At 71.2% G+C, this 57671-nt stretch carries 44 protein-coding genes and 1 pseudogene (1 of these 45 running past the window's edge); 18 read left to right on the top strand and 27 right to left on the bottom strand.

Translation table 11 applies throughout. The features are described from left to right. Window positions 1–930 carry the 5' portion of a LacI family DNA-binding transcriptional regulator gene (locus tag AB6V29_RS15365; protein WP_369359707.1) on the bottom strand. It extends 36 nt beyond the left edge of the window, so 930 of the gene's 966 nt are visible here — the first part of the coding sequence; its start codon is at window positions 928–930; its stop codon lies off the left edge, out of view. Window positions 931–1062: 132 nt separating this feature from the next. Between AB6V29_RS15365 and galT the strand changes: the two genes are divergently transcribed. From galT to AB6V29_RS15350, 3 genes are all read left to right on the top strand, one after another. After that, window positions 1063–2154, top strand: a complete 1092-nt coding sequence (gene galT, locus AB6V29_RS15360) for a galactose-1-phosphate uridylyltransferase (protein WP_369359745.1) — start codon at window positions 1063–1065, stop codon at window positions 2152–2154. After that, a complete protein-coding gene (gene galK / locus AB6V29_RS15355) occupies window positions 2151–3314 on the top strand; it encodes a galactokinase (RefSeq protein ID WP_369359705.1) in 1164 nt (387 codons plus the stop codon). Before galT ends, galK begins: the two co-directional genes overlap by 4 nt. Window positions 3315–3594: 280 nt before the next feature. Then, window positions 3595–5055, top strand: a complete 1461-nt coding sequence (locus tag AB6V29_RS15350; RefSeq protein ID WP_369359703.1) for a carboxylesterase/lipase family protein — start codon at window positions 3595–3597, stop codon at window positions 5053–5055. 124 nt (window positions 5056–5179) lie between these two features. On the opposite strand, the gene AB6V29_RS15345 is transcribed toward AB6V29_RS15350, so the two are convergent. The 6 genes and pseudogenes from AB6V29_RS15345 to AB6V29_RS15320 all read right to left on the bottom strand — a co-directional run bounded on the left by AB6V29_RS15345 (window position 5180) and on the right by AB6V29_RS15320 (window position 14152). Then, window positions 5180–6163 carry an LLM class F420-dependent oxidoreductase gene (locus AB6V29_RS15345; protein WP_369359701.1) on the bottom strand — a complete coding sequence of 328 codons (984 nt, stop codon included), beginning with the start codon at window positions 6161–6163 and terminating at the stop codon, window positions 5180–5182. 315 nt (window positions 6164–6478) lie between these two features. After that, a complete protein-coding gene (locus tag AB6V29_RS15340) occupies window positions 6479–7426 on the bottom strand; it encodes a site-specific DNA-methyltransferase (protein ID WP_369359699.1) in 948 nt (315 codons plus the stop codon). Continuing rightward, on the bottom strand, window positions 7423–8472 hold the full coding sequence (locus tag AB6V29_RS15335) for a biotin/lipoate A/B protein ligase family protein (RefSeq protein WP_369359697.1): 1050 nt from the start codon (window positions 8470–8472) through the stop codon (window positions 7423–7425). Before AB6V29_RS15335 ends, AB6V29_RS15340 begins: the two co-directional genes overlap by 4 nt. Before the next feature lie 105 nt (window positions 8473–8577). Beyond that, window positions 8578–9309 (bottom strand): annotated as a pseudogene (locus tag AB6V29_RS15330) (MMPL family transporter); the annotation flags it as partial. Between the two features lie 42 nt (window positions 9310–9351). Continuing rightward, window positions 9352–10731, bottom strand: a complete 1380-nt coding sequence (locus AB6V29_RS15325) for an MMPL family transporter (protein ID WP_369359695.1) — start codon at window positions 10729–10731, stop codon at window positions 9352–9354. A 73-nt stretch (window positions 10732–10804) separates the two neighbouring features. After that, a complete protein-coding gene (locus tag AB6V29_RS15320; protein ID WP_369359693.1) occupies window positions 10805–14152 on the bottom strand; it encodes a family 16 glycoside hydrolase in 3348 nt (1115 codons plus the stop codon). A gap of 452 nt (window positions 14153–14604) precedes the next feature. On the opposite strand from AB6V29_RS15320, the gene AB6V29_RS15315 reads away from it, so the two are divergent. Genes AB6V29_RS15315 through AB6V29_RS15305 form a run of 3 tightly spaced genes read left to right on the top strand, consistent with a single transcriptional unit; the run spans window position 14605 to window position 16486 of the window. Beyond that, the gene (locus tag AB6V29_RS15315) at window positions 14605–15213 is read left to right on the top strand and encodes a hypothetical protein (protein WP_267788303.1); all 609 of its coding nucleotides are present in this window, start codon (window positions 14605–14607) and stop codon (window positions 15211–15213) included. Window positions 15214–15257: 44 nt separating this feature from the next. Beyond that, window positions 15258–16229, top strand: a complete 972-nt coding sequence (locus tag AB6V29_RS15310; RefSeq protein WP_369359690.1) for a DUF916 domain-containing protein — start codon at window positions 15258–15260, stop codon at window positions 16227–16229. Beyond that, window positions 16226–16486 carry a hypothetical protein gene (locus AB6V29_RS15305; RefSeq protein ID WP_267788307.1) on the top strand — a complete coding sequence of 87 codons (261 nt, stop codon included), beginning with the start codon at window positions 16226–16228 and terminating at the stop codon, window positions 16484–16486. Before AB6V29_RS15310 ends, AB6V29_RS15305 begins: the two co-directional genes overlap by 4 nt. Here the strand turns inward: AB6V29_RS15305 and AB6V29_RS15300 are convergent. After that, window positions 16434–17411, bottom strand: a complete 978-nt coding sequence (locus tag AB6V29_RS15300; RefSeq protein WP_369359688.1) for a DMT family transporter — start codon at window positions 17409–17411, stop codon at window positions 16434–16436. The two genes, AB6V29_RS15305 and AB6V29_RS15300, sit on opposite strands and share 53 nt — an antisense overlap. 71 nt (window positions 17412–17482) lie before the next feature. Between AB6V29_RS15300 and AB6V29_RS15295 the strand changes: the two genes are divergently transcribed. Beyond that, window positions 17483–18406: a LysR family transcriptional regulator gene (locus AB6V29_RS15295; protein WP_267788310.1), complete on the top strand. Its 924-nt coding sequence runs from the start codon at window positions 17483–17485 to the stop codon at window positions 18404–18406. Window positions 18407–18452: 46 nt separating this feature from the next. Here the strand turns inward: AB6V29_RS15295 and AB6V29_RS15290 are convergent, their stop codons facing one another. Then, entirely contained in the window at window positions 18453–18692 is a 240-nt protein-coding gene (locus tag AB6V29_RS15290; RefSeq protein WP_267788311.1) for a Sec-independent protein translocase subunit TatA, read from the bottom strand. 414 nt (window positions 18693–19106) lie between these two features. On the opposite strand from AB6V29_RS15290, the gene AB6V29_RS15285 reads away from it, so the two are divergent. From AB6V29_RS15285 to AB6V29_RS15270, 4 genes are all read left to right on the top strand, one after another. Continuing rightward, window positions 19107–22640, top strand: coding sequence for a PQQ-dependent sugar dehydrogenase (locus tag AB6V29_RS15285; RefSeq protein WP_369359685.1), 3534 nt, complete (start codon window positions 19107–19109; stop codon window positions 22638–22640). Between the two features lie 134 nt (window positions 22641–22774). Further along, window positions 22775–23755 carry a sugar phosphate isomerase/epimerase gene (locus tag AB6V29_RS15280; protein WP_307457783.1) on the top strand — a complete coding sequence of 327 codons (981 nt, stop codon included), beginning with the start codon at window positions 22775–22777 and terminating at the stop codon, window positions 23753–23755. A 17-nt stretch (window positions 23756–23772) separates the two neighbouring features. Further along, window positions 23773–25044 (top strand): hypothetical protein, encoded by a 1272-nt coding sequence (locus AB6V29_RS15275; RefSeq protein WP_369359683.1) that lies wholly within the window; start codon window positions 23773–23775, stop codon window positions 25042–25044. A gap of 72 nt (window positions 25045–25116) precedes the next feature. Beyond that, window positions 25117–26322 carry a DUF916 domain-containing protein gene (locus AB6V29_RS15270; RefSeq protein WP_369359681.1) on the top strand — a complete coding sequence of 402 codons (1206 nt, stop codon included), beginning with the start codon at window positions 25117–25119 and terminating at the stop codon, window positions 26320–26322. A 1248-nt stretch (window positions 26323–27570) separates the two neighbouring features. Here the strand turns inward: AB6V29_RS15270 and AB6V29_RS15265 are convergent. The 3 genes from AB6V29_RS15265 to AB6V29_RS15255 form a co-directional block, all read right to left on the bottom strand. Further along, entirely contained in the window at window positions 27571–28752 is a 1182-nt protein-coding gene (locus tag AB6V29_RS15265; protein ID WP_369359679.1) for an ROK family protein, read from the bottom strand. Between the two features lie 100 nt (window positions 28753–28852). After that, window positions 28853–29902 carry an ABC transporter permease gene (locus AB6V29_RS15260; protein ID WP_267788320.1) on the bottom strand — a complete coding sequence of 350 codons (1050 nt, stop codon included), beginning with the start codon at window positions 29900–29902 and terminating at the stop codon, window positions 28853–28855. Then, a complete protein-coding gene (locus tag AB6V29_RS15255) occupies window positions 29899–31374 on the bottom strand; it encodes a sugar ABC transporter ATP-binding protein (protein WP_210076136.1) in 1476 nt (491 codons plus the stop codon). The genes AB6V29_RS15260 and AB6V29_RS15255 overlap by 4 nt, the downstream gene beginning before the upstream one ends. A 299-nt stretch (window positions 31375–31673) precedes the next feature. On the opposite strand from AB6V29_RS15255, the gene AB6V29_RS15250 reads away from it, so the two are divergent. The 3 genes from AB6V29_RS15250 (at window position 31674) to AB6V29_RS15240 (ending at window position 35049) form a co-directional block, all read left to right on the top strand. After that, window positions 31674–32723 (top strand): substrate-binding domain-containing protein, encoded by a 1050-nt coding sequence (locus AB6V29_RS15250; protein WP_369359676.1) that lies wholly within the window; start codon window positions 31674–31676, stop codon window positions 32721–32723. Between the two features lie 92 nt (window positions 32724–32815). Beyond that, the gene (locus tag AB6V29_RS15245) at window positions 32816–34006 is read left to right on the top strand and encodes a Gfo/Idh/MocA family protein (RefSeq protein ID WP_369359743.1); all 1191 of its coding nucleotides are present in this window, start codon (window positions 32816–32818) and stop codon (window positions 34004–34006) included. Between the two features lie 38 nt (window positions 34007–34044). Continuing rightward, the gene (locus tag AB6V29_RS15240; protein WP_369359674.1) at window positions 34045–35049 is read left to right on the top strand and encodes a sugar phosphate isomerase/epimerase family protein; all 1005 of its coding nucleotides are present in this window, start codon (window positions 34045–34047) and stop codon (window positions 35047–35049) included. A gap of 222 nt (window positions 35050–35271) precedes the next feature. Here AB6V29_RS15240 and AB6V29_RS15235 read toward each other — a convergent pair whose 3' ends face one another. The 6 genes from AB6V29_RS15235 to AB6V29_RS15210 are packed head-to-tail and all read right to left on the bottom strand — an operon-like array spanning window position 35272 to window position 42273. After that, window positions 35272–36654: an alkaline phosphatase family protein gene (locus AB6V29_RS15235; protein ID WP_369359672.1), complete on the bottom strand. Its 1383-nt coding sequence runs from the start codon at window positions 36652–36654 to the stop codon at window positions 35272–35274. Further along, window positions 36651–37820: a metabolite traffic protein EboE gene (gene eboE, locus AB6V29_RS15230; protein ID WP_369359670.1), complete on the bottom strand. Its 1170-nt coding sequence runs from the start codon at window positions 37818–37820 to the stop codon at window positions 36651–36653. Before eboE ends, AB6V29_RS15235 begins: the two co-directional genes overlap by 4 nt. Beyond that, complete coding sequence (locus AB6V29_RS15225; protein WP_369359668.1) at window positions 37817–38701, bottom strand: TatD family hydrolase; 885 nt, start codon at window positions 38699–38701, stop codon at window positions 37817–37819. The genes eboE and AB6V29_RS15225 overlap by 4 nt, the downstream gene beginning before the upstream one ends. Before the next feature lies 1 nt (window position 38702). Next, complete coding sequence (locus AB6V29_RS15220; protein ID WP_369359666.1) at window positions 38703–40214, bottom strand: EboA domain-containing protein; 1512 nt, start codon at window positions 40212–40214, stop codon at window positions 38703–38705. Then, on the bottom strand, window positions 40211–41077 hold the full coding sequence (locus AB6V29_RS15215; protein ID WP_369359664.1) for an SCO3242 family prenyltransferase: 867 nt from the start codon (window positions 41075–41077) through the stop codon (window positions 40211–40213). The genes AB6V29_RS15220 and AB6V29_RS15215 overlap by 4 nt, the downstream gene beginning before the upstream one ends. Next, window positions 41074–42273, bottom strand: coding sequence for an inositol-3-phosphate synthase (locus AB6V29_RS15210; protein WP_369359662.1), 1200 nt, complete (start codon window positions 42271–42273; stop codon window positions 41074–41076). Before AB6V29_RS15210 ends, AB6V29_RS15215 begins: the two co-directional genes overlap by 4 nt. 292 nt (window positions 42274–42565) lie before the next feature. Between AB6V29_RS15210 and AB6V29_RS15205 the strand changes: the two genes are divergently transcribed. Beyond that, a complete protein-coding gene (locus tag AB6V29_RS15205; protein WP_369359660.1) occupies window positions 42566–43303 on the top strand; it encodes a ferritin-like domain-containing protein in 738 nt (245 codons plus the stop codon). Between the two features lie 94 nt (window positions 43304–43397). On the opposite strand, the gene AB6V29_RS15200 is transcribed toward AB6V29_RS15205, so the two are convergent. After that, complete coding sequence (locus tag AB6V29_RS15200) at window positions 43398–44369, bottom strand: acetylxylan esterase (protein WP_267788334.1); 972 nt, start codon at window positions 44367–44369, stop codon at window positions 43398–43400. Next, on the bottom strand, window positions 44366–45364 hold the full coding sequence (locus tag AB6V29_RS15195; RefSeq protein ID WP_369359658.1) for an acetylxylan esterase: 999 nt from the start codon (window positions 45362–45364) through the stop codon (window positions 44366–44368). The genes AB6V29_RS15200 and AB6V29_RS15195 overlap by 4 nt, the downstream gene beginning before the upstream one ends. A 47-nt stretch (window positions 45365–45411) precedes the next feature. Between AB6V29_RS15195 and AB6V29_RS15190 the strand changes: the two genes are divergently transcribed. Next, window positions 45412–46206 (top strand): DeoR/GlpR family DNA-binding transcription regulator, encoded by a 795-nt coding sequence (locus AB6V29_RS15190; RefSeq protein WP_267788338.1) that lies wholly within the window; start codon window positions 45412–45414, stop codon window positions 46204–46206. 44 nt (window positions 46207–46250) lie between these two features. Here AB6V29_RS15190 and AB6V29_RS15185 read toward each other — a convergent pair whose 3' ends face one another. From AB6V29_RS15185 to AB6V29_RS15155, 7 genes are all read right to left on the bottom strand, one after another. Next, window positions 46251–47144, bottom strand: coding sequence for a LacI family DNA-binding transcriptional regulator (locus tag AB6V29_RS15185; RefSeq protein ID WP_103208326.1), 894 nt, complete (start codon window positions 47142–47144; stop codon window positions 46251–46253). 85 nt (window positions 47145–47229) lie between these two features. Beyond that, the gene (locus AB6V29_RS15180; protein WP_369359655.1) at window positions 47230–49485 is read right to left on the bottom strand and encodes an FAD-dependent oxidoreductase; all 2256 of its coding nucleotides are present in this window, start codon (window positions 49483–49485) and stop codon (window positions 47230–47232) included. Window positions 49486–49550: 65 nt separating this feature from the next. After that, window positions 49551–51371, bottom strand: coding sequence for a BNR-4 repeat-containing protein (locus tag AB6V29_RS15175; RefSeq protein ID WP_369359653.1), 1821 nt, complete (start codon window positions 51369–51371; stop codon window positions 49551–49553). Between the two features lies 1 nt (window position 51372). Further along, window positions 51373–52692: an extracellular solute-binding protein gene (locus tag AB6V29_RS15170; protein ID WP_369359651.1), complete on the bottom strand. Its 1320-nt coding sequence runs from the start codon at window positions 52690–52692 to the stop codon at window positions 51373–51375. Window positions 52693–52737: 45 nt separating this feature from the next. Further along, the gene (locus tag AB6V29_RS15165) at window positions 52738–53667 is read right to left on the bottom strand and encodes a carbohydrate ABC transporter permease (RefSeq protein WP_103208317.1); all 930 of its coding nucleotides are present in this window, start codon (window positions 53665–53667) and stop codon (window positions 52738–52740) included. Further along, window positions 53664–54611 carry a carbohydrate ABC transporter permease gene (locus tag AB6V29_RS15160; RefSeq protein WP_369359649.1) on the bottom strand — a complete coding sequence of 316 codons (948 nt, stop codon included), beginning with the start codon at window positions 54609–54611 and terminating at the stop codon, window positions 53664–53666. The genes AB6V29_RS15165 and AB6V29_RS15160 overlap by 4 nt, the downstream gene beginning before the upstream one ends. 247 nt (window positions 54612–54858) lie before the next feature. Continuing rightward, a complete protein-coding gene (locus AB6V29_RS15155) occupies window positions 54859–55707 on the bottom strand; it encodes an alpha/beta fold hydrolase (protein WP_267788347.1) in 849 nt (282 codons plus the stop codon). Window positions 55708–55795: 88 nt separating this feature from the next. On the opposite strand from AB6V29_RS15155, the gene AB6V29_RS15150 reads away from it, so the two are divergent. Continuing rightward, window positions 55796–56257, top strand: coding sequence for a MarR family winged helix-turn-helix transcriptional regulator (locus AB6V29_RS15150; RefSeq protein WP_210076118.1), 462 nt, complete (start codon window positions 55796–55798; stop codon window positions 56255–56257). Continuing rightward, window positions 56254–57627, top strand: coding sequence for an MFS transporter (locus AB6V29_RS15145; protein ID WP_267788350.1), 1374 nt, complete (start codon window positions 56254–56256; stop codon window positions 57625–57627). The genes AB6V29_RS15150 and AB6V29_RS15145 overlap by 4 nt, the downstream gene beginning before the upstream one ends. Window positions 57628–57671 lie beyond the last annotated feature (44 nt).

Raw genomic sequence — 57671 nt, 5'->3', positions numbered from 1 at the left:
CGCGGGCACCGTCTCGACGACGGGGGCTCCCCCCTCGATCGCTGCGACGAGAGCGGCCACGGCGCGGCGGCCGAGGGCGTCGAAGTCCTGGCGCACCGTGCTCAGCGGGGGGCGGAACTCCGCGGCATCCACGATGTCGTCGAAGCCCACCACGGCGACATTGGAGGGGATGCCCCGACCCGCGTCGGCGAAAGCGCGCAGAACGCCGAGCGCCATCTGGTCGTTGGCGACGAAGACGGCGGTGGCGTCGCCGAGATGCGCTGCGGCGCGATGCCCGGATGCCGAGGTCCAGTCGCCCCGAACGGGTGCGGGAGCGGCCACCCCGGCGTCGGCGAGGGCGTCGCGCCAGCCGCGCTCGCGTTCGGCGGCGGCGAAGGAGCGGGCGGGACCGGCGACGTGGTGCACGCTCGCGTGCCCGAGCGAGAGCAGGTGCGCGGTGGCCACACGCGCTCCCCCGGCGTGGTCGGTCTGCACGATCGAAAAGCGCTCGTCGGGCGGGGAGTCGACGACCACGAGGTGCAGGTCGGCGGGGGGTTCGGCATCGCGCGCGAGTTCGGTCGCCTCGTTCAGCACGACGGCGCCGTCGACGCCCTGGGAGCGGAGTCGGGCGAAAGCCTCGTGGATGCCGCGTTCACCGACGGTCACGACGGCCAGGGCGTAGTCGCGAGCGGCTGCGGCCTCGGAGATGGCCTGCAGCATGCGCGAGTTGCCGACCGAGGCGAGGGTCGACACGACGAGTCCGATCGTGGAGGTCTGGCCCGTGCGCAGCGCGCGCGCCGCACGATGCATGCGGTAGCCGAGGTCGGCCATGGCCTTTTCGACCCGCGCCCGCGTCGTGGGGTCGACGCGGGGGCTGCCGTTGACCACGCGCGACACCGTCTGCGCCGAAACCCCGGCCTTCGCGGCCACATCGGCCATGGATACGCGCATCGCTCCCCCTATGTTGACGATATCACGGCCCAGATGTAGCGTGTTATCGTGAACACGGACACCCCCTCCGCGCAGACCCTCAGCGCCGGCGTGATCAAGCGCTCGACGCGTCTCGCCGACGGTCGCGAACTGATGTACTTCGACGATCCCGGCACGGCTCTCGGCGCCGAGCGCTCGGTCGACGCCCGCACGCTCGACCCCCGGCCCGCCACCGCCACCATGCGGCAGGACGTCCTCACCGGCGACTGGATCACCGTGGCATCCAATCGGCAGAACCGCGCGTTCCTGCCGCCCGCGCACCTCGACCCCCTCTCGCCGCAGACGCCCACCAACCCGTCCGAGATCCCCTCGCTCTACGACGTCGCGGTCTTCGAGAACAAGTCGCCCTCGTTCGGCCCCGCCCTCGACACCGCGATCGGCGATGCCCCGGCGGCCGTCGACCCGCCCCGCAGTGACGACGACCTCGAACACCTGGGTCTCGGCCGCACCCGCACCTCGGTCGGCCGCTGCGAGGTCGTGTGCTTCAGCCCCCAGCACGAGGGCTCGTTCGGTTCGCTCTCGCGCACCCGCGCCCGCACCGTGATCGAGGCCTGGGCCGATCGCACCGCGGCGCTGTCGGCTCTGCCCGGCATCCGTCAGGTGTTCCCCTTCGAGAACCGCGGGCAGGAGATCGGCGTCACCCTCCCCCACCCGCACGGCCAGATCTACGCCTACCCGTACGTAACCCCGCGCACGCACCGCCTGCTCGACACGATCTCGCGCACCTCCGACGATCTGTTCGCGCGCATCCTGGAGTTCGAGCAGGCCGGTGAGCGCGTCGTGCTGCGCGGAGAACACTGGACGGCGTACGTGCCCTTCGCCGCCCGCTGGCCCATCGAGGTGCACGTGCTGCCGCACCGCCACCTGGCCGACCTCGCCGAGACGACCGACGCCGAGCGCGACGAACTCGCCCCCTTCTACCTGCGGCTGCTCCGCGGCATCGACGCGCTGTACGACACGCCCACGCCCTACATCGCGGCCTGGCATCAGGCCCCGGTCGGACGCGGTCGCGAGGCCGTACGCCTCAACCTGCAGATCACCTCGCCCCGCCGCGCCGCCGACAAGCTGAAGTACCTCGCCGGAAGCGAGGCCGCCATGGGCGCCTGGATCGGCGACGTGACCCCCGAGTCGCAGGCCGAGCGCCTGCGCGCCGCCCTCGACACCGTTCCGGAGGTGACGGCATGACCGCCGTCGACGACGCCCGCGCCCTGCTCACCACGCTGACCGACGCCGCCGAGGTCGGAGTGTGGTCGGCCCCCGGCCGCGCCAACCTCATCGGCGAGCACACCGACTACAACGAGGGCTTCGTCTTCCCCTTCGCGATCGCCCAGCGCACCGCGGCCGCCGTCGCCCTGCGCGACGACGACGTGATCCGCGTGCGCTCGACCTTCGCTCCCGACGCCGTGGAGGTCTCGCTCGCTGACCTCGATGCGCGCATTGCCGGCGGTGGCCTCGACTGGGCGGGCTACCCGCTCGGTGTGGCCTGGGCGCTGCTGCGGGAGGCTCCGGATGCCGCGGCCCGCGGCCTCGACATCGCTCTGGCCTCGGACGTGCCGGTGGGCGCGGGCCTGTCGTCTTCGGCCGCGATCGAGGGGGCTGTGGCCTCCGCCCTGAACGACGTGTGGACGGCCGGTCTCGACAAGGTCGCCCTCGCTCGCGTCGGCCGCGTCGCCGAGAACGACGTCGTGGGCGCCCCCACCGGGATCATGGACCAGATGGCCTCGATGCTGGGCGTCGCCGACGCCGCGACCTTCCTCGACTGCCGCACCCTCGCCACGCGCGCGGTGCCCCTCGGCTTCGCCGACGCCGGCCTGTCGATCCTCGTCACCGACACGCTCGTCGAGCACGCGCACTCCACCGGTGGGTACCGCGAGCGCCGCGAGGCCTGCGAGCGCGGAGCCGCAGCCTTCGGCGTCTCCTCTCTGCGCGATCTCACCGTCGACGACCTCCCGCGCGCCGAGCAGATCCTCGACGACGTTACGTTCCGCCGTGTGCGCCACGTGATCACCGAGAACCAGCGCGTGCTCGACACGGTCGCAGCCCTCGACGCCGACGGCCCCACCGCGATCGGCGACCTGCTCGTCGCCTCGCACGTCTCGATGCGCGACGACTTCGAGATCTCTGTCCCCGAGCTCGACCTGGCCGTCGAGACGACACTCGCCTCGGGGGCGCTGGGGGCGCGCATGACCGGCGGTGGCTTCGGCGGAGCGGCGATCGCACTGATCCCCACCGAACTCGTTCCGGCGGCGACGGCCGCGCTGCGCGCCGCGTTCGCGGCATCCGGCTTCCGTGCTCCGAACATCTTCACGGTGACGGCCTCCGAGGGCGCGCGCCGCGACGCCTGACCCTCCGGCGGTTTCGGCCACGACGCCGGCTGCTGCGCACGCGACGGGCCCCACCCCACCCGGACCCCTCACGCAGAAACGCGATTCGCACGCAAAAACGCGCTCTGCTCGCGTTTCTGCGCGCGGATCGCGTTTCTGCGTGGGTCGAAGGTTCGCCAGGCACCAGCACCACCCGGTCGGGGACGCAACGGATTACGACGGACGGCCCCCACCGGCGAACCGTCGCGCTGGCGCGCTGCGCGGGTGGAGCACCACCGCTGCGCGAGGGCAGGATGAAGACATGGATGCCGCTGCGCTCGTTCACACCTCGAAGGGCGCCGTCCGCGGCTTCCGGCGCGGCACCACCGCCGTGTTCCTCGGCATCCCGTTCGCTCAGGCTCCCGTCGGAGCGCTGCGCTTCGCCGCTCCTGTGCCGATCGACGCGTGGGAGGGCGAGCGCGACGCCACCGTCTTCGGACCGACCGCGCAGCGGGGCGACACGGGCATCACCCTCATCCCCGAGCCAAGCGTCCCGGGAGAGGCGACACTGAACGTCAACGTGTTCGCGCCGGCGGACCGGGACCGGGATGCCGCCCTCCCGGTGCTCGTGTGGATCCACGGCGGTGGCTTCACCTCGGGCTCCCCCGCGAGCCGCTGGTACGACGGCGACGCCTTCGCGCGCGACGGGGTGATCACGGTGGTGATCTCGTACCGCATCGGCTTCGACGGGTTCGGGCTCATCGACGGCGCCCCCACCAACCGGGGCCTGCGCGACCAGATCGCCGCCCTCGAGTGGGTGCGCGACGAGATCCGCACCTTCGGCGGCGACCCGGCCCGGGTCACGGTGGCGGGTCAGTCGGCCGGCGGCGGGTCGGTGCTGGCGCTGATGACCAGCCCCGCGGCATCCGGTCTCTTCTCGGGGGCGATGGCGATCTCGCCCGCGATCGGCGCGGTGACGCTCGCCTCAGCGGAGCGCTTCGCCGCTCGTGTCGCCGACAGAGCGGGAGTCCGCCCCGACCGCCGGGGCTTCGCCTCCGTGCCCGAAGAGCGCGTCCTCGCGGCGCAGAGGAGCGCCCTCGCCCCGCACCTCGCCCGGGCAGTCACGTCGCTGGCAACACTGCTCGACGACGGTCTGCCGCTCGGGCCGGTCGTCGACGGCGACGTGCTGCCCCGGCATCCGCTCGACGCTCTCTCCGACGGCGCCTGCGCCGACATACCGCTGGTGATCGGGTCGACCGACGACGAGTTCACGGCGCTCACCGCGCGCTACGCCGGCGCGCTCCGGGTGGTCCCGGTTCCGCTCGCCCTGGCCTTGCTCGGCCTGCGGCGCACGCGACGACGCGCCTACCTCGAGCGCACCCGGAGGCACGGAACCGCGGCCGTGCTCGGCGGCTTCTTCACCGACCGCGTCATCCGCTCGACCGTGCTCGAGACGGCTCGGGCGCGCGGTACGGCCCCGACCTGGGTGTATCGCTTCGCGTGGGCGTCGCCCGTGCCGACCATCGGCGTCGCGTGCCACTGCCTCGACGTCCCGTTCTGGTTCGACCACCTCGACGCCGACGGAGTCGCCACGATCGCGGGCACCCCTCCGCCCGACTTGGCCGCGCTCATGCACGGGGCGGCGGTCTCGTTCGCGCGGGACCGCGACCCGGGGTGGCCGGCCTGGGATGCCGAGACCCGGCCGGCGCGGGTGTTCGGGGCCCCGGCATCCGCCCCCGCCGTCGAACCCGACGCCTACGCCGAGGTCGCCCCGCTGGTCTGAGCGCTCAGCGTGGGTGGGCGCGCCGCACAATTGGAGACGCGCACCAGAATCGGATGCCGCGGGCTCACCGCTGCACTTACCCGAATCCGTTGCGGCCACGGAGGGCCGCTCCGACGCCGGGGGGTCAGAGGTGCGGCATGACCTCGCGCTCGAAGAGCGAGATGCCCGAGGTGTCGTAGGCGGCCTCGGGGAAGTAGTGGATCGCGTAACCGAGGCCGTGGTCGGCGCGCTCGCGCAGGCGTTCGACGATCTGCTCCGGGGTGCCGAAGGCGTCGGACGAGCGGTAGTCGGCCTCGATGGCATCCGCCCGCTCGTCGCCCACGTGCGGGCGCAGGCGCGCGACGACCGCGGCCAGGCGGTCGGATGCCTCGGCCTCGGTCTCGGCCACGATCGTGTTGAAGTTCGTCGACCGGGTGATCTCGGACGCGTCGCGGCCGAGGGCCTCGCAATGCCCGCGCAGCACCTCGGACTTGTGGTCGAACTCTTCGAGCGAGCCGCCGAAGTTCGTGTACGAGGCGTACTTCGCCGCGATCTTCAACGTGACCTTCTCGCCGCCGCCGGCGATCCAGAGCGGGATGCCGCCCGGCTGGAGGGGCTGGGGCTGGACGATCGCTCCGTCGACCTCGTAGTACGTGCCCGACAGAGTCGCCTCGCCCGTGGTCCACGCCTGGTGCATGATCTCGACGCCCTCGCGCAGGCGTCCGAGGCGCTCGGCGATGGGCGGGAAACCGTACCCGTAGGCCTTCCATTCGTGCTCGTACCAGCCGCCGCCGATGCCCATCTCGGTACGGCCGCCCGAGATCGCGTCGACGGTCGCCGCGACCTTCGCGAGGTACGCCGGGTTGCGGTACCCCATGCAGGTGCACATCTGACCGAGGCGGACGCGGTCGGTGGCGGCGGCGAAGGCGGCCATGAGCGTCCAGGCCTCGTGCGTGGCCTCGGTACTGGGAACCGGCGTGGTGTGGAAGTGGTCGTATACCCAGAGCGAGGTCCACGGGCCGTCGTCGGCGCTCTGCGCGAGCGAGTTCATCACACGCCAGTGCTCGGCGGGGTCGATCCCCACGAGGTCGAAGCGCCAGCCCTGGGGAACGAAGATGCCGAAGTCCATGGGCTCACCCTAGGCGGGGGCACCGACATCGGACACCGGTCGAGCCCGAACCCGCCGCGGCGGGCCTGAATGCGGCGCGTGCGCCCCTGACCTCCGCGATACGCACAACCTCAGCCCCACAACAGCCACCGCAACTGAAGCTGCGCGAATCACCGACTCCACGAGCAAGCCGCGAGCGACCACCGGCCACCACGCGCACCACGGCGCGGGCGCGCCTCACCTCCGCGATACGCACAACCTCACCCCCACAACAGCCACCGCGACTGAAGTTGCGCGAATCACCGACTCCACGAGCGAGCCGCGGGCGACGGGGCCTCAGCTCGCGTACGGCTCCAGGCGCTTGTGCATCACGGCCACCGCATCGGCGTTGTCGTCGATCAGCACCGAGTGACGCCCGAGCGGCGCGGCGACGGCGCCGAGCGTGCCGCTGCCGGCGAACATGTCGAGCACCCTGTCGCCGGGGCGCGACGACGCCTGCACCATCCGGCGCAGCACGCCCTCGGGTTTCTGCGTCGGGTACCCGGTCTTCTCGCGACCCGTGGTCGGCACGATCGTGTGCCACCACACGTCGGTGGGCATCTTGCCGCGCGCGGCCTTCTCGGCGGTGACGAGACCCGGGGCCATGTACGGCTCGCGGTCCACGGCATCCGAGTCGAAGAAGTACTTCGCCGGGTTCTTCACGTAGACCAGGATCGTCTCGTGCTTGGTGGGCCAACGACGCTTGGTCTTCGCGCCGTAGTCGTACGCCCAGATCAGCTCGTTGAGGAACTTGTCGCGCCCGAACAGCGCATCGCACATGACCTTGGCGTAGTGCACCTCGCGGTAGTCGAGGTGCAGGTACAGGGTGCCGTCGTCGGCGAGCAACCGCCACGCCTCGACGAGCCGCGGCTCGAGGAAGCCCCAGTAGTCGTCGAAGCGGTCGTCGTAGGTGCGCAGATCCCCGCGCAGGCGCGCGTACTCGCGGCCGTGGAAGCCGCGCTGCACGACCGGCGGCGGCGGCTCTTCCTCGGCGGGGAATTCGAGCATGTTGGGATCGGATGCCACGGGCTCGAGCCGCTCGGCATCCGGGGCCTCTTCGACCGGCGCCTTACGCGTCGCCGACTCGACCGCCTTCGAGCGCGTGCGCCCCGTGTTGAACGGCGGGTCGAGGTACACGAGCGCGAAAGAGCCGTCGGCATAGGCCGGGGTGACGCTGAGGTTGTCGGCGTGATGGATCTCGACGCCGCCCGGTACGGGCGCGTCGGTGAGGTCGTCGGCGCTCACGGGACGCGCTGCAGCCACGCGTCGGTGGCGAACTTGGAGTCGACGAGAGCCCGGGCCTCGGCGTACTCCTCGTCGCTGATGTGCCCCGGGGTCGCCCCGTACAGCGTGGTGAAGGTCTGGATGAAGCGCTCGATGACCTCGGCCCGGGGAAGACCGGTCTGGCTGCGCAGCGGGTCGACGCGCTTGGCGGCCGACACGGTGCCCTTATCGCTGAGCTTCTCGCGGCCGATGCGCAGCACCTCGGTGAGCACCTGGCCGTCCATGTCGTAGCTGAGGGTCGCGTGGTGCAGCACCCCGCCGTTGGCGAGGCGCTTCTGGGCGGCGCCGCCGATCTTGCCGTGAGGACCCGCGATGTCGTTGAGCGGCTGGTACACCGCGTCGATGCCGAGCGAGCGCAGCGCCTGGAGCACCCAGTCGTCGAGGAACGCGTACGAGTCGGCGAAGGTCATACCGGCGACGAGGGAGGCCGGGACGTACAGCGAGTAGGTCACGATCGAGTTGGCCGCCATCATCATCGCGCCACCGCCCGAGATGCGGCGGACGATGTCGAAGCCGTGCTTCTCGGCGCCCGCCGGGTCGACCTCGTTGCGCAGCGACTGGAACGAGCCGATGACGACGGCGCTCTCGTCCCACTCCCACAGGCGCAGGGTGGGCTTGCGCAGCCCCGCGCCCACGCGGGTGGTGAGCACCTCGTCGAGGGCGAGGTTCATGCGGGGCGAGACGGGCTCGTCGTGCACGACCTCCCACTCGAAGTCGGCCCAGCCGGGAGCGGTCACCAGCGCGCGGCGGATCGCGGTCGCCACCGATTCGGGCGTGAAGCCGAGAAGCTGCGCCCCCTCGGGAAGGGCCGCGCGGATCGCCGCGGCGATCGTGGGGACGTCGGACTCGACCGGAAGACCGTTGACGGCCGCGTCGATGTCGTCGAGGGCGTCGTCGGGCTCGAGGAAGAAGTCGCCCGCGAGGTGGAAGCCGTGGATCCGCCCCTCGCGTTCTTCGAGGTCGACGACGACCAGCTTCCCGCCGGGGACCTTGTACTCGCCGTGCATGACTCCAGCCTACGGCGGTGTGACCGCGCGCGCGGCGGACCGGGACCGCGGGGAACGCGAGACGGCATCCCGCCGACGAGACGGTGTCGACTCGACGCCGACATGTCAGCGGGAGGCGGCCTCGAGGGTCGGAAGCGGCGCGGGCGAGGCAGGGGCGGCCGATCGCGTACCCGGCCACCAGTTGGCGCGCCCGAGGAGCGTCATCACGGCGGGCAGCAACAGCCCGCGCACGACGGTGACGTCGAGGACGACGGCCACGATCATCCCGACCCCGATCTCTTTCATCGCGACCAGCTCGCCGAACGCGAAGCCGAGGAAGACGAGGCAGATCGCCGCGGCGGCCAGCGTCACCGCCGGACCCGTGCGCGTGATGCCGTGGCGAACGGCCTCGGCGTTCGCGGAGCGCGGGTCGACGAGAAGATCGCGCGAACGCCAGCGCTCGGTGATGCGGGCCAGCAGGAACACCTCGTAGTCCATGGTCAACCCGAAGGCCAGGAGCCCGATGAGCAGGGGCGTGGTCACATCGAGCGCACCCCTCGGCTCGAACCCGAGCAAGGGCGCTCCCCACCCCCACCCGAAGATCGCGGTGAGCACTCCCAGCGTCGAGGCCACGGTGAGGCCCGCCAGCACGAGGGACTTCACCGGAACGACGACCGAGCGGGTGAGGGCGAACAGCAGCGCGAAGCTCGCGGCGGCGACGATCGCGAGCGCCCACGGCAGGCGCGAGGCCAGGTGATCACGTGTGTCGATGAGGAAGGCGGCGGGCCCCGTGACCTCGAGGGGGACCGGGGAGTCGAGCTCGCGCACCGCTTCGACCAGGCTCTGCGCCGCCGGCCCCGTCGCGCTGTCGCCCGTCGGGGTGAAGGCGACCGCGGTGACCTAGGGCGGCAGCTGCTGCACCACGTCGGCGTCGGCGACCTCGGGCAGGGCGGCGATCCGATCGAGGACGCCGGTGACGGCGGCATCCTGGATCGATCCGTCGAGCACGACCGTGACGGGCTCGATCCCGATCCCGGTGAAGCCGGTCGTCGTCGCCTCGTACGCCCGTCGCTCCTCGGCGTCCGCGGGAAGGGACCGGATGTCGGAGTCGTCGAGGGCGAGGGATGCCACGGGGGCGGCGAGCAGCATCAGCAGAGCCGCGGCGGCGACGGCGACGAGGCCCGGGCGCCGTTGCGCGAGGCGCGTGGAACGGGCGAGCACCCCCTCGCGCGCGGCGCGACCGGCCCAGGGGCGTGCCCAGGTGCGCGCTCCGGCGGAAGGGAGGGCGCGGTGCAGGAGCGAGAGCGTGGCGGGGACGAGGGTGAGACCCGCGAGGGTCGCCACGACCACGACCACGGCCCCACCCAGCGCCATGCCCGACAGCAACGGGTCGCCGAGCACCAGGATGCCCAGAAGGGCCACCGTCACGGCGAGACCCGACACGAGCACCGCCCGACCGGCGCCCGAGACGGTACGGGCGATCAGGTCGTCGAGGGGGACGGCGGGGTCGGCCGCACGCTCCTCGCGCAGGCGCAGCACCACCAGCAGGCTGTAGTCGACCGCGAGACCGAGGCCGAGGATCGTGACGACGTTGACCGCGAACTCGTTGACGTCGACGACGCGGGCGAGAAGGCCCAGGATCGCGAGGGTCGGTGCGATCGCCGCGAGGGCGGCGACCACGGGGACGAGCGCGATGCGCAACGACCCGAGCGCGACGGTGAGCAACACGACGAGGACGAGGATCGCGACGCTCTCGCCGAGGGCCGCGTCGGCGGTGGCGCGGTCGACGAAGGCCTCTTCGGCCAGGAGGGGGCCGCCGACGAGCACCTCGGGGGCGGCGATCCCCTTCAGCAGGTCGGAGACAGCGGATGCCGTGGCGACGGCCTCGTCGCCGGTGAGGCCCCGCGCGAGTTCGACGACGACCAGCGACGAACGCCCGTCGTCGCCGATCGCCCCGCCGGCCGTGTAGGCGTCGGTGGCCTCGGCCACCCCGGGCACGGCGCGGATCGACGACATCACCGCGGTCGCGCTGTCGCGCAGCGTCGGGGAGAAGAAGTCCGCACCGCGGACGACGGCGGTGACGATCTCGCCCTCGGGATCGAGGGCGTCGAGGCGCTCGCTCGCGCGCAGCGACTCGCTGCCGGCGGGGGCGTCGGCGACCGAGACGGTGCGGTCGAAGACGTCACCCGCGAGGGCGCCGCCGACGACCACGAGCAGGGCCCACGCGAGAAGGACGATCAGGCGATGCCGGCTGACGCGGCGGCCGAGGGAGGAGAGCATGGGGACCTCTGGGACAGGGGGAGCGCCCTCGGCGACGGACGCGAGTCCGCCACCGAGGGCGCCGGGGGGGGGATCAGCCGCAGCTCTTGGCCGCGTACGAGGCCGTGGCCTCGCCGGTGCGACCGTCGCCGGTCGCGGACACCGTCGCTTCACCGGCGGGGACCGACACGGCACGGGTGGTGAAGGTGTGGAACACCGTCTTCCCGGGCTGGACGGCGGGGATGACCCGTTCGCCCCACGCCGTCTCGAGGGTCACGTCGACCGGCACCGTGTCGGTGTTGGTGGCGCGCACCGTCAGCGTCGCCTTCTTCGCCATGCAACGGACTTCGGCCGAGGCCGTCACCGCGAGAGGTGCCGGCTCGTCGATCTCCATGACACGGACGTTGCGGTACGACACCGCTTCGCCGCCGCCGTGGTTCTGCAGGCCGATGAAGCCCTGCGACAGGTCGCGCGCGGGATCGGTGCTGGTGAAATCGTTCACCAGCGTGCCGTTGAGGAAGATCTTGATGCTCTGCCCCTTCACGACGATCTCGTACGCGTTCCACGACCCGACCGGCTTGAGCGAAGCCTCGACCGCCGCGGCATCCGCACCCTGGAAGGTGTAGATCGCACCGGTGGTGCGGTCGGCGGCGTCGGAGGCGTCGATCTGGATCTCGTAGCCCTGGTTCACCGCGATCCAGGGGTCGTTCTGCGGGTCGGGGAAGCCGACGAAGACGCCACCGTTGTGGTCGGCGATGAGCTTCCAGTCCAGCTTGAGGCTGTACTCGTTCAGCTCCTGCGCCTTGTGCCAGAGCAGCCCCATGCCACCCTCGCCGCGGATGCTGCAGTCGTTCTGACGACCGAAGCCCCCGGGGCCCGCCATGCGCCAACCGGCGTTCAGGCTCTCGAGCGTGCCGTCGAACAGCGAGCGGTACCCGTCCTCGACCTGCGCCGGAGCGCAGATGTCGGCGGTGCCGATCGACAGGACGTCGACGTTGATGTTGCCCTTGTTGCCCGAGTCGTACTTCAGCGCGATCGTGTTCGTCCCGGCGACCAACGGCATGTCCCGCGTGATCGTGGCCCAGGTCTTCCAGTCACCCGTGGAGGGGAAGTCCCACCGGCCGAGATTCTGCCCGTTGACGTAGAGGTTCACGTCCTTGGAACCGGGGGCCGGGTTGGGGCCGTTGGAGTAGCGCACGTTGACCGGAACGGTGCCCGCGGCCTCGGCGTTCACCGTGAACTCGAACGCGGAACCGGCCTGCCACATGCCGCCGGCGAAACCGGCGCCCGAGTAGCCGCTGTGCTCGGCGTCGAACTTGGCGCCGCCGATCAGGCGGGCCTCCTCGGCCTCGTACCATCCCTGGTCGGCCGGCGAGACGTAGCCCGGCAGCGAGTTGAGCGTGTACCAGGCCTCGGTGCTCCACAGCTTGTCACCGCTGGCTGCGGCGAAGGGCTGCGGCGAGCGCAGGTGCACGACGCGCCCCTGCTTGAGGCCGTCGAACGCGACCGTGACCGTCTTGCGGTCGGCGGATGCCGTGGCGCTGGTCAGCGAGAGGATCTCTTCGTCGATCTTGGGACCGCCGTAGGTGGAGGTCGGCAGGTAGCGCCACTGCTCGGCGCGGTATGCCGAGGCGAGGTTCGCCACCGTCTCGTCGGACAGGGGCTGGGTGTACTCGATCTCGAACCCACCCTCGACGACCTTCATCGATTTCATGTCGAAGGTGTCCTGCGTGGAGTTCGGGACGAGCTTCTGCAGACCGTAGGTGAGCTTGCCCGCCTCGCCCCAGTTGCCGCCCTCACCCGTGCCGCCGATGTAGAGCGATTTGTCGGGACCCTCGATGACGCGGTTCACGCCGACCTCGAAGCCCGCGGAGTGGCGGAAGACCGCTCCCTGGAACTCGCCGTCGACCTTCTCGAGGAAGGCGCGCTGCAGGCCGCCGTAGGTGACGTCGCCGAACATCATCTGGCCGGCGAAGGGGCCGTCCTTCAGCATGATGGGCGTGCTCGGGGAGTTGCCGATCTCGTTCTGCGGGATCCACACCACCGGCGGGGTCACCGGGTTGGCGTCGAAGGGTCCGGCGGGGTTCGTGTAGTGGTTGAAGAACCGGTCCTGCTTGATGTTGACGAGCTTGTTCGCCGGCAGCCACGCGCCCTGGTTGTCCATCGCGAAGAGCTCGTTCTCGGGACCGAAGGCGACGCCGTTCGGGGTGCGCAGACCGCCTGCCACGTAGCTGATGGCTCCGGTGGCCCGGTCGATCTTCACCGAGGTGCCGCGGTTCTTCGCGGGCTGCGGGTTGGTCGTGGCTCCGCCGTTGTCGATCGCGACGGAGAGGTTGACGTACAAGTTGTCCTCGTCGTGGATCAGACCGAAGGCGAACTCGTGGAAGTTGTTGCCCGAGGGGTACTCCGCGACCTTGCGCTTCGTCTCGTACGAGCCGTCGCCGTTCGCGTCGCTGAGCTCCGTGAGCTGGTAGCGCTCCGAGACGTAGATCTTGTCGTCGATGACGTCGATGCCCATGGGGTTGAGCAGACCGCCGGCCGCCTCGACGACGGTGACGTCCTCGGGGCCGTCGGCCGCCTGGGCGCCCTTGAGCACGAAGACCTTGCCGGGGGTGGAGGTGTCCCAGCCACCGGAGTTGACCGAGCCGGTGGTCAGCACCGCGAGGTCGCCGTTGCCGAGGAAGGCCAGCCCCGAGACCTTGGGGTTGAAGCCCTCGGGGCGCAGGTTCACCAGCGTGTAGTCGGGGTTCACGGCATCCAGGCGCAGACCGTCTCCGGCGGAGTCGGTGCTGCCCTCGCAGTACTTCGTCCCGGGGGCGGTGACGCGCACGACGCCCGCCTCGGTGCTGAGGACGTCGTTCGGGATGACGGTGAAGCTCGACGAGCCCGGGGTCTTCCACTCGACCGTGAGCTGCTGACCGTTGGTGGCCTCGAACATCTCCACGAAGAGGTCGTGGACGCCCACGTCGAGCGTGACGGTGCCCTCGACCGATTCCGCTCCGTGGAGGCCGTCGTTGTCGATCAGCTGCGTGCCGTCGAGAGTGAGGCGCGAACCGTCGTCGCTCGTCAGACGGAAGGTATACGAGCCGGGGGTGCTGACGGTGAGATTGGCCAGGGCGTGCGTGATGAAGTTGTCACCCGCACCGAACTGCTCGTCGGTGCTCCAGTCGATCGTCGACATGAGCTTGTCGACGTTGGGGGTCTGTCCCGATTTGAGCGTGCAGAGCTCGGTGAGGGGCGGGGTGGAGTAGGTGCGAAGCGTCACACCCGGTTCTTGCTTGGGCAGGTCCGCCGGGGTGTTGACGGCGGGGGCGACGGCGGCACCGGCGGGCAGGATCGCTCCTGTGGCCACGAGTGCTCCGCCCAGGAGACCGGCCACGAGGGTTCTCGCGACGCGGGTGCTGCGCCGGCGGGGGCCGGACAAGACAGCGGGTACGGGCATCATTGCTCCTTCGGATCAGCGGCGGGGACGGCGTCGACCGCTCGGATCGCACAGGTCGCCCTCGACCGTGGTCACTGTAGAAGTCTTTTGCCGGTACGTCTATAAAACTTGACTAAATATCGTTAACAACTGCTGGAATTGACCCCCGCAGTCCCGCTCACAGAAGGGCTCCTGCCCACCGCGGCCTCGATTTGCCCCGGAAAAGCGCATCTCAGAGAGCTTCCAAACGCCAGTCATCTTTTGCTTGACGCCGCACGTAAGCCGCACTACTGTCACAACGAACCCGCAGAACCGACCCGTGACAGCGCCGCCACGAGGCTCCCCGGAGTCCGCCGCGCCCGCCCGAAACGACGGCCCCCTCGTTCACCGACCGGCGGGACGCCGGTCGTCCCGACCACCCGCCGGCGCCCGCCGACGACTCCACCGCCTCGCGGTGGAAGAACGGAGCACCCATGTCCCCCACCTCGCGTCGCGGCCTGACGGCCCGCATCGGAGTCGCCGCTCTCGGCGTCGGCATCCTGGCAGCCGCGGGCGGCGGCAGCGCCTTCGCCGCCGATGAGGACACCGTCGACGTGCAGGTCGAGATCGCCCCCGCGGCCGAGCCCGGCGTCCTGGCCCTGACCGTCGCCGACGATGCCACCACCCTCACCGAGGGAGAGGCGTCGGGCACCGACCGCACCTTCACGGGCACGCTGCCGACGGTCACCGTCACCGACACCCGCCTTCCCGAGAATGTCGACCCGGAGGCGTACTGGTACGTCATGGGCGCCATCAGCGACTTCGCCGGCGACGCCGGCCAGCCCGCGATCTCGTCGGCCGACAGCTTCGGCTGGTATCCCACCATTGTCGCGGGCGACTCCGCGCTCGTCGCACCCGGCGACCCCGTCGACCCGGGCATCGGCGGCTTCGTCGACGCCGAACTGCTCGCCAACGCCGACAACTCCGCCGCCGCCGCGGGTGGGGCGTACTCGGCCTCCGCCGGCCTCGTGCTGCAGACGCCTGCGACCGTCGCGCCCGGCGCCTACTCGGCGACCATCACGCTGACCCTGCTCGAGGGGTGAGCGCCGCGATGAGGGCGGCGCTCTCACGCGGAGGGTCCGCCACGGTGGCCGGGCTCATCGTGGCCGCGGCCGCGATCGCCGCGGCCCCTCCCGTCCTGGCGGACGACACCGCCGGCTCGGTCACCTGGTCGGTCACCCCGGCCTCGGCCGAGGGAGCGGACGGTCGACGGGTCATGCAGGTCGAGATCGATCCGGGCCAGCGCGTCACCGAGCATCTCGCCGTGAAGAACTTCAGCGAGAGCGAGGCGACCTTCGCCCTCGACGCGGCGGACGGCTACTACACCGAGACCGGGCGCTTCACGATGCTCCCGGCCGATCGCACCTCGGTCGATGCGGGCACCTGGATCACGATCGAACCGTCGGTCACGCTCGCTCCCCGCGAGACGCGCGTCGTCTCGTTCGAGATCGTCGTGCCACCGAACGCCACCCCGGGCGATCACGCGGCCGGGGTCTCGGCATCCGTTCGCTCCACCTCCGCGGGAGCGGACGGCACAAAAGTGGGAGTGGACAGCCGCGTCGGCTTCCGCGTCTCGACCCGTGTGACGGGCGAGCTCGCCCCCGCGGTGGGCGTCGGCGAGGTCCGCGCGGAATACACGCCGTCGTGGAACCTTTTCGCGCCGGGGTCGATCACCTACGCGTACACGGCGGAGAACACCGGGAACACCGCTCTCGCCGTGGCCGACGCGGTGGAGTCGACGACGACGGAACGCGGTGTGCTGCTGCCCGGCGAATCGCGGGACGTGCGAACCGAGCCCCAGCCCGCGTGGCCGCTCTTCCTGCTGACGAAGGACGTGACGGTGGATGCCGCGGTGCCCGACTCGACGCTCGCCGCGACGCCCGTGACGCAGAGCGTCACCGTCTGGGCGGTGCCGTGGCTGCACCTCGCCGCCGCGGTCGGGCTCGCCCTCGTCGTCGCAGCCGCCGCGTCCGGGCGTCGCCGTTCCCGCCGGCGCCTCGACGACCTCGTGGCGCGCGCCCGTGAAGAGGGTCGGCGCGAGGCGGTGGAGGTCTCATGAGCGACACGCTCTTGTTCCCCGCGGCCGTCGCCGACGACGGCGTCGGCATCACCGTCGAGATCACCCCCCTGCCGAGCGCCACCTGCACGGTCGACTGCTCCCCACCGCCCGGCGCGGGTCCCGGATCCCCCGGGGGCGGCCTGCCCCTGACCGGTGGCGAGATCGCGTCGATCCTCCTCGCGGTCGCACTGGTCGGAGCGGGTCTCACGGCGACGGCGTGGGCGCGGTGGCGTCGACCGAGACCCGAGCAGAACTGATCGGCCCGACGACGGCACCACCCTGCGCCGCCTCGCGCGAGCGGCGGTGCCGTCGTTCGATCGCCTGTCCCGCGTACGACGCGGCGATGATCAGCGCGGCACCGATCAGCCCGGGGGCACCGACCGCCTCGCCGCCGATGGCGACGCCCACGGCGAGCGCCCACACGGGCTCGGTGCCCATCAGGATGCTCGCGCGGGTCGCCGAGGTGCGCCGCACCGCCCACAGCTGCACCACGAAGGCGAACACCGAGCACAGCAGGCCGAGGAAGAACACGTCGATCCATCCGGATGCCGAGAGCCCGGCGGCCGCACGCGGCAGGTCGGCGCCGGCCACGGCCGACGAGGCGAGGGCGCACACGAGCAGCTGCACGAACACGACGGCGAGGGTGCTGTCGTGTCGGCCACGGGTGAGGTGCCCGCTGGCGGTGACGTGGACGGCGCGGACGACCGCCGCGGCGATGACCAGCACGTCGCCCAGGTTGGGCGTGCGGAGGCCCCCTCCCGAGACGAGCAGGGCGACGCCGACCACCGCGGCGACCGCTGCGACGAAGTACGACCGCGGGAGCCACGAGCGTGCGGCGACGCTCTCGAGCACCGGGGTGAAGACGAGGGCGAGACTGATGAGGAGCCCGGCGTTGGTCGCCGAGGTCAGGTGCACGCTCGCGGTCTCGAGCCCGATGATCGCCGCCTGCGAGCACCCGAGCACAGCGGCGATCGCGAGACCTCGGCCGCGCGGCATCCGTTCCCGTCTCGCCAGACACAGGATGCCGAGGGCGATCGCGGCCACGAGAAAGCGAAGAGCCACGCCGGAGGCGACGCCGGTCTCGGACACCAACTCCTTCGCGGCGAGGAAGCTGGCGCCCCAGACCGCGGCGACCACGACGAGGAGGAGGTCGACGACGAGTTCCGGGACGCGGCGGGGCATGCCCCCACCGTGACGCGGGCGACGCGGAAGAACAATGGGATCCTTCTTCACCGTGTCGTAAGTTCTTCCTTATGGATGTCGGTCATCTTCGCCTGCTGCGCGAGCTCCGAGACCGCGGAAGCGTGGCCGCCGTGGCGCAGCGCATGCACGTCTCCGCGTCGGCGGTGTCGCAGCAGCTGTCCGCGCTGCAGGCGCACGTGCCCGTTCCGCTGACCACCCGGCGCGGGCGCACCCTCGCCCTCACGCCCGCCGGAGAGGCCCTCGCCGCCGCCGGCGCGCGGGTCGACGAGGCTCTCGTGTCGGCGCGAGAGGCCGTGGGTGCGTTCCTCGACGCGAGCGACCGCCCCGTGCGCGTCTCGGCCTTCCACAGCGCCGCACTCGCGCTCTTCGGGCCCCTCTTGCGCGAACTCGACGGCACGCCGCCACTGCACCTCGCCGACGCCGATGTGGCGCACCGCGATTTTCCGGGGCTGACCGCCGACCACGACCTCGTCGTGGCGCACCGCCTCGCGCACGACGAACCGTGGCCCGCGGACCGCGTGGTCACGGTGCCGTTGCTAGAAGAGCCGCTCGACATCGCCCTGCCGGCAGACCACCCGCTCGCCGGACGCGACGAGCTGCGTGCGGCCGACCTCGTCGCCGAGAGATGGGTGTCGGTGCACCCCGGATTCCCGCTCGCCGGCGTTCTCGACCATCTCGCCGCACACGTGGGGCGCCCTCTCGACGTCGCCCACCGCATCAACGAGTTCTCGGTGACGGCCGAGGTCGTGCGCGCCGGCGCAGCGATCGCCGTCATGCCGCGCACCACGACGACGCCCCTCGCCGTCGACGGGCTGGTGCTGCGACCGCTCGCCGACCTCGCCCTGGTGCGCCACGTGGACGCACTGGCGCGGCCCGACGCGCTCGCTTACGCCGCGGTGCGGCGTGTGCTGTCGGCGCTGCGCACCGTGTCGGCGCGGGCGTCGGCGCACATCTCCGGTGTCGACCCCGTCTGATCCGCGGAGCGCAGCGTGGCGGGTGGATCCCCTTGTCGCGAGGTGCTCAGCGCGTCGGCGGCGGATCCGCGACGACCGCCGTGGACCGGGGCTCGGGGTGCGCCGGCGCGACCGCGTGGTCGAGCGGTACCGCGTCGTCGTCCTTCATCGCCTTCAACTCGCCCTTGAACAGGCGGGCCGACCTGCCGACGCTCTGCGCCAGCGCCGGCAGCTTGGCAGCGCCGAACAACAGGACGATCACCGCGAGGACGATCAGCAGGTGCCATCCGGTCAGTCCATGAAGCATGGGGCCTCCTCGGCCGTGCCGGCCTCTTCGCCGACGAGTGGGGGCGGCGCGAGACGCACCGTGCGGCGATGGTAGCCCGCGACGAAAGCAAACCACAAGGCTCGCGTCAAGCGCACTTTTGTTGTGTGCACATTACGCAACTTTTGATTGACCTATGGAAAAACATCCGTCAAGATGACGACGAGCGACGTCCCTCACAACCGGACACCTCATCCCCCCGAGGCTCGCCCCACGAACCGCCCGAGAGGCGGTGATCGGCGACCCCTCCCACTCGACGAAGAGTAAGGAGCAGACACGGCGCGTGGCCGACCGCCACCGCAGGAAGAGCCCGGGCCGCCACGATCAGTCGTTGAGACCGACTGTGTGGCGACCCGGTGAAAACAACTCGAACGCATTCACAGGAGCTGTTTCACGATGAACTCTACTTCTCGGCATCCGGTCGTCCGGTCCCGGTTGACGGCGGTCCTCGCGGCCACCGCACTGGGCCTGGGCGCCATCGCCGCAGCACCCGTCCCGGCCTTCGCGCACGACGGGCACGACCACGGCACGACTGACCCCGGGGGCGATCACGGCGATCCCACCGACCCCGGCACCCCCGACCCCGGCGACACCGGCGAAGACGGCGGCGCTTTGGACTGGAGCAACTACGAGCGCGTGCTGCTCACGAAAGACGTGGGCGAGCCCATCGACCTCGCGGTCCTCCCCGACAAGCGCGTGCTGCACACCGCTCGCAACGGAGACGTGCGCCTGACCGATCCCGCGACGGGCGTCACACGCGTCACCAACACGCTCGACGTCTACGCCAACTCCGAAGACGGTCTGCAGACGGTGGCCCTCGACCCGAACTTCGCCGAGAACAACTGGGTCTATCTCGTCTACTCCCCGCGCGACGCCGACGGCGACGGCGTCGCCGACACCCCGGCGGGCAACTCCCCCAACACCCTCCCCGCCGGAGCCGACGAGTCGTACTGGGACCAGTGGGTCGGCGTGAACCGGCTCGCCCGCTTCCAGTGGAACGGAGAGGCCCTCGACCTCGCGAGCGAGCAGGTCGTCCTCGACGTCGAGGTCCAGCGCGGCCAGTGCTGTCACGTCGGCGCCGACATCGGGTTCGACGGCGACGGCAACCTCTACCTGAGCACGGGCGACAACACCCCGGCATCCACCCCGGGCGCCAACGGCTTCGCGCCCAACAACGACGCCCCCGGCTACAACCCCGGTTTCGACTCTCGCCGCGGTGCCGGTAACACCAACGACCTGCGCGGCAAGATCCTGCGCATCCACGTCGAGGACGACGGCTCGTACACGATCCCCGAGGGCAACCTCTTCGCTCCCGGGACCGAACTCACCCGCCCCGAGATCTTCGTGATGGGCGTGCGCAACCCCTTCCGCATCGAGGTCGACGTCGAGACCAACTCGCTGTCGTGGGGCGACTACGGCCCCGACGCCACGAAGGCCGTCGCCCAGACCGCGGGCCGCGGACCCATGGGCCTCGTGGAGTGGAACGCCATCAGCCTCGACGAGCCGCAGAACGCCGGCTGGCCGTACGTGCACGCCGACAACCAGGCGTACAACGACTGGGACTTCGCCACGGCGACGCCGGGGGCGTTCTTCGACCCCGCCAACCTCAAGAACGAGTCGCGCTGGAACACCGGTCTCACCGATCTTCCCCCCGCGCAGCCCGCGACCCTCTGGTACGGCGACAACCCCGGCGACCAGCCGTGGGACGAGCTGGTGAACTTCGGAGCCGGTAACGGCCAGGGCCCCATGGGCGGCCCCGTCTACCACTACGACGAGAACAACCCCTCGCCCACGAAGCTCCCCCAGCACTGGGACCGCAAGGCGTTCATGGGCGAGTTCTCGCAGGACTACATCGCCGCGTTCACGCTCGACTGGGAAAGCTTCGAGGTCAGCGCGATCGAGGACTTCCTGCCCAACGCCGCTCTGAGCACCCTCGGTCAGCCGCCGCACGACAACCCCATGGACATGGAGATCGGGCCCGACGGCTCGATGTACGTGCTCGACTACGGCGACGGCTTCTTCCGCGCGAACCCCGATGCAGGCCTGTACCGCATCGACTACGTGGCCGGGAACAAGTCGCCCCAGGCGCGTTTCACCGCGACGCCCACCTCGTCGTCGCAGGCGCCCCTGACCGTCGAGTTCGACGCGTCGACCTCGACCGACCCCGACGGAGACACCCTCACCTACGAGTGGGACTTCGACGGCGACGGGGACTACGACGCCACCGGCGTCACCGCGTCGTACACCTACACCGAGCTGGGCAACTACAGCGCTCGCCTGCGCGTGTCCGACCCGGGTGGACGCTTCGGCCTGACCTCGCGCACCATCTCGGTGGGCAACCAGGCACCCGAGGTGACCGTGGCCTTCCCCGGCAACGGCGCGTTCTTCGACTGGGGTCAGGCGATCCCCTTCCAGGTGACGACGACGGATGCCGAGGACGGCGACGCCACGGACTGCTCGCGCGTGAGCTGGACCTACGGTCTCGGCCACGACGAGCACGCCCACCCCGAGGTCTCGGGCACGGGCTGCACGGGCGTCTTCCGCACCGACCCGAACTCGCCCGAGCACGGCCCCGGTGCCCTGCTGTACGGCGCGGTCGTGGTCACCTACACCGACGCGGGCGCCAACGGACTGCCGGCGGCCACGGGTGAGGCGACCGTTCGCCTGAACCCCAAGCTGCAGCAGGCCGAGCACGCGATCCGTCGCGAGGGCGTCGCCACGTACGCCGACGCCGACGCCTCGGGCGGCAACGCCGTCCGCGGCCTGGGAGCGGGCGACTACCTCGCCTACGACCCGGTGAACTTCGCCGGGATCGACGGTGCCGTGGTGCGCGCCAGCGGTGCGGGAGAGGTCCAGCTTCGTTGGGGAGCGGTCGACGCCGAGCCCTTCGCGACCGCGACCATCCCCGCGGGCAGCGGCTGGCAGGACGTCGAGGTCGCCTTCGACGCCCCCGAGGGCTCCGGAGCGCTCTACGTCACCTCGGCCGACGAGCTCGCCGTCGACGCGCTGACCATGGTGGGCGACGGGGTCGGCGACGTCACGCCGCCGACGGTCGCGCACACGCTGTCCCCCGCCACCCCGACGGGTGTCGGCGGCGTGTTCAACGAGCCGGTCCGCTTCGCGGTCCAGGCCGCGGACAACGGCACGCTCGCGAGCGTCCAGTACTCGCGCGACAACGGCGCGACCTGGATCACCCTCGCGGCGAACCAGCAGTACGGGGTGACGTTCGATCAGGACGGTGTCTACGACATCCGCTACCGGGCCACCGACACCGGCGGCAACGTCTCGGAGCTCGGTTCCGTGTCGTTCACGATCGACCTCGACGCTCCCAACGAGCCGACCGTCGACACCCGCACGCTCGTCTCGCTCGGCTCCCCGCGCGTCACCTACGGCGCGCCCGGCGACGTGACGGTGTCGGTGCGCGGAGAGGGCGGCGCCCCCACGGGCGAGGTCGTGCTCACCGTCGGCGAGACCGAACTCGGTCGCGCGACGCTGGACGCGGACGGCAACGCCGTCGTCGCCCTCCCGGCGGATCTCCCGGTCGGCACGCACACCCTGCGGGCCACCTACGGGGCCGACGAGACCTTCAAGGGTTCGGCCGGCATCGGTCGTCTCACGGTCTCGCAGGCGAAGTCGACGACCTCGGTCGCCGTCTCGCCGACACCGGTCAAGCCCGCCGTGGCGGCCGCCGCCACGGTCCAGGTGGCTTCGTCGACGGGCATCGTCCCGACCGGCGACGCCACGGTGACCATCCGCCGTAACAACGCGGTCGTCGCCACCCTCACCGGCACGCTCGGCTCAGACGGCACCGTCCAGGTGACCCTGCCCAAGCTCAGCGCGGAAGGCGCCTACCAGGTGCAGGCGTCGTACACCGGTTCGAGCGGGATCGCGAAGAGCAGCGGCAGCGCGAACCTGACCGTCAAGAAGTAATACCCGGGTGGGGGTCGCGCACCGCGGCCCCCACCACCCCCACGGTCGTCCCCGACCCCGGGGCGGACCCACCTCGAAGGAGAGTCATGAGTCACCACCACGACCACGCGCACCCCACGGTGTCGGATCGGCCCATGAGCCGGCGTACCCTGCTCAAGGCCCTGGCGGCGTCGTCCGTCGCCGTCGGCATCGGCGCCGCCGCCATGCCCGCCGCCGCCTCGGCATCCACCGCTTTCGGCGCCCGCGCCGCAGCGGCCGCTCCCCCGGTCAGCGCCGGCAAGCGTCTCGTCCCCGTCAACCGCATCGGCATCCAGCTGTTCACCGTCCGCGACAAGGTCAGCTCGCTGGGCTTCCGCGCGGTGTTCGAGGAGCTGGCCCGCATCGGCTACTCGGAGATCGAGTTCGCGGGATACACGCAGGGAGGCGTCGGCGCCATCACCCCGCAGGAGATCCGCCAGCTGCTCGACGACAACGGCCTGCGCGCGACCGGCGCGCACGTCAACCTCACCCCGGCCAACATCGACCAGCAGCTCGAGATCGCGCACGTGCTGGGCATGCCGCACCTGGGTCAGGGCGGGCCGATCGCCGGCGGATACGGCGGCCCCCTCGCCAAGGATCCCTGGATGCAGGCCATCGGCACGTGGAACCAGATGGGCGAGAAGGGTCGCGCTGCGGGCATCAAGCTCTACCTGCACAACCACGCCCAGGAATGGGGTTTCACGACCGACACGAACGAGCGCATCTACGACCTGTACTGGGCGAACCTGAACCCCGAGACGGTGTTCTTCGAGATGGACGTCTACTGGGCGCACGTCGGAAAGCACCTGTACCCGGGGTTCGAGCCGATCGACTACATCAAGCGCGACCCCCGCCGCTTCCCGATCCTGCATCTCAAGGACGGCAAGCTCAACCCGAGCAGCGCCAACGGCTACGACATCGTCGAGTTCGGCGCCGGGAACATCGATTACACGGCGTTCCTGTCGCAGCTGCGCGACCGCGGCCAGCGCTTCGGCATGTTCGAACAGGACAACGCCTCCACGGTGCCGGTCAACCCCGGGGACTCGCTCGCCAACGCCGACCGCAGCTACGACAACATCGCAGCCCTGCGCGGCTGAGCGACGAGGAAGAACCGATGAACAGAATCACGAAACTGACCACCGTCGGCCTCCTCGTCATCGGGGGCAGCGTCGTCGCCGTGCCCGCGTACGCGGCCGACCTCACCTGTACCGACGACCTGGGCAGCCAGAGCGTCTCGGGCAACCTGATCGTCCCCGGCGGCGCGGACTGCATCCTCGGCGGCGCGACCGTCGAGGGCGACATCGTCGTCGAGGCGGGCGGATGGCTGGATGCCACCTCGGTCACCGTCACCGGAGACGTCGTCGCCACCGACGCGTACGGCGTCTCGCTCGACGGCACGAGCGTGGCCGGCGACATCAGCGCGTACTCCGCCGACACCACCGTGGGATTCCTCTACGTCAACGACCTGAAGGTCGGGGGCTCGGTGGAAGCCGGCGGCATCGACGTGGAGGTCGTCGACAGCGCGATCTCGGGCTCGCTGCTCACCCAGCGGGCGAACTACGTCGACGTCGTGCGCTCCTCGGTCGGCGCCGATGTGTCGGTCGACGGCTCGGGCTGGGGTGTGTCGATGACGGGAGCCGTCGTCAAGGGCGACGTCACCGTGAGCGGCAGCTCGCGCGACGTGCTGATCGGCGCCACCGCCGACGGCGGCTCCGACGCGTTCGCCAACTCGATCGGCGGGAATCTCTCGCTCACCGGGAACACCGCGAACCTGCGCGTGGCGAACACCACGGTGTACGGGGCTCTCGCACTCGACGGCAACTCCCCCGCCGCCGCGTTCGGTGCGGGCGTCCGCGCCGGCTCGACCACGGGCGACTACACGGGTGAGGCGCCGACCGCGCCTCCTGCCGGTGACCAGGCCATCGCGGTGACGGTTCCCGACCAGGGCTCGGGCGAGCTCACGTGGTCGATCGAGGGCACCTCGCGCCTGGTCGACCTGGGAGTGGCGACCGAGAACCTCGACCACTACGCCGCCTCCGGTGAGATCGTGCCGATCCGCGTGCAGGACACGCGGGCCGGCAACCCCGGGTGGTCGCTGACCGCTCAGGTGTCGAACTTCACCGCCGGCGGCCAGGAAGTGTCGAGCAAGTACCTCGGCTGGACGCCCGAGGTCCTCGAGACGCAGGGCGGCGCCGTCGCCGGCGCTCCCGTGCCCTCCGGCTTCGACAGCGGCCAGGGCCTGTCGGTCGCGCGCACCCTCGCGCAGGCGAACGACGGCCACGAGCGCGGCTCCTCGCTCGTGGGCGCCGACCTGGATCTCAAGCTCCCGCTCGAGACCCCCCGCGGCACCTACACCGCGACCGTGACGCTGACCGCCCTCAGCTGATCCCCACCCGTCGGGGTCGCGCTCCTCGAGAGCGTGGCCCCGACGGGACCCCTCCACACGAAAGCCACGCCCATGTCCCAGGCGAAGACCTCCCCCCGTCCCCTCCGTACTCTCGTCTCGTTCCTCGCCGGCCTCGCGCTGTTGCTGGGAACCCCCGTCGCCGCCACCGCGGCCGCCGCTCCTTCCGCCGAGACCACGGTGACGTGGAGCGTCAAACCCGCCGACACCGCTCAGGGGCGCGACCGGCCCAACTACGCCTACGACCTCCTCCCGGGCGGCACCGTCGGCGATGCCCTGTACGTCGCCAATCGCAGTTCCCAGCCGATCACCCTGCGCGTCTACGCCGCCGACGGCTTCCTCACCGAAGACGGAGCCCTCGACATCCTCGCCGGAGGCGTGGAGTCCACCGACCTCGGCAGCTGGGTCTCGATCGACTCGTCCGAGCTCACGCTCGACAGCGGCGCGAGCGCCGAGGTCCCCTTCACCGTCGTCGTCCCGGCCGACGCGGCCCCCGGTGATTATGCGGCCGGCATCGTGGCATCCATGCTCGTGACGGCCGACAACGGCACCGTCACCGAACGCCGCCTGGGCTCGCGCGTGCACCTGCGCGTGCAGGGCGACCTCGCACCCGCGCTGGCCGTGGGCGACGTCGTCGTCGACTACCACGGCACCGCGAACCCCGCCGAGACGGGATCCGCGACCGTCAGTTACACCCTCACCAACACCGGCAATACGCGGCTCGACCCCGATGTCGAGGTCGCCCTGGGCGGGCCCTTCGGCTGGGCGGGCGTGACCGCGGCCGACGACGCCCCCGAACTGCTCCCCGGCAGCTCGCTGCAGCGCACCGTCGAGGTTGCCGGGGTGGTCCCCCTCGTGCTGCTGTCGGCCGAGGTGACGGCCACCTCGCAGGTGGTCTCGCGGACACTGGCCGGCGCCGAGCCCTCGACCCTCGACCCGCTCGTGTCGCAGGCTGCCGCCGCCACCGCCGCCGTGCCGTGGACCGCGCTCGCGATCCTCGCCGCGATCGCCCTGCTCGTGGCCTGGCGCATCGTCGCCGCGCGACGACGCAAGGCCGCTCACGCGCGCGAGATCGCCGCCGCGGTGGCCGCCGCGCGGGCGGATGCCGAGGGGGCGGATGCCGGGTCGGGTGGATCGGATGCCGGGCCGGGCGTCGACGCCCGGCGAGAAACCGTGCCCGCCGGGGCGGGCGCCGACCCTGGTACGCCGGATGTCACCACACCCGCGTCCATCACTCGCGCCTCGCGCCGCTCGCCCTGAGACCCGCTCGCGGCGTGGAGAGGGACACTCCGCGCCGCGAGCGACCGACCGACGCCTCCGGCGAACACGGTGAGCCCAACGGCGGAAAACATCGCGACACGCCGGACCCCCGGCATCCCGAACCGGCATGTCGAACAAACACTCCGCCGTTAGGTACAGGCGCCCGGACCGCAGGTCGCCCCGGCCCCGGCGAACACGGCGAGCCCAACGGCGGAAACCATCGCGACGCACCGGACCCCCGGCATCCCGAACCGGCATGTCAAGCACACACTCCGCCGTTAGGCGCGGACGCCGGGCCCGCAGGTCGCTCCGGCCCCGGCGACCGCCGAGACCGACGGCTCGCGGGTCACCCGACTCCCCCAGCCGACCGTGGAAGCCACACCGAGCCCACCGGCGGAAACCATCACGACGCACCGGACACCCGGCATCCCGAACCGACACTCCGCCGTTAGGTACGGGCGCCCAGACCGCAGGTCGCCCCGGCCCCGGCGAACACGGTGAGCCCAACGGCGGAAAACATCGCGACACGCCGGACCCCCGGCATCCCGAACCGGCATGTCAAGCACACACTCCGCCGTTAGGTACAGGCGCCCAGCCCGCAGGTCGCTCCGGCCCCGGCGACCACCGAGACCGACGGCTCGCGGGTCACCCGACTCCCCCAGCCGACCGTGGAAGCCACACCGAGCCCAACGGCGGAAAGCAACGCGGCGCGCCGGACACTCGGCATCCCGAACCGACATGTCGAACAAACACTCCGCCGTTAGGTACGGGCGCCCGGACCGCAGGTCGCCCCGGCCCCGGCGAACACGGTGAGCCCAACGGCGGAAACCATCACGACGCGCCGGGCACCCGGCATCCCGAACCGGCATGTCAAGCACACACTCCGCCGTTAGGCGCGGACGCCGGGCCCGCAGGTCGCTCCGGCCCCGGCGACCACCGAGACCGACGGCTCGCGGGTCACCCGACTCCCCCAGCCGACCGTGGAAGCCACACCGAGCCCACCGGCGGAAAGCAACGCGGCGCGCCGGACACCCGGCATCCCGAACCGGCATGTCGAACAAACACTCCGCCGTTAGGTACAGGCGCCCGGACCGCAGGTCGCCCCGGCCCCGGCGAACACGGCGAGCCCAACGGCGGAAACCATCACGACGCGCCGGGCACCCGGCATTCCGAACCGGCGTGTCGAGCCAACACTCCGCCGTCGGGTACGCGCGCCGAGCCCGGCCGCGACCCCCCGCCCGCGGCGGGTCAGGCGCGCAGGAACGCGGCGTTCAGCGACTCGGGGGCGAGGGCGTGCTCGACGGCGAGCATGCTCGCGCCGATCACCGCGGCCTTCTCGGCGGCCACCGACTGCACGATCGACAGGTACTCGGTGGCCAAGGGCGTGGAGCGCGTGTAGACGACCTCGCGAACGCCCGCGATGAGGTGTTCGCCGACGCGGGCCATGGAGCCGCCGATGGCGATGACCGAAGGGTTCATGAGGCTCACGCACGTGGTGAGCACCTCGCCGATGTCGCGACCCGCCTGGCGCACGGCCTGGATCGCGTCGATGTTGCCGCGCTTGACGAGATCGACCACGTCGGAGCCGGTGTGCGCCTCGATCCCCTGCGCGCGCAGCGCACGGGCGATCGCGGGGCCGGATGCCAGGGCCTCGAGGCACCCGCGGTTGCCGCACTGGCACGGGATGTCGGCGCCGCGCGCGACCTGGACGTGGCCGATGTCGCCGGCGATGCCCTGGGCGCCGCGCTGAAGGCGGCCGTCGGAGATGATGCCGGTGCCGATGCCGGTCGCTACCTTCACGAACATGAAGTGGTCGACGGCGGGCCAGGCGATGCTGCGCTCGCCCAGGGCCATGATGTTGACGTCGTTGTCGACGAGGACCGGGACGGGCATGTGCTGGTAGATCCAGCCGGGGATGTCGAAGCGGTCCCACCCGGGCATGATCGGCGGATTCACCGGCTGGCCGGTGGAGTGCTCGACGGGCCCGGGGACGCCGATGCCCATGGCGGCGACGTCGGTGGTCGAGCGTCCGGATTCGGACAGCAGCGCCATGGCGGTCTCGACGAGCCAGGTCAGCACGGGCTCGGGGCCGGTGGCGATGTCGATCTCGCCGGTGCGCTCGCTGAGCACCTTGCCGGTGAGATCGGCGATCGCGACCGTGGCGTGCGACGCGCCGAGGTCGACGGCCACGACGACCTTGGCGGCGGGGTTGATGGCGAACTGCGACGGGGGACGCCCGCCGGTGGACACGGCGTCGGCGACCGGGGTGATGAGGCCCATCCGCATGAGCTCGTCGACACGGACGGCGACCGTCGATCGGGCGAGCCCGGTCGACTTGGCCAGTTCCGCACGCGTACGCGGTACGCCGTCTCGCAGCAGCTGGAACAACTGGCTCACGCCGTTGACCGACTGCACCGAATCTGTCGTCATCCTCTTCACGCCCTCAGTACACCATTAGTAGCAATGCATTCCATCCACTTACGGACGGCGGCTACGCGAATCACGCAGCCGCCGTCGGCACAAGGGGTCGTCAGCCCCGCCCCGGCGGGCGGGAGAAGCGCTGCTGCAGGAGCACCGCGACCACGATGATGACACCTTTCGCCACCGCCTGGACGGAAGACGAGAGATTGTTCTGGATGAACACGTTGGACAGCGTCGCGAAGATGAGGACGCCGAACACCGTACCGGTGATCGTGCCCCGGCCGCCGACGAGCAGCGTCCCGCCCACGACGACCGCCGCGATGGCATCCAATTCGTAGAGCTGACCGTGCGTCGACGTGCCGGCCGTGGTGCGGCCGAGGATCATGACGGCCGCGATGCCGGCGCACAGTCCCGTGATGGCGTAGAGCCACATCGTGTGGCGGCGCACGTCGATGCCGGCGAGGCGCGCGGCCTCGCGGTTGCCGCCGACGGCGACCGTGCGTCGACCGAACGTGGTGCGGTTCAGCAGCACCCAGCCCAGGGCCGCGACGATCGCGAAGATCCAGATGAGGATGTCGACGCCGAGGATGTCGGCGTTCATGAAGGTGATGAAGCCGCGGTCCTGCACGACGAGCGTGCGACGCTCGGCGAGGATCTCGGCGAGGCCCCGGGCGCCCACGAGCATGGCGAGGGTGGCCATGAAGGCCACGACGTTGCCGTAGGCGATGACGATGCCGTTGATCAGGCCCGCGCCCACGCCCACCGCGAGAGCGATGACGACCATGACGCTCCAGTGCAGGTTGTCGGCGAGATCCTGCACGGCGGCGAGGGTGGCCACGACCGAGGCCAGGCCCATGACCGAGCCGACCGACAGGTCGATGCCGCCGGCGATGATCACGAGGGTCATGCCGATGCTGATCACGCCGATGATCGAGGCCTGGCGGAGGATGACGAGCAGGTTGTCGACGCTCGTGAACGAACCGGGGGCGGTGATCGCGCCGACGACGACGATCACGAGCAGGGCGACGACGAGGCCGATGTTTCGACCGGCCGAACCGGAAAGGAAGCGGCGCCAGGCCGGCGCGGGAGCCGGGGCCGCGACGGCCCCGGTCTCTGTGGGGACCGTGCGTGCACGGGTCGGGGTGGTCGGCTCGCTCACGCGGCGGATCCTTTCATGACGAGATCGAGCACACCGTGCTCGTCGATCTGGTGGGAGGGGAGGGTGCGCAGAATCCGACCGTCGGCGACGACGAGGACGACATCGGCGAGGCCGAGCACCTCTTCGATCTCGCTCGAGACGACGACGACGGCGTTGCCGGCGGCGGCGAGATCGCGGATGAGGGCGTAGATCTCGGCGCGAGCGCCGACGTCGACGCCGCGGGTGGGTTCGTCGAGCAGCAGCACCTCGGTGCCGTGCACGAGCCAGCGGGCGAGTAGGATCTTCTGCTGGTTGCCGCCCGAGAGGGTACGGGCGGGTCGATCGGGATCGGCGGGGCGCAGCTCGAAGGCGTCGATCTGTTCGCGCGCGACCTTGCGCGCCGCGCGGTCGTCGAGGAACCCGCCCTTGGCGAAGCGTTTCATCGAGGCGAGGGCGATGTTGACGAAGATCGGCTCGTCGAGCACGAGCCCCTGGCTCTTGCGCTCCTCGGGAGACAGCCCGATGCCCGCCCCGACGGCGGCGCGGACGGACCCGCGCGGCAGCACCTTCTCGCGCACGCGAACCGAGCCGGCGCTCGAGCGGCGGGCGCCGTAGACGGTCTCGAGGATCTCCGACCGACCCGATCCGACGAGTCCCGCCAACCCCACGACCTCGCCGGCGCGCACCGAGAACGACACGTCGGAGAAGACCCCGTCGAGTCCGAGTCCCTGCACGTCGAGCACGACGGGTGCATCGGATGCCACGGGCACCCGCTCCGGGAAGACGTTCGCGACCTCGCGCCCAGTCATGAGCCGGATGAGTTCGGCCTTCGGGGTGTCGGCGGCGGAGAGGCCGACCGCGGTCGTACGGCCGTCCTTCAGAACGGTGATGCGGTCGCCGATCTCGCGGATCTCCTCGAGCCGGTGCGTGATGTAGACGACGGCGATGCCCGCCGCGGTGAGCTCCCGCACGACCGCGAAGAGGTTCTTGACCTCTTCGGTGTCGAGCACGGCGGAGGGCTCGTCCATGATGATCAGCTTGATGTCGTGCGACAGGGCGCGCGCCATGCTCACGATCTGCTTGTTCGCGGCGCTGAGCGAGCCGACCTCGGTGTTCGGCGAGAGGTTGGCGTGGCCGAGTCGGCGAAGGAGCTCTTTCGTCTGACGGGCCGCCTCGGCGCGCTGGGTGAAACCGCCGCGCGCGAGCTCGTGCCCGAGGAAGATGTTCTCGGCGATCGTCAGGCCGTCGACGACGTCGAGCTCCTGGTACATCGTGGCGATCCCGAGCTCGATGGCCGCGTCGGGATCGGCGATCTCGACGTTCTCGCCGAGCCAGACGATCTCGCCCTCGTCGGGGCGGTGGACGCCCGCGAGCGTCTTGATGAGAGTCGACTTGCCCGCGCCGTTCTGGCCCAGCACGCAGTGCACCTCTCCGGCGACGATGTCGAGATCGACACCGCGCAGGGCGCGGACGCCGGCGAAGGACTTGGTCACGCCTCGGACGGTGAGTAATGACGACTGATGGTCAACTTTGATCACGCGGCGAACATAACACGCCGCCTCGTCGTCGCGCGACCCGTGTTCCGAGGGAAAGCGGGCGGCCGCCTCCCGCGCGCACGCGAGCACTCTTCGGGCACAAAGGCTCGCCAGCGGTACTTATGCGGATCAAAAAACAAAAGATGCTCGCCCGGACGACACTTCTGCTAGCGTGAGCCGCGTCAGAGTGGACCCCTCTTTCCGGAGTGACCCGGGGCCGCGATGACCCCAGCTGCATCACATTTCAAGGAGGAAACATGCGCTCACAGTGGAAGTCGCGTTCGCGACTCGTCCTGACCGGCATCGCCGTCATCGCCTCGGTCGGCCTGCTCGCCGGTTGCACCGGTTCGGGCAGCGACAACGAGGACATCGTCGGCCAGGGCACCACGACCGAGGAGAACGCCGCCACCGGTGACACCGTCACCATCGGCTTCTCCGGCCCCGCCGCCGACCACGGTTGGCTCGGCGCCATCAACTCCGGCGCACTCGCCGCCGCCGAGAGCTTCCCCGACGTCGATCTGAAGGTCGCCGAGGGCACCAACGACGTCAACGCGCAGATCGCCGCCGTCGAGACCTTCATCAACGACGGCGTGGATGCCATCGTGCTGCTGCCCAGCGACGGCGCCGCCCTGACCGAGGTCGCAATCAAGGCGATGAACGCGGGCATCCCCGTCATCAACGTCGACCGCGAGTTCTCGAGCCCCTTCGCCGCCCGTTCGACGATCCTCGGCGACAACTACGGCATGGGCGTCAGCGCCGGTACGTACATCTGCTCGCAGCTCGAGGGCAACAGCAACGCCATCGTGGGCGAGATCGCGGGCATCGACTCGCTGCCGCTCACGCAGGACCGCTCGGCGGGCTTCGCCGACGCCCTGTCGGACTGCGGCCTGAAGGTCGGCCCCCGCGTCGCCGCGGACTTCACCGTGCAGGGCGGCGAGGCCTCGACCTCGCAGCTGCTGTCGGCCAACCCCAAGATCGACGCCATCTGGAACCACGACGACGACCAGGGCATCGGCGTGCTCGCCGCCGTCACGGCGGCCGGTCGCGACGAGTTCATCATGGTCGGCGGTGCGGGCAGCCGCAACGCCATGGAGTCCATCCAGGCCGACGACAGCGTCCTCAAGGCGACGGTGATCTACCCGTCGACGCAGGCCGCCGACGGCATCGCGCTGGCACGCCTGATCGCCCAGGGCAAGACCGCGGGAGACCTCATCACCCCCAGCGTTCCCAACCGCATCGTGCTGGACGCCCCCGTGGTGACGAAGGACAACGTCGCGTCCTTCATCGACCTCTCGTTCCAGTCCTGACCCGGTCCGGGGCGCCCGCGTTCGTCGCGGGCGCCCCGTCCCTCGTCCCCCCACAGAAAGACGTCATCGTGACCCAGCCCCTTCGCATCGCCATGATCGGTGCGGGATTCATGGGCGCCGCGCATTCCCAGGGATGGCGCGTCGCCCCTCGTTTCTTCGACCTCCCCCTCGCCCCCGAGATGAGCGTGCTCGTCGGACGCGACGCCGCCCGCACGGAAACGGCCGCCGACACCTGGGGATGGCGAGAGAGTGCGACCGATTGGCGCGAGGTCATCCAACGCTCCGACATCGACGTCGTCGACATCGTGACCCCCGGCGACTCGCACGCCGAGATCGCCATCGCCGCCCTCGCCGCCGGCAAGCACGTGCTGTGCGAGAAGCCCCTCGCCAACACCGTCGACGAAGCCCGCCGTATGGCCGAGGCCGCCGCGGCCGCCTCCGCCAGCGGCATCCGATCGATGGTCGGCTTCACCTACCGACGCCTGCCCGCCACGACCTTCGCCCGCGATCTCATCACCGCCGGCCGTCTCGGCGACATCCGCCAGGTGCGCGCCGAGTACCTGCAGGACTGGTTGAGCGACGCCGAGGCCCCGCTCACGTGGCGCCTGCAGAAGGACCGCGCCGGCTCCGGCGCCCTCGGCGACATCGGAGCTCACGCCGTCGACCTCACCGAGTTCATGACCGGGCAGCGCGTGGTCCGCGTCGCCGGCATCCTCGAGACGATCGTCGCCCAGCGTCCCGTCCTCGCTTCCGCGTCCGGGCTCTCCGGTTCCGCCGGCACCGAGCGCGGAGCCGTCACCGTCGACGATCTCGCTCTGTTCACCGGCCGTCTCGAGAGCGGCGCCCTCGCCTCGTTCGAGGCCTCGCGCTTCCGCCTGGGTCGCAAGAACGCTCTGCGCATCGAGATCTCCGGCTCCCTCGGCTCGCTGTCGTTCGACCTCGAGAGCCCCAACGAACTGCAGTTCTACGACGCGACGGCCCCCGCCGCCGAACAGGGCTTCCGCCGGATCCTCGTGACCGAGCCCGAGCACCCCTACGTCGCCGCGTGGTGGCCGACCGGTCACATGCTCGGCTACGAGCACGGGTTCTCGCATCAGGCGAAGGACTTCGTCGAGGCGGTCGCCGCGGGCACCGCACCCACCCCGTCCTTCGCGGACGGCCTGCACGTGCAGGAGGTGCTCGACGCCGTCGCGCGCAGCTCCGAGAGCGAGGGCGTGTGGACCGGGGTCGACGCCGATCTCGCCGCCGCCCCTGCCGCAGACCGCGCCTTCGCGGCATCCTGAACCCGATCCCGTACCCGCACCGACGAAAGGACGACGCGATGACGCGACCGATCACGCTCTTCACCGGCCAGTGGGCCGACCTGCCCTTCGAGGAGGTGGCCCGCCTCGCCGGTGAGTGGGGCTACGACGGCCTCGAGATCGCCTGCTGGGGAGACCACCTCGACCCCTGGCGCTGGGACGACGAGGCCTACGTGCAGGGCAGGCTCGACATCCTCGAACGCAACGGGCTGAAGGTCTGGACCATCTCGAACCACCTCAAGGGGCAGGTCGTCTGCGACGATCCCATCGATCAGCGACACCGCGACATCGTGTCCGATCGGGTGTGGGGCGACGGCGACCCCGAGGGCGTGCGCCAGCGTGCCGCACAAGAGCTGAAGAACACCGCGCGCCTCGCCGCGAAGCTGGGCGTGAAGACGGTCACGGGCTTCACGGGATCAAGCATCTGGAAGTACGTCGCGATGTTCCCGCCCGCCACCGAGGAGATGGTGGATGCCGGTTACCAGGACTTCGCGGACCGCTGGAATCCGATCCTCGACGTGTTCGACGAGGTCGGCGTGCGCTTCGCCCACGAGGTACACCCCTCGGAGATCGCCTACGACTACTGGACCACCGAGCGGGCGCTGGAGGCGATCGGACATCGCGAGGCGTTCGGCCTGAACTGGGACCCCTCGCACATGGTGTGGCAGGACATCGATCCGGTGGCCTTCCTGTGGGACTTCCGCGACAAGATCTTCCACGTGCACTGCAAGGACACGAAGAAGCGCCTGGGCAACGGCCGCAACGGGCGCCTGTCGTCGCACCTGCCGTGGGCCGACCCGCGTCGCGGCTGGGACTTCATCTCGACCGGTCACGGCGATGTGCCGTGGGAGGACGCGTTCCGCATGCTGAACGCGATCGGCTACGACGGCCCGCTGTCGGTCGAGTGGGAGGACGCGGGCATGGACCGCCTGGTCGGTGCGCCCGAGGCGCTCGGCTTCGTGCGGAAGCTGTCGTCGTACGAGCCGTCGGGGGCGGCGTTCGACGCGGCGTTCAGCCAGCGCTGATCCGGGGGGATCGGTCGGAAGCGAGACGAGGGGCCGGATGCCATGGCATCCGGCCCCTCCGCATGTGCGGGCCGTGACCTTCGTCGGGGGCGGGGGCGGCCGGGTCGCGCGTCACCAGAACAGGGGGATGCCACCAGAACAGGACGCATCCGCCCCGAACGTCCTGTTCTCGGCGCATCCCCTGTTCTCGGTGCACCGCCCGCGCCACAGGCGGCGCCCGCCTCAGACGCCCAGCCCGCGCAGCACGAGGTCGCGCACGCCCGCGGCGGGCAGCGACTCGGCGTCAGGCAGCAGGCCGGCGTCGCTCGTGAGCAGCATCGGTCCGTCGCGGCGCGACGACGATAGTCGCCCGTGCGTCCCGCGCACGCACGACGGGTCGAGCGGCACCGTGCTCATGGCGTAGCGCAGGCCCAGTTTCTTCTTCACCAGGTTCGCCCCGGCTTTGGCCTTCGCGAGCCGGTCGGCGGGGTCGAAGAACAGCTCGGCGGGGTCGTAGCCCGGCTTGCGGTGGATGTCGACGCCCCGCGCGTACTCGGGAGCACGCTCGTCGTCGAGCCAGAAATAGTAGGTGAACCAGGCCCCGGGCTCGGCCACCACGACCAGTTCGCCGGAGCGCTCGTGATCCAGGCCGTACCGCGCCTGCGCGTCGCGGTCGAGCACCTCGTCGACGCCCTCGAGCCCGCGCAGCAGCGCCGTGACGCGAGGGAGGTCGGCGGCATCCGGAACGTAGACGTGGGCCACCTGGTGATCCGCCACGGCGAAGGCGCGCGAGGTCCAGGGGTCGAGCTGCTCGCGGCCGCCCTGCACGTAGACCTCGAGCAGCCCCTCGCGGCGGAGGGCCCGGTTGATGTCGACGGGGCGCGAGGCGGGCTCGATGCCGTACTCCGAGACCGCCACGACGGTGTAGCCGCGGTCGGCCGCGTCGTCGAGCAGCGGGGCGATCGCGTCGTCGAGCTCGCGGGCCGCGTGGTCGGCCTGGGGGCCGTTCGGTCCGAAGCGCTGCAGGTCGTAGTCGAGGTGCGGCAGGTACGCCATCGCCAGATCGGGCGCCGGCCCCCACCGCTCGGTGATCACGCCCCGGGTCGCTTCGGCCAGCCACGCGCTGCTCTGGATGGTCGCGGTCGGACCCCAGTACTGGAACAGCGGGAACTCCCCCAGCGCCCCGACGAGCTGGTCGTGCAGGGGGGCCGGTCGCACGTAGGCGTCGGGGCTCTTCCGCCCGTCGGCGTGGTAGATCGGACGCGGCGTCACGGTGATGTCGGTCGTCGCTCCCATCGCGAACCACCAGCCGAGGTTCGCGGTCCTCAGCTCGGGGCGCGAGCGGCGGGCGGTCTCCCACACCTTCTCGCCCGCGACGAGCCTGTTGTGCTGGCGCCAGAGCAGGGGGTCGCCGAGACCGCGGAAGTACCAGCCGTTGCCCACGATCCCGTGCTCGCGGGGCATCGTGCCGGTGAGCATCGTCGATTGCACGCTGCACGTGACCGCCGGGAGGATCGTGTCGAGCCCCAGGTGCCCGCCGGAGCGGCCCAGGGCGGAGAGCCGGGGCATCGCCGAGAGCGCGCGCGGGGTCAGCCCCACGATGTCCAGCAGCAGAACCTTGCTCATGCGCGGATCCTTTCGTCGATCGCGGATGCCGGGACCCCGGCGAGAGCGCGGGAAAGATGCGTGTGTGCCCAGCGCAGTTCGGCCGCGATCCCGCTGACGAGCGTTTCGGGCTGCAGTTCGCGGGGCAGCACCGACCAGGTGTAGGTCTCGACGTCGAGGTGGGCGTCACCGCCGCCGGGGGCCTCGAGGACCGCGTCGATCGCGGCGAGCAGCACCTCGGTCGTGGCGCGCAGCGGCTCTGCGGGCCGGGCGTGCAGGGGGATGTGCACGTGCACCCGCCAGGGGCGGTCGGTCGGCCAGGGCTCGGCGGCATCGAGCACCTCGGGCAGGTCGTCGGCCCGTCGCGTGCCCCCGGCCTCGCGCACCTGGTGCACGTAGCGCTCCTCGGCGAAGGGCCGCAACGCCTCGATCGTGCGCGGGTCGGCGGGGTCGGGCACCTCGAGGGCGACCGAGGCCTGCACCTTGACGATCCGGATGCCGGCGGCGGCCACGTCCGCGACGGCTGCGGCGGGGTCGGCGAACGAGACGGCGAGGTGGCAGGTGTCGAGGCACAGGCCGAGATGCCCCCCGTCCGTGAGGTGGGGGCGGGCGCCGAGCCACGCCACCACGTCGGCGACGTCGTCGAGGATGCAGCCGGGTTCGGGCTCGATCGCGACCCGCACCGTCCGACCCGTCTCGCTCTCGAGGGCGGCGAGGTCCTCGACCAGTCGGGTGAGGTTCTCGTCGGCGGCGCGGTCGGCCGCGGCATCCCACCCCGCTCTCCACCCCAGCGGGAGCGTCGAGATGCTCCCCTCCGCGCCCTCGGGGAGCAGGGCGGCGAGGGCGCGCGCGCAGTCGAGGGTGTAGTCCCGCCGCTCGCGCGTGGTCCAGTCGGGGCGGTAGACCGCGAGCTTGACGACATCGTCGTGGAACCCGCGATACGGGAAGGCGTTCACCGTCCGCAGCTCCAGAGCGTTGCGCTCGAGGGCGTCGGCGAGAACCGCACGGGCCCCCGGGTCGCCGGAGAGGGCGGATGCCACGCCCACCGGCATCCACAGTCCGACGCCGAGGCGGTCGAGACCCGCCGCCCGCCGGATCGGGCCCGCGTGCTCGTCGAGCTGGCGGACGATGCCGTCGAGGTCTTCGGCGGGGTGGACGTTGGTGCAGTACGACAGTTCCACCCTCACGCCCCCTGGCGCGACGCCGTGCCGCGCAGCACCGAGTTGCCCTCGAACAGGTCGGGGCCCTGGCTCGCGGGGGCGAAGCCCTCGATCGGATCGGTGTTCACGCGGCCGCTCTGCGCGTAGAAGTCGCGGGGGTTACGCCACAGGATCCGGTCGACGTCGTCGTCGCTGAAACCGGCGTCGAGCATCGCCAGGCCCGTCTTGGCGGTCCTGAGCGGGTCTGAGCGGCCCCAGTCCGCCGCGGAGTTGACGATGACGCGGTCGAGGCCGATGCGCTGCATGATCGCGACCACGCGTTGCTCGTCCATCTTCGTGTCGGGATAGATCGAGAAACCCATCCAGGCGCCGCTGTCGGCCACCGCATCGACGCAGGTCTCGTTGAGGTGATCGACGAGCACGTGCTGCATCGGGATGCCGGACTCGGCGACCACGTCCAGCGTGCGCTGCGTGCCCACGGTCTTGTCGCGGTGCGGGGTGTGGACGAGAACGGGGAGCTCGAACTCGATGCCGAGGGCGAGGTGCTGGCGGAGGATCTCGTCCTCCTCGGGGGTCATCGAGTCGTACCCGGTCTCTCCCACCGCCACGACCCCGTCCTTGGCGAGGTAGGTCGGCAGCTCGGCCATCACCTCGCGGCAGCGTGCGTCGTTCGCCTCCTTCGGGTTCAGCGCGATCGTGCAGTGGTGGCGGATGCCGAACTGCGCGGCGCGGAACCTCTCCCACCCGATCAGCGCGTCGAAGTAGTCGAGGAACGACCCCACGCTCGTGCGCGGCTGGCCCAGCCAGAACGCCGGCTCCACGAGCGCGCGCACGCCCGCCTGATACATGGCCTCGTAGTCGTCGGTGGTGCGCGCCGACATGTGGATGTGGGGGTCGAAGATGCGCATGTCAGGCCCTTTCGCGAGCACGGAGGAGAGAGAGGTCGTCGGGCACGGGCCGGCCCGCGGCGCGGCGCTCGGCCGCGAAGCGCTCGGCCATCGCGGCGAGCTCGTCGTCGGCGCGGGCGCCGAGGCCCGAGACGACGGAGAGGGGGATGCCGAGGAACACGCACTTCAGCACGCCGTGACGCCACGCGTGGTCGTCGAGGTGCTCCGCGGCGAAGGTCCCGAGCGCGGCGGCGACGAGCCGGGTGTCGTTGGCGCGCAGGGCGTCGGCGATCAGCTCGAGACCGGCCTCGCGCCAGGGGGCCGGGGGCGCCTCGATCGCGTCGAGCCCTCGCAGCACGCCCCGGCGCTCGGCGTCGTCGCCGCGGCGGTACAGCGCGAGCACCACGTCGGGGTCGGCTCCGCTGTCGGCCAGGGCCGCGACGATGGCCGCGCGGACGGCGTCGTCGGCGCTCGGCGCGAAGGGCTCGGCGGAGAGGGGATCGCGCCCCACCTCGCGGCCCGCCGAGGCGAACAGGCGCGGCGCACGAGTGGCATCCGTCCGCACCTGCTCGACCGCGCGGGTGGTCCAGGGGTGCGGTACCGGGGTCGCGGGGGCGCTCGACCCGGGAACGGAGGATGCCACGGGGGTGCCGGGTCCTCCCCCGGCGGGTTCTCCTCCCCCCGCGGGCCCCGCGGACGCCGTGCGCTCCGCCGCCGCCACCAACGCGGCCATGCTCGCGCGGGCCAGCTCGGGCGCTGCGTGCGCGTGCCGCGGCAGCTCGACCGCGACCACCCCGGTGTAGTCGATCTCGCGCAGCGCCGAGAGGGCGGCATCCAGGTCGAGCTCCCCCTCGCCGAAGGGCAGGTGCTCGTGCGCCGCGGGCCGCATGTCGTCGGCCTGCACGTTGCGCAGCAGGGCGCCCGCCGCGCGCAGGGCGCCGACCACTCCCTCGGGCTCGACGACCACGCAGTGGCCGAGGTCGACGGTGAGGCCCAGGTTCTCGGGGTGGCCGAGGCGGGCGCGGAGCGCGAGGGCGTCGGCCACGGTCTCGATGAGCATGCCGGGCTCGGGCTCGAGGGCGAGGGCGACGCCGGAGTCGGCGGCGAACGCGGCGAGCTCGAGAAGACGCTCCTCGAGCAGGACGCGCGCCTGATCGACCGAGACGTCATCGGGCACGACCCCGCTCCAGAGCGACACGCAGTCGGCGCCCAGGATCGCGGCGATCTCGACGGCACGGCGCAGGAACGCCAGGCGTGGCTCGGCCTCGCGGTCCACGAGGGTCGGGCGGTGCTTGCGCAGCGGGTCGAGCAGGTAGCGGGCTCCCGTCTCGACCACCACCCGCAGGCCGCGGCGACGCAGGTCGGCGGCGAGCGCCTGGGTCTGCGCACGCCAGTCGGCGGCGAAGGGGTCGAGGTGCGGGTGGCCGAGGGTCAGCGCGACCGCGCCGTAGCCGTGGTGCTGCAGCACGTCGAGAGCGGCGGGCAGCGGGTGGTCGGTGAAGCCGTTGGTGCCGTAACCCCAGGTCCAGCTCATGTGATGTCTCCCCTCCATCGGCGGCGGCCGAGCCAGCGGCCGAGAGTCTCGACGCCCAGCAGGGCGGCGGTCGCCGGCGGCGAACCCGCACGGGCGGCGAGGGCCGACTGCAGGGGGACGACCGCGCGGATGCCGGCGCGGGTGGCGTCTCGCGCCTCGGCGGCTCCGGGACGACGGGCGACCGCCAACTGCCCGGGGAGGACCGCGGCGAGGTAGCGCGCTCCCCCGAGCACGGTGGCGGGGTGGTTTCCCCCACCGAGCAGACCGGATGCCGCGACGGCGACGCTCGCGGCCGCGGCGGCGCGACCGGTGGTCGCGGTCGACCCGTCGACCTCGCCCCGCGAGATCGCGGTGACGGCGACGGTGTGCGCGGCGACCGCGCCCGCGGGGACCACCGCCGAGCGCCACCCCGGGCCCGCGGCGCCCATCATCACGTCGAGCCCCCGGCACGCCGCCATGACCACGGGGCCGGCCGCGGTGGGCTTGAACACGGTGTCGTACGCCCACAGCGCGCCGGCCAACGCGACCGAGACCAGGCCCGAGGCGCGACCCGCGGCGAACGCCGAGCCGACCCCCAGGGCGGTGAGGCACACGCCGACCGCGAGGGCGCGGCCACGGCTGATCCGCCCCGAGGGGATGGGGCGTTCCGGGCGTTCGCGCGCGTCGAGGTCGGCATCCGCCCAGTCGTTCACCGCCATGCCGGCGCTGTACAGGCAGACCGACGAGACCGCGAGGGCACCGACGCGCAGGGGTCGGTCCGCGCCCGGCCCGCGCGCGCTCAGCGCACCGACGAGGGCATCGCCGAGGACGGTGAGCGAGGCGGGGGCGCGGACGAGGTCGAGGTAGTCCGCGACCCGGGTCACGGTGCGGCGACCCGAGCTGCCGCGACGGCGGCGGCGGTCTCGTGCACCCACGAGACGAAGTGGGCGGTCTGCTCGCCGAAACCGTGGACGTCGCTGCCCCACGGGTCCTTGAAGAAACAGCCGAGGGCGGTGACGACACCGGCATGACCGGCGCGGGTCGCGAGCGAGAGGGCGCGGACGAGGTCGATGACCAGGGGCGCCGCCAGAGCCGAGTCGTACGCGCTCCAGGTGGTCTGCAGCGTCACGCGGCTGCCGAGGAAACCTGTTGCGCTGACGTGGTCCCACGCGGTCTTGACGTCGCCGAGGTCGGGCACGTTGTCGATGTGCAGGGGGGTTACGACGTCGTCGCCGACGAGGGCGTGCAGACCGCGGTTCTTCGACACGAGCTTGGAGCGCACCGCCTCGGGGTCGGCCAGGGTCGCCCCGTCGCCTCCGCCGAGCAGGTTCGTGCCCGCCCAGGACTGCACGCGGAACCCGCGAGCCGTGAACATCGGGGCCAGCACGGTGCGCAGCAGCGTCTCTCCGGTCTTGCCGTCCTGACCCGCGTACGCGATGCCCGCCCGTTCGGCGCGGTCGCGCAGGACGGGAAGGTTGAGGGATGCCGAGGGGGTGAAGGCCGCGTACGCGGCTCCGGCGGCTATCGCGGCGAGGGCGGCGCGCGAGCTGGGCGGCAGCACCCGCACGCCCGGCGTCGTGAGGGCTGCCTGCAGCAGCTCGTCGTCTTCGAATCCCGGGTGGTAGGGCGGCAGGGGCTCGGTGGACGAGACGTCGATGACGACGACCTCGCGCAGGTCGTACCGCTCGCGGAAGTCGACGATGTCGGCTGCCAGCAAGTCGATCTCCTCCTGCTGGGTCGCGGTCATCGCGGGGACGGTGCGGAGGTTCCGATCGGTCTCGCGCAGGCGTTCGGCGACCGCGTCGACGAGGGCCGCGGGGAACATGCCGCCCGCGGCGAGCTGGCGCGCCCGCTCCTCGAGCGGGGTGGTCGAGATGTCGTGGCCGCCGACGACGATATCGGCGAGCGCGGGGAACTCGTCGACGCGCACCGCGTCGGTCTCGGTCGTGAGCCCCACGGGGGTTGCGACCCCCGCGGCGAGGGCGTGGATGCCGAGGGTCGCCGTCGTGGCGAGCGAGCCTCGTGCGCCGATGAACCAGGCGCCGACGTCGGCGGTGTGTCGGGTGTCCGAAGTGTTCACGTGAGGGTCCGTTCTTCGTTGAGGGACGTCGATTGCCGGGCACGCGCGACGGCGCGACTCCGCGGGTGGGAGCTGTGGGGGTGGGGCGCTCCGGTGGGGATGGAGGGCGGCCCAGGGGTGGTCGGGGGGACTCGTCGTCGAGGTGTCCTGGTCTGTTCGACAGTAGTGAGGCTTTTGCGGAAAGGCAACCAAAAGATGTTGCATTGAAGTGCAATATTCGCTGCCGATTCGACGTCGGCAGCCGGGCGCATGTCGAGGAGGATTCTCGAGCGCCGCCTGCGACACTGCTCTCATGACCGCCCGCCGAGACACGACAGCGCCCGACGTCGCGTTCGAGAAGTGGGTGACGCATTTCACCTCGAACCGTCGACGCCACGACGCGATCGAGGCGATGATCGACTGGGAGGCTCCCGCCCGCCTACCGACCGGAGTCCGGGCCATCCTCGTGCGGTCGTTTCAAAGATTCGAGCTGGGTGAGGGTGGCGACGGGCTCCATCTGCTCCGCAAGGCAGAGGGCTGCGGTACCGCTCAACGGGAGGCCCTGAGACTCCTGGTGGCGGAGGAGCAGAAACACTCGGCGCTGTTCCGACGCGGACTCCAGCACCTCGGAGCGGGCACGTTGACCAATCATTGGTCCGACCTCATCTTCACGCGACTTCGGCGCGCGCTCGGGCTGCGCACCGAGCTGGCCCTGTTCCTGACGGCCGAAGCCGTCGCCATGCCCTACTTCGTCGTCCTTGCGCGTTCCGGGCCCGACCCCGTGATCCGCGGAATCGGCACGCGCATCGCGCTGGACGAAGAGCATCACCTCGCTTTTCAGATTGCTCAGCTCCGAGGAGGGCTCGCCGCCCTCACGACGCCCGTGCGGACGCTCGTCCTGCTCCTGTGGTGGGTGGTCGCCGTCGGAGCGGCGACCGTCGTGGCCCTTGACCACGGATCCGCTCTGCGCGCGTGCGGCCTCCCCGTGCGGCGCTATTGGGGAGCAGCGTTGCGCTCTTTCCGTCGGGCCGTCGAGGCGACGGTGTCCTGAGCGGCGGCGCCGGTCACGCCCGCTGGTCTCGAACCCGACTCTCGTCCCGCATCACTGTTGACTCCGCGCCGTAGCAGCGCCCCCGGGCGCCACGTCAGCCGTGCACAGCGAGCGCGCGCAGCACCTCGAGCTGATGCGCCGGACCGCCACCCTCGTGGCCGTTCCACGGGTAGACGCGGATGCTCTTCTCCCCCGCGTAGTGGTTGTACGCCGCATACACGGTCGACGGCGGGCACACGGCATCCCGGAGCCCGACCGAGAACAGCGCGGGGACGCTCGCCCTCGCGGCGAAGTTCACGCCGTCGAAATAGGAGAGAGTGCGGAAAACCTCCTCTTCCTCGCCGCGCCGGGTCTGCAGGTAGGTGACGATCTCGCTGTACGGGGCGGCGTCGGTGATGGCGACGGCCCGACGCATCGCGCTCAGGAACGGGAAGTCGATCGCGGCGAATCGCAGCCCCTCGCTCAGCGCCGTCGCGGCGAGCGCGATGCCCCCACCCTGGCTGCCGCCCCACACGCTCACGCGCGTCGCGTCAGTGGCCGGGTGCGACCGCACCGCGTCGATAGCAAGCACCGCGTCGCAGAACACGCGCCGGTAGTAGGAGCGGGCGGGGTCGTCGAGGCCCTCGGTCACGCGACCGGCGACGTGTGGAGCGCCGCCCACGGGGTCGGCGGTCGCGCCGGGGAGCGACCCGCTGGTCTGGCCTCGCGTGTCCATGACCATCACCGCGAAGCCGGCGGAGGGCAGGAGCGTGTGCTGGTGCGCGAAGCCGCGGCCAGAGTTATAGCCGATGTACTGCACGACGCACGGCAGGGGGCCGGAGGCCCCGCGCGGGCGCAGCAGCCACGCCCGCACCTCGTGTCCCGCGAACCCCGCGAAGACGACGTCGTCGACCTCGACGCCGATCACACCGCTGTCGGCCGCGTCGACCGGGGTGAATCGCGCGGGCCATGCCCCCGCGCGCGCCTCGGCGAGCGTATGGGTCCAGAACCGGTCGAAGTCGACGGGCTCCTCGCGCTCCGGGTAGAACGCCTTGAGCTCGGCCAGGGGCAGATCAAACTGGGTCACGAGTTCTCCTTCTCTCCGACGAGGCGCGAGAGCACACCGTCGATGTGAGCGCGCGTGGCGGCGAAAGCCCGCGTCCGGACCTCGTCGAGACCGGCGTACTCGCGATGGCCGTAGGGCTGCACGTCGAGCTCGAGCTCGGCGCCCGGCGCCTCGTCGATCGCATTCGCGACCGCGAACTGGCCGGGCGGGGGAACGTGGCGGTCGCGCAGCGCGCACTCCACACGCACCGGTATCCGGAGGTGGGTCGCCGCCGTCGAAGCGTCGAAGAAGCGCAACACCTCGCGCGCCTCGGGGTGGGTGGCGACGTGGGCGCGCACCCGCTCCCCGCTGCCCTCGCACGGCAGGCGCAATCGCAGGTCGTACTGACCGAAGCTCGGCACGATCAGCGTCGCGCCGACGAATCGGTCGTCCCACGGCAGGGCCAGCGCGCCGATCCCGCCCCCGAAGCTCTCGCCCACGTAATACAGGGGAACGGACCCGGCGAGCGCCCGCAGCGCCGACCCGGCGTGCCAGAGGTCGACGGCGCACCTGCCGAGGACGTACTCGTGGATCGAGTGGATGTCGTGGAGCACATGCCCCTCGGCGGGCGTCGGCGCCCCGAGACCGGCGTTGAGCACCCCTTGCCCCCGGGCGACGGGGAAGAACACCGCCGCATCGTCCGGGACGCGGTCGACGTCGGGCGCCTCTCGACCGCCGTAGCCGTGGCCGTGCACGATACCCACGCGGGGCGGCACCCCGTCGACGGTCGTGGCGAACCACCCGCGCAGGCGCAGGCCGTCGGCGACGGTGTGCTCGACCAGGAACAGGGCACGGCCGGCCACCCGCCCCAGGGGGCTCATGCGGGGGTCGGGGTCGACCCGCATCGCCTCCGCCGCCCAGGCCCGCCAGCGCTCGGCGAATCCGGCAGGCGGGGCGACCGGTGGCACCGCGCGCAGGGCCGGCAGCTCGAAGCCGTACGCTCCATCGCCCGCGGGATCGGCGATGACGCCGTTCACAAGCGAGCCGCCGTGGAAGACTGGAGGCCCGAACGAGAGGAGCGATCGTGCTCGCCGCCGAACGCCGATCCCGCCTCCTGGCCGAGGTCCGCCGCCAGGGCGCCGCCTCGGTTCCCGACCTGGCCGTGACCCTCGGTGTGAGCGAGATGACCGTCCGGCGCGATCTCGACGTGCTGGCCGCCGACGGCCGCGTCGACAAGGTGCGCGGCGGAGCCCGCAGCCCGCAGCCCGGGATCGGCGGCTCTCGCGACCTCGCCACGCAGGCCCGCCGCAACGGCGACGGCAAGCGCGCCATCGCGCGCCGCGCCGCCGAACTCGTCGAGGCGGGCATGTCGGTGGGTCTGGGCGGTGGATCCACGACCTGGGCGCTCGCCCGCGAGCTGCGCGGAATCGACGACCTCACGATCGTGACGAACTCGCTGCCCGTCGCCGACGTCTTCGCCCGCCCCGACCGGGCGGACGAGCCCTACACCCAGACCGTCGTGCTCACCGGTGGCGTCCGTACCCCCGCCGACGCGCTCGTCGGCCCGGTCGCGGTCGCTTCGCTCGAGCACCTCCATTGCGACATCGTCTTCCTGGGCGTCCGTGGGATCGACCTCACCGCGGGGTTGACGACCTCGAACCTGCTTGAGGCAGAGACGAACCGCGCGCTGGTCGCTGCGGGGGCCCGGGCGGTCGTGCTCGCGGATCACACCAAATGGGGAGCGGTGGGACTCACCACGATCGTCGACCTGAACGAGGTCGACCTCGTCGTCACCGACGCGGGGCTCTCCCAGGAGGCCGAAGAGACGCTGCGCGCGCACGTCGCCGAGCTGTGGGTGGCCGCCGACGGCGACGACTGAGACGCGCCCGCGTCCTCGAGAAGACCGGGCGGCGACAGCCGCGCTCACCGCGCCGTGCTCGCTCGCGCGATGACCGTGGCGTCGACCACGATGTGCCGGACCGGGACGTCGGCGCCCGGGCGAGCCGCCATCTGACGCTCGAGCTCGGCGAACGCCGCCTCGACGATGCCGTGGTCGTCGGGTGCGACCGACGACAGCGCCGGCACCGAGAACTGCGCAGCGTGTACGTTGTCGATACCGATCACCGCGACATCGCCGGGCACCGCGAGCCCGCGCTCGTGCAGTGCCGCCAGCACGCCGAAGGCCACGGAATCGTTCGAGCACACCACGCCGTCGAAGGCGATGCCGGAATCGTGCAGACGCCGCAGCGCCTCCGCACCCTCTTCCGAGGTGAAGGCGTCGACCGGCACGATCAGGCCGGGCTCGTCGGCCAAGCCCAGGCGCGACACGGCGTCGCGGTAGCCGGCGAAGCGTTGGTCCGCGGCATCCGAGGGACGGGACACGCGAGGACCCAGGAAGGCGACCCGACCGCACCCGGAGGAGGCGAGGTGCGCCGTCGCCAGGTCCGCCGTGCGACGGTTGTCGATCGAGACGTGAGTGAAGGGGCTCACGGCGATGTGCTCGCCGAGCAGGACGAGCGGACCCGGGTCGGTGCGCCGCGTCAGATCTCCGACGGTCAAAGACCGAGGGATGTGGATCAGGCCGTCGGTCGCCGGGAGCCCCACCCCGTTCGCGACATCGATCTCTCGCTGGTGGTCACCCTCGGTCTGCTGGATGAGGATCGACAGCCCTCGCGCCTCGGCACCGCGTGCCAGCAGGGTCGTCAGCTCGGCGAAGTACGGTTCCTCGAGATTCGGCACCGCCAGCGCGACGATTCCCGTGCGCTCGCGACGCGACAGGGGGGAGATCCGCCGCGTCGCCGAGGGCGTGTCGGTCATGGCGGGGCTCCTCGTCGAGGACCGGGCGGCGCTCGCGCGCGCCGCGGGGCGGTCTGTTCTGGGGGCTACGGTATCGCGCGGCATGTCACTCCTGAACACGGAAGGCCACGATGCGGGCCTCCGGCGCGCCGTGGGTCGCCGTCACCACCACTCGCGCGGCGCTGATCGCGCCGAGCCCCTCGGGTAGCGGGTGCCGGCGGCGGCGACGTCTGTTCTGCGCCACCGCCGCGACCTCGACCCATTCCTGCGCCCCGGCCGTCTGCGCCTCGACCCGGTAGGCCTCGACGAGCGAGGGCATCACGAGGTGGGGATCGCGATGGTGGTGGAGGGTGTTGAGCTCGACGTCGGGGTCGTCGTCGAAGATCAGCACGACCTCGCGCGCGACGACCGGCCGCTCCCAGTCGAGACGGAGCCACGCGTCGCCCTCGGCCAGAGGAGCCGAGGCCCAGAGGTTCGGACCACCGAAGGGGCGCTGGTAGCCGCCGACCGCACGCTCGGGCGCCAGCGCCTCTGACGGCGTGGGCACGCGGAACTGCACCGACCGCCCCCGCAACGGCTTGGTCGGCCACTGCACGAGCAGCTCGTCGAGGCTCACCTGGACGTTCTGGTCGTCGGCATCCGAGGTGTGGACGAGGGTCAGGATGCCGGGCGGAAGCTCGTCCGCCACGAACACGCTCACGCCGGGTCGGGCGCGCAAGACGACGACCGCGTTGGCCGGGGTCTGCGGCTCCCACCGCACCGGGGCGTGCACCCACTGCGCCTGGCCCGCGGTCACGGCGACGGTGACCGCGTGCTCGAGGTGCTCGGGGACGACGTTCTGTGGGAGCCCCGTCGACCACACCTCGACCTCGAGATCGACGTCGTGCTCAGCGGTGACCCGCAGGTCGAAGCCGTCGAGACGCGGGTGCACGGGCACGACGATGCCGAGGTCGTGCTCGAGCGGATGGAGCCGGACCGAAGCTGCCTCGCTGGGTCCGAGCCCCCCGCGCACGCCCGAGGCCGTCACCCGCGCCGAGGCGGCGAGGTTCTGCGGGTCGGTGTCGGCCACGCCGATGAGCGGGGCGTCCTGTCGCAAAAGCAGCTGTCGGAGTTCTTCACGGTGATTCTCGTAGAGCCCGCGGGGGCTCGTGTGATGAGCGAGCGCGAGGGATGCCGCGGTCCCCGCCGCCTCGCCCATCGCGGCGCACGTGGCCATGACGCGCGCCGCGCCGAACGCGATGTGGGTGGCCGAGACGTCGCGCCCCGCCATGAAGAGATTCTCGACGTCGGCGGAGTAGAGGGAGCGGAACGGGATCTCGAAGACGCCGTTCGAGAAGCGCTGCACGGCGCCCGCACCGGTCGAGTACATCCCTTCTTTGGGGTGCAGGTCGATCGACCAGCCCCCGAAGGCCACGCCGTCGTCGAAACGCGTCTGTTCGATGATGTCGCGCTGGTGCAGCGTGTAGTCGCCGACGAGGCGGCGGTACTCGCGCTTGCCGGGGACGTTGCCGATCCACTCCAGGTCGAGGTTGTCGGCGTCGAACTCGCCCGAGTTCTTGATGTGGTTCCAGATGCCCAGGATGACCGAGCGCAGCTCGTCGCGGATGCGCTCGTTGTCGTGCACGATGTCGAGCTCGCCACCCCACTCGATCCACCAGTAGTGCGCTCCGCTGTCACCGCTTCGGATGATGCGCGACGACGGGATCGGGGTCTTGAGGATCGACTTCGCCGAATCGGGTGCGACGAAGCGCACCGGATGCCCCACGTCCTTCGTGTAGAACAACAGCGTCGAGCCGAGGAAGGTGCGCTCGGCCTCTTCCGGCGCCCAGTCCTCGTCGAACTCCACCCGCGACTCCTTGCCGAGCCGCGCCCTCGCTCCGGAGAGGTGGCCGACGAGTCCGTCACCGGTGCAGTCGAGGAAGACCGGGGCAACGAAGCGCGTCTCGGTCTCGGCTCCCATGGTCCATCCCGTCACCGACTCGATGCGGCGCGCACCCTCGGGGCCGGTGGCGGCCACGTCGCGCACGTCGGTGTTGAGGTACAGCGAGATGTTCGGCTCGGCACGCACGGCATCCAGCACCACGTCGTCCCAGTGGATGGGGTTGCCGTCGGGGTTGCGGTACTGGTTCTCGAGGTACAGCTCGCCGATGATGCCGTTCTCGCGCGCCCACCGCTGATTGCCGTGCGCGGTCGCCCCGCACACCCAGACACGGACCTCCGACGAGGAGTTCCCGCCCAGGACCGGTCGGTTGTTGATGAGGGCGACGCGCCGGTCGAGCCGGGCGGCGGCGATGGCGGCGGCGACTCCGGCGAGTCCTCCGCCGACGACGACCACGTCGTAGTCGGCCGTATGTGAACGCATTCTGCGGGTGTCCTTCCTGGGGACGCGGGGGCGTCCGAATGTGGTGCGGGGAGAGATCGACGGGCTCAGTCCACGGCGATCGCCTCGATCTCGAAGACCCGGGCGACGTCGGTGGTGGATGCCGACGGGTCGCTGATGAGCAGCCGCACGCCGTCCGCGACGACGCCGCCGGCCGGGACGCTCACGAGGCGCTGCGTGTTCGCGGTGACGGAGCCGAGGCTCGTCCAGCCCGTGGGGGTGTGCACCTGCACCTCGAAGGAGCGCAGGACGGCGGCGGAGCCCGAGTCGGCGCTGTAGCCGCTGCGCACGCGCACCTCGTCGAGCGCCGCCGGCGCGGTCATGCTCAGCGAGATCCACGGAGCGGTGTCACCGACCGCCGAGATCCACCGGCTGGCGTCGCTGCAGACGCCGTCGACGGCGAGTGCGGGGCCGGTGTCTGCGCGCAGGCTCGACGAGGCGGTGGCCGTCGCGCCCAGCGCGACGTTCACGCCGCCCGGGTCGTCGCGGAGGTCCGAGACGAGGGTCGACAGCGAGGTGGCGGGACCGACGGCCGCGTCTCGAGGAACGACGGCGCGGGTGAGACGGGCTGGGGCCGCCGCAGGAGCGGAGAGGTAGACGACGTCGGCGTCATCGGTCGATCGCGTCTGTGCCCGCAGGCGCTGCTGGCCCAGAAGCGGCTCACCGACAGCGGCATAGGTCCACGCGGCGGCTGCGTCGGCGCGCTCGGCGACGATTGCGCGGCTGCGCACCTCGCCGCAGACCTGGGCGGTCACGACGGTGTAGAGCCGCGTCGTCGACCCGGCGCGGGTGAGGTCGACGGCAGCCGACGTGGCGACGCCGTCGCCGAGGGCCGCGGAGTCCACGACCTTCTCGTCGATCCAGGACGATCCGTCCCACCGCACGAAGCGGGCGTCGTAGGCCGTGCGGTCCTTCTCGACGAAGCGGTAACCGATGCCCGCGAGAGCGGAGCCGTCGAGGGCGAGCTTCGCGGACTGCACCGCCGGGGTGTAGCTGCGGATCGTCTCGCCGGTGAGGAACGGTCGCCAGACGATCGCGCCCGTCGAGGCGGGGGTGATCGGGCCGGGGACCGTGGCGCCGGCAGCGTCCGCGAGTGACCCCGTCGCCGGATCGTAGACGGCGTACGAGCCGAGGTGGCGCGCGGGGTCGGCGGGGAACGGGCCCCACTCCCACAGCACGTGCACGCGACCGTCGGGCGAGACCTCGAGGTCGTCGGGGTAGAAGGAGTAGCCCTTCGCCGCGGCGATGGTCGTCTCGCGCCCCCATGAGCCGGCATTCCGGTCGTAGTGGTAGAGCACGCCCTCGCGCGCACCGTCGGCATCCGTCCCGGTGCGCACCAGCACCCACGCGTCGCCGTCGGCTCCGCGGGCGGTCACGGGGTAGGTGATGTCGACGTCGAGATCGGGCATGGTCGAGGTGCGATCCACCATCGTGCTCACGTCGCCCGCGGTGTCGGAGCGGAAGTAGTTCCACTGCTCGTTGTGCATCGAGACGAAGGCGTGGATGACCCCGTCACCGTCGACGACGATGGAGGGCTGGTTGTGACCGTTGTCGTCGACGAAGGTGACGCACGCCGCTCCCGGGGAGGTGCGCAGGCACCCCTCGGCCCACGTGCCGTCGGCAGCACGCGAGGCGAGATGCACCTCGTGCCGCGCGGCCTGGGCCGCGGGGGCGTTGAAGGCGAAGTAGGTCACGTCCCCCACGACGTCGAGGGGGTTCCACCACGCCGCCTGGTTCGACGAGTCGACCGCGAACGGGAGCTCTTCGACCGTCGGCACCCCACCGACGGCGTGTGCCGACGGCGCGACGATCAGCCCGAGGGCGAGCGCGGCGATCGCCGCCGCGCTCCCTCCGCGCAGAAACCGCACGTCAGCCGACCAGCTTCTGCGCGGCCTCGCCGGCCCGCTTCATCGCGTCCGCCGGCGAAGCGGATCCGATCAGCACGGCCTGGACGTTGTCGGCGATCGCCGACTCGATCTGCGAGTACGCGGTGAACTTCCACAGCGGGTTCGAGCTGGCCGTGGCCGTGATGCGCTCGCTGAACTGCGCACCGAAGGTGTCGGCGGCGACCTCCGACGACGAGAGCGCCTCTGTGGTCGCCGGCGGCAGGCCGCGCAGGGCGTAGTCGGCCAGGATCGCGTCGAGGTCGGACGTGGCGTACTGGGCGAAGTCGCCCGCGGTCGCCGCACCCGTTCCGTTGACCACGGCGATCGCGCCGCCCCAGACGAGGGCACGCGGGGTGTCGCCGGCCTTCATTACCGGACGTGAGACAGGGGCGAGCTTGCTCGCGAGATTCGCGTCGGGCGATTCCTTCGTCACCGCGGCACGGCCCACGGGGGCGTCGTCGTACATCGCGGCGCGACCCTGTGCGAACAGGCTCCGCGCGTCGAAGCGATCGACGTCGGCGGCGATCAGGCCCTGGTCGTAGAGCCCCTTGTACCAGGTGACCGCTTCGATGCTGGCGTCGTCGCCGATCGTGACGGTGTCGCCGTCGACCAGCGGGCTACCGAAGGTCTGCATCCAGATGAGGATGTCCTTGAGCTGCGCGGCCTTGGTCGAGGCGGCGTACGGGATGAGGCCGTTTCCGAGGCCCTTGAGCGCGACCAGGGTCTTCTCGAACTCGTCCACCGTCGTCGGGAACGCATCGGGGGCGACGCCGACCTTGCCGAGCGTCTCGGAGTTGGCGACGAGGCCGATCGCGCCGATGGTCCACGGCAGGGCGTACTGAACGCCGTCGAAGGTGGCCGCCTGCAGGGCCGAAGAGGTGTAGCCGCGACCGGATGCCAGGGCCGAGACGTCCTGCAGCTTGCCGGTGGCCGCGAGGCTTCCGAGCCAGGCGACGTCGACGTGCGCGGCGCCGGTGAACTGACCGCCCGTGACCTGCAGCATGAGCTGGTTGATGTACTCGTTGTACGGGAACGCCGTGCGCTTGATCGCGATGCCGCGAGCCTTCTCGTACGCCGCGAGGGTGCCCTCGAGCGCCGGCTTCGCCGACTCCTCGGTGAGCGACCACGACGAGAACGCGAAGTCGGTGGGATCGGCGCCGTTCAGGCCGGCCGCGCCCGCGGCGGGCCCGGCGCTGCCGGTGGGTACGCATCCGGCCAGGGCCGCGGCGGCGGCACCGATGCCGAACATCTGCAGCGCGCGACGGCGGGTGATCAACGGGTGGGGAAGCGATGAAGCTGACATAGGTGTCCTCCTTGACAGGTGAGCAGAAGAAAGGGAGTGGAGCGGTCAGCCCTTGACGGCGCCGGCCGTCATACCGCTGACGAGGAAGCGCTGCAGCAGCATGAAGGCGATCGCCACGGGCAGCGACACCACGAGCGAGGCGGCCATGAGCTCGGGCCACGCCGTTGCCGCTTCGCCGACATAGGTGTTGACGAGGCCCGGGGGCAGCGTCTGCTTGTCGGGGCCGGCGAGGGTCAGGGCGAAGATGAAGTCGTTCCAACCGCGGACGAAGGCGAACAGGCCCGCGGCGACCAGACCGGGGGCCGCCAGCGGGAGCACGATCGAGTGGATCGTGCGCAGGCGCGAAGCGCCGTCGACCCGGGCCGCCTCGATCAGCTCGTCGGGGATGGTGTCGAAGAAGCCCTTCAGCATCCAGACGCACAGCGGCAGCGTGAAGGTCGTGAACGACAGCACCAGCGCCGTGTAGGTGTTGAGCAGACCGTAGGCGCTGAACACGCTGTAGAGGGTGACGAGCAGCAGGGCCTGCGGGAACATCTGAGAGGCCAGCACGAAGTACATCAGCTGGCGGCGCCCGCGGTACCGGAACTTCGAGAACGAGTACCCCATGTAGGCCGAGACGATCACCGACAGCAGAGCGGTGATGACCGAGACGATCACGCTGTTCTGCAGGTAGGTGAACAGCTGCGGGTTGGAGGTCAGCGAGGTGTAGGCGTCGAAGGTGATCTCGGTGGGGAACAGCTTCGGCGGGTACGAGAAGACCTGGTCCCGCGGGGTCAACGAGGTGGCGAGCAGCCAGTAGACCGGAAGCAGGGCGAAGCCGCCGCAGACGATCAGCGCGGCCCACGAGGCGAGTCGGACACCCGGGCGGTCGGAGCGCAGCCCCGAGCTCGGGCGACGACGACGCTCGGGCGCCGGAGCGACCACGGGCGGCACGTCGGGGGCGGGGGTGACGGTGGGCAGTGCGGTGCTGGTCATCGCTTCTCGCCCCTCTCGGAGAATCGGACGTAGACGACGACGAGCGCCATGAGCAGGATGAGCCAGAGCAGGCCGAGCGCACCGGCGTGACCGAGATCGAAGCCGTGGAAGGCCGTCTCGTACACCGAGGTCGCGAAGGTCTCGGTGGATCCGGCCGGACCTCCGCCGGTGAGCACGTAGATGATGTCGAAGTGCTGGAAGTTCCAGATGAACTCCAGCAGCAGCACGAGACCGATGATCCCGCCGATCTGCGGGACGGTGATCGAGAAGAATCGGCGCACGGTACCGGCCCCGTCCATCTCGGCGGCCTCGTGCAGCTCCTTCGGTACCGTCTGCAGGCCGGCCAGGAGCATGACCATCATCCAGGGGAACGACTGCCAGGTCTTGGCCACGATCACGGCGAACATCGCGGTCCCGGGCTGGGCGAGCCACGCCTGCGGGCTGACCCCGAGCGGCTCGAGGATCGCGTTCATCACGCCGTAGTTGGCGTTGAAGATCCACATCCACAGGAACGAGACGACGACCCCCGGAACGAGCCAGGGGATGAGCATGAGCCCGCGGAAAACCTTCGACCCGCGAATCTGCGTGTTCAGGGCCAGCGCCAGCGCGAAGCCGATGACGAACGGGGCGATCGTGGTGCCGAGCGTGAAGACCAGCGTCTGCCACAGCAGGCGAAGGAAGTCGTCCTGCAGCACGTCGACGATGTTCTGGAACCCGACGAACTCGCGACCGGGCAGCACCAGGCTCTGCTTGAAGAAGGCGGTCACCAAGGCCGAGACGAGGGGATACGCCACGACGACGGCCATGAGCGCCATGCCCGGCACCACCAACAGGACGGCGAACATGCCGTTGCCGAGCCGCTCCGGGCGCGAAGCCCGAGCCTGAACCCACCTCGGCGTCCTGTTGGGGTTGTTTACTTCTGTTGCGATTTGTGAGTTTGTCATCGTCACGTCCGTGTGCGCTTTCCTCAGCATTGAGGGACCCGGGGGCCCATTTGCGGCGCCACGCGCCGCCATCGACCGCTTCAGCTTGGCCGTTCACGGCCGCGGGGTCAATTCGCAGGAGGTAACGCTTGAATTACAGCGTGTTCGTACATGTTCATACGTGTTATCAAAGTGTGAAATAGCACACGCGATTGACCGCGTACGAACACAGCGACTCCGCGACAAAGAGCGACGTGCGCCATCCTGGTCAGCGGCGCTGCGGCATCCGCTCGTCGAGCCACGCCAGCAGATCCGCCCGCACCTCGGCCTGGCACCGCTCGGCGAAGATCTCGTGACGGGCACCCGGGTACACGAGAATCGTGACATCCGTCAGTCCGGAGCGACGCGTGTAGGCGTCCGCCAGTCTGTGCACGCTGCGCGGCCCGCCGACGGTGTCGTCGCGACCGACCATGAGCAGCAGGGGCACGTCGCGTTCGAGGCCGCGTCGCGGCCGCCCGAGGAGCTTCGCCGTCTCGAGGGGACCGAAGAGCCGCGCGAGCGGCGTGGAGGTCGTGAGCGGGTCGGCGACGAAGTCTCGACCCACCTGCTCATCGCTCGACAGCCACTGCATGCCCGAGCCCCGCAGGTGCTTCCACGGGGCGTTCAGATCCCCGGCGTTGAGCGAACCGGGCACCCGCAGGGCCGAGCCGGTCATCACCACGGCGTCGAAGGCCTCGGGATGCCGATCCAGCAGCATCTGCGCGAGGAACGAACCCCACGAGTGTCCGAGCAGCACGAGAGGCAGGTCGGGGTGCTCCGCGCGGATGCGCTGCGTGAGGGTCCACACCGCGTCGCGGGCGGCTCCGAGTCCGCCGGGCCCGAGCCGTCCGAGCTTGCGGCGGTCACCGCTCCATTGCCGCAGCCCCGTGCGCCCGTGACCGCGGTGATCGTCGGCATAGACCGTGTAGCCCGCGTCGACGAGCGCCTCGATAAGTGCGCCGTAGCGCCCCGCGTGCTCCCCCACACCGTGCAGCAGCTGCACCACCGCCCGGGGCTCGGCCGCTTCGTAGACGTCGTAGACGATCGAGATGCCATAGGCGTCGACGAACTCGGGCATGGGGGGAGTCTAGGGCGGCGGACGCGGGGAGAACGGGGTCCGCCCGTTCCTTTAGCAAAGCTAATGAGATAATCTGACGTCTAGGAACATGAATGATCGCGTCGACGAATCCCCCCTTCCCGACTTGAGTTCTGACCACAGCGCAGCGGCGTCCGAGCTGCGCATGGCCACGTTCCGGCTCGCCCGGCGCCTTCGGGCGCAGCGGGCCGTCGACACCATGAGCGACGGGCAGTTCGCCGTCCTCGCCGCGTTGACGGTGCACGGGGCGCACACGCTCGGCCAGCTGGCCGACCGCGAGCGCGTCACCGCCCCGTCGATGAACCGCACGGTGTCGCTGCTGGAGGACGCGGGATACCTGACCCGCATTCCCGATGAGGTCGACCGACGCCGCGTGAGCATCGACCTCACCGATCTCGGCCGCCGCATCGTCGATGAGACGGTCCGGCGACGAGACGCCTTCGTCGAAGAGGCTCTCGCCGAGCTCTCCCCCGAAGAAAGACAGGCGCTGGCCCGCGCCACGACGATCATGAGGAAGGTGGCCGACAGATGAGCACATCGATGTTCCGGTCGCTGTCGATCTTCAACTACCGCGTCTGGTTCATCGGAGCCCTCGTCTCGAACGTCGGCGCATGGATGCAGTCCACGGCCCAGAACTGGGTCGTGCTGACACAGCTCACGAACAATGACGCCGCCGCCATGGGCATCACCATGGCCTTGCAGTTCGCTCCCCCGCTGCTCCTGGTGAGCGTCACCGGGTGGGTCGCCGACCGGTTCGACCGCCGCAAGCTCATCATGTGCACGCAGAGCGCTCTTCTGCTGCTGGCGGTGTCACTCGGTATCCTGCTGCTGAGCGGGGCGATGACCCTGCCGTTGATGTTCTGCTTCGCACTGGCCCTGGGTGTCGTCACGGCCTTCGACAACCCGGCGCGGCAGGCCTTCGTCTCCGACCTGGTCTCACAGGAGAACGCCTCGAACGCCGTCGCCCTCAATGCGGCGTCGTTCAACATGGCCCGCCTCATCGGTCCCGCCGCCGCCGGCATCATGATCGTGCTCGTCGGCACCGGCTGGGTCTTCCTCGTCAATGCGTTCACCTTCTTGGCGATGCTCGGCGCTCTCTTGCTCATGCGCCCGCACGAGCTCGTCGCCCGTCACCGCCGCGGCGGCCCCGCTCGCCTGGCCGACGGCTTCCGCTACGTCGCACGGCGACCCGACCTCGTGGTCATCTTCGTGATGGTGTTCCTCCTCGGCGCCTTCGGCATGAACTTCCCGATCTTCGCCTCGACGATGGCCCTCGAGTTCGATCGCGGCGCCGACGGCTTCGGCCTCCTGAGCTCCTTCGTCGCGATCGGCTCCCTCGCCGGAGCCCTCCTCGCCGCGAGACGCGAGCGCGCCCGGATGCGGGTGGTGATCGTCGGCTCCGGCGGCTTCGCCGTGGCATCCGCCCTCTCGGTCTTCGCGCCCAGCTACGGCGCCTACGCGGCCACGCTCGTGCTGACCGGCTTCTGCGTCGTGACGACCCTGACCACCGCGAACGGCTACGTGCAGACCACGACCGACCCCCTCCTGCGTGGTCGCGTGCTGGCGCTGTACATGGCGATCCTCCTCGGGGGCACCCCCGTGGGCGCCCCGATCGTCGGCGCGGTCGCGGCGCAGTTCGGTCCTCGCGTGGCCATCGCGCTGGCGGCGATCGTGGCGGTCGTCGCGTGCGCCATCGGCGCGACCTGGACCGCGATGTCGGGCCGTCTGCACCGACACGAGACCAAGCGCTTCCGCCTCACGCTCGACGAGACTCGGCCCATCGCGACCGTCGCGGCCGAGCCCGAGGACTTCAGCGACGAGGTCGCCGGCACGACGCCGATTCCGCTTCCGCCGGGCGAACGTTCGCCGCGTGCGACGCCGCGTCCACGCCACGGCGGCTGACGCCCTCGCCCCACCGCGACGCCGCCCCCGCCGCGCCGCCCCAC

Source organism: Microbacterium sp. 20-116, assembly GCF_041079415.1.
Lineage (GTDB): Bacteria > Actinomycetota > Actinomycetes > Actinomycetales > Microbacteriaceae > Microbacterium.
This window is presented reverse-complemented; position numbering and strand designations above follow the sequence as displayed.

Bases quoted from the DNA above. Each gene is read 5' to 3' on its own strand.
- AB6V29_RS15315 (WP_267788303.1), top strand. From the start codon at position 14,605: ATGTCCCCCACCTCGCGTCGCGGCCTGACGGCCCGCATCGGAGTCGCC.
- AB6V29_RS15165 (WP_103208317.1), bottom strand. From the start codon at position 53,667: ATGACCAGCACCGCACTGCCCACCGTCACCCCCGCCCCCGACGTGCCG.
- AB6V29_RS15270 (WP_369359681.1), top strand. From the start codon at position 25,117: ATGTCCCAGGCGAAGACCTCCCCCCGTCCCCTCCGTACTCTCGTCTCG.
- AB6V29_RS15280 (WP_307457783.1), top strand. From the start codon at position 22,775: ATGAGCCGGCGTACCCTGCTCAAGGCCCTGGCGGCGTCGTCCGTCGCC.
- AB6V29_RS15335 (WP_369359697.1), bottom strand. From the start codon at position 8,472: ATGCACGGCGAGTACAAGGTCCCCGGCGGGAAGCTGGTCGTCGTCGAC.
- AB6V29_RS15350 (WP_369359703.1), top strand. From the start codon at position 3,595: ATGGATGCCGCTGCGCTCGTTCACACCTCGAAGGGCGCCGTCCGCGGC.
- AB6V29_RS15320 (WP_369359693.1), bottom strand. From the start codon at position 14,152: ATGCCCGTACCCGCTGTCTTGTCCGGCCCCCGCCGGCGCAGCACCCGC.
- AB6V29_RS15155 (WP_267788347.1), bottom strand. From the start codon at position 55,707: ATGCCCGAGTTCGTCGACGCCTATGGCATCTCGATCGTCTACGACGTC.
- AB6V29_RS15345 (WP_369359701.1), bottom strand. From the start codon at position 6,163: ATGGACTTCGGCATCTTCGTTCCCCAGGGCTGGCGCTTCGACCTCGTG.
- AB6V29_RS15325 (WP_369359695.1), bottom strand. From the start codon at position 10,731: ATGCTCTCCTCCCTCGGCCGCCGCGTCAGCCGGCATCGCCTGATCGTC.
- galT (WP_369359745.1), top strand. From the start codon at position 1,063: ATGTACTTCGACGATCCCGGCACGGCTCTCGGCGCCGAGCGCTCGGTC.
- AB6V29_RS15245 (WP_369359743.1), top strand. From the start codon at position 32,816: ATGATCGGTGCGGGATTCATGGGCGCCGCGCATTCCCAGGGATGGCGC.
- AB6V29_RS15305 (WP_267788307.1), top strand. From the start codon at position 16,226: ATGAGCGACACGCTCTTGTTCCCCGCGGCCGTCGCCGACGACGGCGTC.
- AB6V29_RS15300 (WP_369359688.1), bottom strand. From the start codon at position 17,411: ATGCCCCGCCGCGTCCCGGAACTCGTCGTCGACCTCCTCCTCGTCGTG.
- AB6V29_RS15265 (WP_369359679.1), bottom strand. From the start codon at position 28,752: ATGACGACAGATTCGGTGCAGTCGGTCAACGGCGTGAGCCAGTTGTTC.
- AB6V29_RS15145 (WP_267788350.1), top strand. From the start codon at position 56,254: ATGAGCACATCGATGTTCCGGTCGCTGTCGATCTTCAACTACCGCGTC.
- galK (WP_369359705.1), top strand. From the start codon at position 2,151: ATGACCGCCGTCGACGACGCCCGCGCCCTGCTCACCACGCTGACCGAC.
- AB6V29_RS15285 (WP_369359685.1), top strand. From the start codon at position 19,107: ATGAACTCTACTTCTCGGCATCCGGTCGTCCGGTCCCGGTTGACGGCG.
- AB6V29_RS15160 (WP_369359649.1), bottom strand. From the start codon at position 54,611: ATGACAAACTCACAAATCGCAACAGAAGTAAACAACCCCAACAGGACG.
- AB6V29_RS15235 (WP_369359672.1), bottom strand. From the start codon at position 36,654: ATGAGCAAGGTTCTGCTGCTGGACATCGTGGGGCTGACCCCGCGCGCG.
- AB6V29_RS15275 (WP_369359683.1), top strand. From the start codon at position 23,773: ATGAACAGAATCACGAAACTGACCACCGTCGGCCTCCTCGTCATCGGG.
- AB6V29_RS15250 (WP_369359676.1), top strand. From the start codon at position 31,674: ATGCGCTCACAGTGGAAGTCGCGTTCGCGACTCGTCCTGACCGGCATC.
- AB6V29_RS15290 (WP_267788311.1), bottom strand. From the start codon at position 18,692: ATGCTTCATGGACTGACCGGATGGCACCTGCTGATCGTCCTCGCGGTG.
- AB6V29_RS15180 (WP_369359655.1), bottom strand. From the start codon at position 49,485: ATGCGTTCACATACGGCCGACTACGACGTGGTCGTCGTCGGCGGAGGA.
- AB6V29_RS15205 (WP_369359660.1), top strand. From the start codon at position 42,566: ATGACCGCCCGCCGAGACACGACAGCGCCCGACGTCGCGTTCGAGAAG.
- AB6V29_RS15225 (WP_369359668.1), bottom strand. From the start codon at position 38,701: ATGCGCATCTTCGACCCCCACATCCACATGTCGGCGCGCACCACCGAC.
- AB6V29_RS15170 (WP_369359651.1), bottom strand. From the start codon at position 52,692: ATGTCAGCTTCATCGCTTCCCCACCCGTTGATCACCCGCCGTCGCGCG.
- AB6V29_RS15240 (WP_369359674.1), top strand. From the start codon at position 34,045: ATGACGCGACCGATCACGCTCTTCACCGGCCAGTGGGCCGACCTGCCC.
- AB6V29_RS15220 (WP_369359666.1), bottom strand. From the start codon at position 40,214: ATGAGCTGGACCTGGGGTTACGGCACCAACGGCTTCACCGACCACCCG.
- AB6V29_RS15185 (WP_103208326.1), bottom strand. From the start codon at position 47,144: ATGACCGACACGCCCTCGGCGACGCGGCGGATCTCCCCCCTGTCGCGT.
- AB6V29_RS15150 (WP_210076118.1), top strand. From the start codon at position 55,796: ATGAATGATCGCGTCGACGAATCCCCCCTTCCCGACTTGAGTTCTGAC.
- AB6V29_RS15295 (WP_267788310.1), top strand. From the start codon at position 17,483: ATGGATGTCGGTCATCTTCGCCTGCTGCGCGAGCTCCGAGACCGCGGA.